This is a genomic window from Oryzihumus sp., from assembly GCF_036391795.1.
Taxonomy (GTDB): Bacteria; Actinomycetota; Actinomycetes; order Actinomycetales; family Dermatophilaceae; genus Oryzihumus.
In genome coordinates this window covers 1-40,775 of the sequence record NZ_DASVZH010000072.1, presented here as the reverse complement: position 1 = coordinate 40,775, position 40,775 = coordinate 1, and the positions used below count along the sequence as shown (strand labels likewise).

The 40,775-nt window shown below is 70.4% G+C and carries 44 protein-coding genes, 3 tRNA genes and 1 pseudogene; 36 read left to right on the top strand and 12 right to left on the bottom strand.

All coding sequences use genetic code 11. The features are described 5' to 3' along the window. The 5 genes from VF825_RS04185 to VF825_RS04165 form a co-directional block, all read left to right on the top strand. Nucleotides 1-2,825, top strand: a 2,825-nt coding sequence (locus tag VF825_RS04185) for an arylsulfatase (protein WP_331110452.1), incomplete at its 5' end; no start/stop codon positions are given. 270 nt (nt 2,826-3,095) lie between these two features. After that, nucleotides 3,096-4,313, top strand: a complete 1,218-nt coding sequence (locus tag VF825_RS04180; RefSeq protein WP_414695762.1) for a cation:proton antiporter — start codon at nt 3,096-3,098, stop codon at nt 4,311-4,313. Then, nucleotides 4,310-5,701, top strand: a complete 1,392-nt coding sequence (locus tag VF825_RS04175) for an anaerobic sulfatase maturase (RefSeq protein ID WP_331110448.1) — start codon at nt 4,310-4,312, stop codon at nt 5,699-5,701. The genes VF825_RS04180 and VF825_RS04175 overlap by 4 nt, the downstream gene beginning before the upstream one ends. 365 nt (nt 5,702-6,066) lie before the next feature. Beyond that, the gene (locus VF825_RS04170) at nt 6,067-6,732 is read left to right on the top strand and encodes a hypothetical protein (RefSeq protein WP_331110446.1); all 666 of its coding nucleotides are present in this window, start codon (nt 6,067-6,069) and stop codon (nt 6,730-6,732) included. 31 nt (nt 6,733-6,763) lie between these two features. Beyond that, the gene (locus tag VF825_RS04165; protein WP_331110443.1) at nt 6,764-7,690 is read left to right on the top strand and encodes a DUF1254 domain-containing protein; all 927 of its coding nucleotides are present in this window, start codon (nt 6,764-6,766) and stop codon (nt 7,688-7,690) included. A gap of 30 nt (nt 7,691-7,720) precedes the next feature. Here the strand turns inward: VF825_RS04165 and VF825_RS04160 are convergent, their stop codons facing one another. The 3 genes and pseudogenes from VF825_RS04160 to VF825_RS04155 form a co-directional block, all read right to left on the bottom strand. Next, complete coding sequence (locus VF825_RS04160) at nt 7,721-7,912, bottom strand: alpha/beta-hydrolase N-terminal domain-containing protein (protein WP_414695763.1); 192 nt, start codon at nt 7,910-7,912, stop codon at nt 7,721-7,723. A gap of 69 nt (nt 7,913-7,981) precedes the next feature. Next, a pseudogene (locus tag VF825_RS20055) lies at nt 7,982-8,150 on the bottom strand (alpha/beta-hydrolase N-terminal domain-containing protein); the annotation flags it as partial. A 272-nt stretch (nt 8,151-8,422) separates the two neighbouring features. Then, complete coding sequence (locus tag VF825_RS04155; RefSeq protein ID WP_331110439.1) at nt 8,423-8,572, bottom strand: hypothetical protein; 150 nt, start codon at nt 8,570-8,572, stop codon at nt 8,423-8,425. Between the two features lie 414 nt (nt 8,573-8,986). Here VF825_RS04155 and VF825_RS04150 point away from each other — a divergent pair, with 414 nt between their 5' ends. After that, nucleotides 8,987-9,289, top strand: a complete 303-nt coding sequence (locus tag VF825_RS04150; RefSeq protein ID WP_331110437.1) for a three-helix bundle dimerization domain-containing protein — start codon at nt 8,987-8,989, stop codon at nt 9,287-9,289. 86 nt (nt 9,290-9,375) lie between these two features. Then, nucleotides 9,376-9,675, top strand: a complete 300-nt coding sequence (locus VF825_RS04145; protein ID WP_331110435.1) for a hypothetical protein — start codon at nt 9,376-9,378, stop codon at nt 9,673-9,675. Nucleotides 9,676-9,738: 63 nt separating this feature from the next. On the opposite strand, the gene VF825_RS04140 is transcribed toward VF825_RS04145, so the two are convergent. Both VF825_RS04140 and VF825_RS04135 read right to left on the bottom strand, forming a co-directional pair. Then, nucleotides 9,739-11,169, bottom strand: a complete 1,431-nt coding sequence (locus tag VF825_RS04140) for a phenylacetate--CoA ligase family protein (RefSeq protein WP_331110433.1) — start codon at nt 11,167-11,169, stop codon at nt 9,739-9,741. 149 nt (nt 11,170-11,318) lie between these two features. Beyond that, nucleotides 11,319-12,221 carry an EamA family transporter gene (locus tag VF825_RS04135; RefSeq protein WP_331110431.1) on the bottom strand — a complete coding sequence of 301 codons (903 nt, stop codon included), beginning with the start codon at nt 12,219-12,221 and terminating at the stop codon, nt 11,319-11,321. A gap of 83 nt (nt 12,222-12,304) precedes the next feature. Here VF825_RS04135 and VF825_RS04130 point away from each other — a divergent pair, with 83 nt between their 5' ends. Then, nucleotides 12,305-13,195, top strand: a complete 891-nt coding sequence (locus VF825_RS04130) for a LysR family transcriptional regulator (RefSeq protein ID WP_331110429.1) — start codon at nt 12,305-12,307, stop codon at nt 13,193-13,195. A 31-nt stretch (nt 13,196-13,226) separates the two neighbouring features. On the opposite strand, the gene VF825_RS04125 is transcribed toward VF825_RS04130, so the two are convergent. Continuing rightward, on the bottom strand, nt 13,227-13,835 hold the full coding sequence (locus tag VF825_RS04125; protein ID WP_331110427.1) for a hypothetical protein: 609 nt from the start codon (nt 13,833-13,835) through the stop codon (nt 13,227-13,229). Between the two features lie 209 nt (nt 13,836-14,044). After that, a complete protein-coding gene (locus tag VF825_RS04120) occupies nt 14,045-15,262 on the bottom strand; it encodes an MFS transporter (RefSeq protein WP_331110425.1) in 1,218 nt (405 codons plus the stop codon). A gap of 150 nt (nt 15,263-15,412) precedes the next feature. Here VF825_RS04120 and VF825_RS04115 point away from each other — a divergent pair, with 150 nt between their 5' ends. The 3 genes from VF825_RS04115 to VF825_RS04105 all read left to right on the top strand — a co-directional run bounded on the left by VF825_RS04115 (nt 15,413) and on the right by VF825_RS04105 (nt 16,637). Further along, nucleotides 15,413-15,895, top strand: a complete 483-nt coding sequence (locus tag VF825_RS04115; RefSeq protein ID WP_331110423.1) for a MarR family transcriptional regulator — start codon at nt 15,413-15,415, stop codon at nt 15,893-15,895. Nucleotides 15,896-16,016: 121 nt separating this feature from the next. Further along, nucleotides 16,017-16,262: a hypothetical protein gene (locus VF825_RS04110; protein ID WP_331110421.1), complete on the top strand. Its 246-nt coding sequence runs from the start codon at nt 16,017-16,019 to the stop codon at nt 16,260-16,262. 168 nt (nt 16,263-16,430) lie between these two features. Continuing rightward, the gene (locus tag VF825_RS04105; RefSeq protein ID WP_331110419.1) at nt 16,431-16,637 is read left to right on the top strand and encodes a hypothetical protein; all 207 of its coding nucleotides are present in this window, start codon (nt 16,431-16,433) and stop codon (nt 16,635-16,637) included. 48 nt (nt 16,638-16,685) lie between these two features. Here VF825_RS04105 and VF825_RS04100 read toward each other — a convergent pair whose 3' ends face one another. Then, the gene (locus VF825_RS04100) at nt 16,686-17,792 is read right to left on the bottom strand and encodes a right-handed parallel beta-helix repeat-containing protein (protein WP_331110417.1); all 1,107 of its coding nucleotides are present in this window, start codon (nt 17,790-17,792) and stop codon (nt 16,686-16,688) included. A 217-nt stretch (nt 17,793-18,009) separates the two neighbouring features. Between VF825_RS04100 and VF825_RS04095 the strand changes: the two genes are divergently transcribed. The 6 genes from VF825_RS04095 (at nt 18,010) to VF825_RS04070 (ending at nt 20,535) form a co-directional block, all read left to right on the top strand. Continuing rightward, a tRNA-Thr gene (locus tag VF825_RS04095) sits at nt 18,010-18,082 on the top strand. 56 nt (nt 18,083-18,138) lie between these two features. Next, nucleotides 18,139-18,215, top strand: a tRNA-Met gene (locus VF825_RS04090). Nucleotides 18,216-18,327: 112 nt separating this feature from the next. Next, a complete protein-coding gene (rpmG, locus tag VF825_RS04085) occupies nt 18,328-18,498 on the top strand; it encodes a 50S ribosomal protein L33 (RefSeq protein ID WP_141789386.1) in 171 nt (56 codons plus the stop codon). Nucleotides 18,499-18,591: 93 nt separating this feature from the next. After that, entirely contained in the window at nt 18,592-19,038 is a 447-nt protein-coding gene (locus VF825_RS04080; protein WP_331110415.1) for an FAS1-like dehydratase domain-containing protein, read from the top strand. Continuing rightward, a complete protein-coding gene (locus VF825_RS04075) occupies nt 19,038-19,460 on the top strand; it encodes a MaoC family dehydratase (RefSeq protein WP_331110414.1) in 423 nt (140 codons plus the stop codon). The genes VF825_RS04080 and VF825_RS04075 overlap by 1 nt, the downstream gene beginning before the upstream one ends. A gap of 4 nt (nt 19,461-19,464) precedes the next feature. After that, nucleotides 19,465-20,535, top strand: a complete 1,071-nt coding sequence (locus VF825_RS04070; RefSeq protein ID WP_331110412.1) for a UDP-N-acetylmuramate dehydrogenase — start codon at nt 19,465-19,467, stop codon at nt 20,533-20,535. Between the two features lie 30 nt (nt 20,536-20,565). Here VF825_RS04070 and VF825_RS04065 read toward each other — a convergent pair whose 3' ends face one another. The 4 genes from VF825_RS04065 to VF825_RS04050 form a co-directional block, all read right to left on the bottom strand. After that, the gene (locus VF825_RS04065) at nt 20,566-20,961 is read right to left on the bottom strand and encodes a PPOX class F420-dependent oxidoreductase (RefSeq protein WP_331110410.1); all 396 of its coding nucleotides are present in this window, start codon (nt 20,959-20,961) and stop codon (nt 20,566-20,568) included. Nucleotides 20,962-21,013: 52 nt separating this feature from the next. After that, complete coding sequence (locus VF825_RS04060; RefSeq protein ID WP_331110408.1) at nt 21,014-22,057, bottom strand: adenosine deaminase; 1,044 nt, start codon at nt 22,055-22,057, stop codon at nt 21,014-21,016. Nucleotides 22,058-22,120: 63 nt separating this feature from the next. Further along, nucleotides 22,121-22,579: a DUF5709 domain-containing protein gene (locus tag VF825_RS04055; RefSeq protein WP_331110406.1), complete on the bottom strand. Its 459-nt coding sequence runs from the start codon at nt 22,577-22,579 to the stop codon at nt 22,121-22,123. A 104-nt stretch (nt 22,580-22,683) separates the two neighbouring features. Continuing rightward, the gene (locus VF825_RS04050) at nt 22,684-23,919 is read right to left on the bottom strand and encodes a pyridoxal phosphate-dependent aminotransferase (protein ID WP_331110456.1); all 1,236 of its coding nucleotides are present in this window, start codon (nt 23,917-23,919) and stop codon (nt 22,684-22,686) included. A gap of 235 nt (nt 23,920-24,154) precedes the next feature. Between VF825_RS04050 and VF825_RS04045 the strand changes: the two genes are divergently transcribed. The 19 genes from VF825_RS04045 (at nt 24,155) to VF825_RS03955 (ending at nt 40,558) form a co-directional block, all read left to right on the top strand. Further along, nucleotides 24,155-24,227 (top strand) — tRNA-Trp (locus VF825_RS04045). A gap of 90 nt (nt 24,228-24,317) precedes the next feature. Beyond that, nucleotides 24,318-24,590 (top strand): preprotein translocase subunit SecE, encoded by a 273-nt coding sequence (secE, locus tag VF825_RS04040; protein WP_414695761.1) that lies wholly within the window; start codon nt 24,318-24,320, stop codon nt 24,588-24,590. Nucleotides 24,591-24,667: 77 nt separating this feature from the next. Next, nucleotides 24,668-25,447 carry a transcription termination/antitermination protein NusG gene (gene nusG / locus VF825_RS04035; RefSeq protein ID WP_331110404.1) on the top strand — a complete coding sequence of 260 codons (780 nt, stop codon included), beginning with the start codon at nt 24,668-24,670 and terminating at the stop codon, nt 25,445-25,447. A gap of 83 nt (nt 25,448-25,530) precedes the next feature. Further along, nucleotides 25,531-25,965 carry a 50S ribosomal protein L11 gene (gene rplK / locus VF825_RS04030; protein ID WP_141789377.1) on the top strand — a complete coding sequence of 145 codons (435 nt, stop codon included), beginning with the start codon at nt 25,531-25,533 and terminating at the stop codon, nt 25,963-25,965. Nucleotides 25,966-26,116: 151 nt separating this feature from the next. Beyond that, a complete protein-coding gene (gene rplA, locus VF825_RS04025; protein ID WP_331110400.1) occupies nt 26,117-26,836 on the top strand; it encodes a 50S ribosomal protein L1 in 720 nt (239 codons plus the stop codon). Between the two features lie 65 nt (nt 26,837-26,901). Then, nucleotides 26,902-27,648 (top strand): hypothetical protein, encoded by a 747-nt coding sequence (locus VF825_RS04020; protein ID WP_331110398.1) that lies wholly within the window; start codon nt 26,902-26,904, stop codon nt 27,646-27,648. 127 nt (nt 27,649-27,775) lie between these two features. After that, nucleotides 27,776-28,558, top strand: a complete 783-nt coding sequence (locus VF825_RS04015; RefSeq protein WP_331110396.1) for an LppX_LprAFG lipoprotein — start codon at nt 27,776-27,778, stop codon at nt 28,556-28,558. A gap of 216 nt (nt 28,559-28,774) precedes the next feature. Then, nucleotides 28,775-29,386: a 50S ribosomal protein L10 gene (gene rplJ, locus VF825_RS04010; RefSeq protein WP_141789372.1), complete on the top strand. Its 612-nt coding sequence runs from the start codon at nt 28,775-28,777 to the stop codon at nt 29,384-29,386. A 76-nt stretch (nt 29,387-29,462) separates the two neighbouring features. After that, on the top strand, nt 29,463-29,852 hold the full coding sequence (rplL, locus tag VF825_RS04005; RefSeq protein WP_331110393.1) for a 50S ribosomal protein L7/L12: 390 nt from the start codon (nt 29,463-29,465) through the stop codon (nt 29,850-29,852). 322 nt (nt 29,853-30,174) lie between these two features. Then, nucleotides 30,175-31,185 carry an ABC transporter ATP-binding protein gene (locus VF825_RS04000; protein ID WP_331110391.1) on the top strand — a complete coding sequence of 337 codons (1,011 nt, stop codon included), beginning with the start codon at nt 30,175-30,177 and terminating at the stop codon, nt 31,183-31,185. After that, entirely contained in the window at nt 31,182-31,952 is a 771-nt protein-coding gene (locus tag VF825_RS03995) for an ABC transporter permease (protein WP_331110389.1), read from the top strand. The genes VF825_RS04000 and VF825_RS03995 overlap by 4 nt, the downstream gene beginning before the upstream one ends. 18 nt (nt 31,953-31,970) lie before the next feature. Continuing rightward, entirely contained in the window at nt 31,971-32,798 is an 828-nt protein-coding gene (locus VF825_RS03990; protein ID WP_331110387.1) for an ABC transporter permease, read from the top strand. Between the two features lie 29 nt (nt 32,799-32,827). Beyond that, entirely contained in the window at nt 32,828-34,147 is a 1,320-nt protein-coding gene (locus VF825_RS03985) for an MCE family protein (protein WP_331110385.1), read from the top strand. Next, on the top strand, nt 34,144-35,166 hold the full coding sequence (locus tag VF825_RS03980; RefSeq protein ID WP_331110383.1) for an MlaD family protein: 1,023 nt from the start codon (nt 34,144-34,146) through the stop codon (nt 35,164-35,166). The genes VF825_RS03985 and VF825_RS03980 overlap by 4 nt, the downstream gene beginning before the upstream one ends. Beyond that, nucleotides 35,163-36,134, top strand: a complete 972-nt coding sequence (locus tag VF825_RS03975; protein ID WP_331110381.1) for an MlaD family protein — start codon at nt 35,163-35,165, stop codon at nt 36,132-36,134. The genes VF825_RS03980 and VF825_RS03975 overlap by 4 nt, the downstream gene beginning before the upstream one ends. Next, nucleotides 36,131-37,483, top strand: a complete 1,353-nt coding sequence (locus VF825_RS03970) for an MCE family protein (RefSeq protein ID WP_331110379.1) — start codon at nt 36,131-36,133, stop codon at nt 37,481-37,483. Before VF825_RS03975 ends, VF825_RS03970 begins: the two co-directional genes overlap by 4 nt. 26 nt (nt 37,484-37,509) lie before the next feature. Then, a complete protein-coding gene (locus VF825_RS03965) occupies nt 37,510-38,760 on the top strand; it encodes an MCE family protein (protein WP_331110377.1) in 1,251 nt (416 codons plus the stop codon). Next, a complete protein-coding gene (locus tag VF825_RS03960; RefSeq protein ID WP_331110375.1) occupies nt 38,757-40,034 on the top strand; it encodes an MlaD family protein in 1,278 nt (425 codons plus the stop codon). Before VF825_RS03965 ends, VF825_RS03960 begins: the two co-directional genes overlap by 4 nt. After that, the gene (locus tag VF825_RS03955; RefSeq protein ID WP_331110372.1) at nt 40,007-40,558 is read left to right on the top strand and encodes a hypothetical protein; all 552 of its coding nucleotides are present in this window, start codon (nt 40,007-40,009) and stop codon (nt 40,556-40,558) included. Before VF825_RS03960 ends, VF825_RS03955 begins: the two co-directional genes overlap by 28 nt. Nucleotides 40,559-40,775 lie beyond the last annotated feature (217 nt).

Below are 40,775 nucleotides of genomic sequence, written 5' to 3'. Positions count from 1 at the left end.
GGCCGGGCGGAGCCAGGTGGCTGACGCGCCAAGGCATGATCCTCGTGGGCAAGGACGCTGATGGAAAGCCGCGCCTGATGGACACCGGCAACCACCTCGGTCGTCGTGGTGCCGGTTGGGGCGGTGGCGCGGGTGTGCTGGTGGGTCTGTTCGCCCCGCCCATGCTCGCCGCGGTGACGGTGGGTGCGGCAGCCGGTGCGGTGGTCGGCCACTTCGCCGGCAACGAGCTCACCGCGGCCATCCAGGAGCAGGTGGGTGCAGCCCTGAAGGCGGGTACGGCCGTGATCATCGGCGTGTTCCCGGCCGAGTCACGACTCGACGTCGAGCGTGCCCTCCCGGGCTCACCGGTCAAATCCGTGGTCGAGAGCGACGAGGGCGGCCTCGACGAGCTCAAGGCGAAGCTGGCCGAGGCGATGGGCAAGTTCAACCCCGACCGCAGCATCCTTCCCGTGCCCGACCGCGGCTTCGGCGGCGTCGGCGGTCAGACGATGGACGAGTCGGTGGGCGACTGGAGCATCGTGGCGCCGACGAAGGCGCCCGAGGGCGCGCCCAACGTCCTCGTCGTGCTCATCGACGACGCAGGCTTCGGCGGCCCCGACACCTTCGGGGGTGGCATCCGGACGCCGAACCTCACCCGCGTGCAGCAGCGGGGCATCACGTACAACCGGTTCCACGTGACCGCGGTCTGCTCCCCGACGCGCGCCGCGATGCTGACCGGTCGCAACCACCACCGGGTGGGCATGGGCGGGATCGCGGAGTTCCCCGCGCCGTTCCCCGGCTACACCGGTATCCGGCCGCGGTCCTGCACCGCACTGCCTCGGATCCTGAAGGAGAACGGGTACATCACCGGCGGGTTCGGCAAGTGGCACATCACTCCAGGGCAAGACATGGGGGCGGCGGGCTCGTTCGACCATTGGCCCACGGGGTGGGGTTTCGACCACTGGTGGGGCTTCCTGACCGGCGCCGCCGGTCAGTACGACCCGATCATCACCCAGGACAACTCGACCCTGGGCGTTCCCGAGGGTGCGGACGGGAAGCTGTACTACTTCCCGGACGACATCACCGACAAGGCGGTCGAGTGGCTGCACGCCGTCCGCGCCCAGGACGCCGACAAGCCGTGGTTCGTCTACTACTCCACCGGCGCGACCCACGCGCCGCACCACGTGGCCAAGCAGTGGGCGGACAAGTACCAAGGCCAGTTCGACGACGGCTGGGACGTGTACCGCCAGAAGACCCTCGACCGGCAGAAGAGGCTCGGCATCGTCCCGGCCGACACCGAGCTCACCGAACGACCCGCGGCGTACCCGGCCTGGGACAGCCTGAGTGACGGGGAGCGCAAGCTGTACGCCCGTCAGATGGAGGTGTTCGCCGGGTACTCGGAGAACGCCGACTGGAACGTCGGCCGAATGCTCGACGCGGTCGAGGAGATGGGCGAGCTGGACAACACTCTGGTCATCTACATCTGGGGCGACAACGGCGCCTCGATGGAGGGCACCCTGACCGGCTCGTTCAACGAGACCACGTTCTTCAACGGCCTGGTGCTCGACGCCGACGATCAGATGAAGCTGATCGACAAGTACGGCGGCCTCGAGGAGCTCGGCGGCTTCCACACCGCCCCGCACTTCGCAGCAGCCTGGGCGCACGCGAACAACGCGCCGTTCCAGTGGGGCAAGCAGATGGCCAGTCACCTCGGCGGGACACGTGACCCGATGGTCATCTCCTGGCCGCAGCGCATCGCCGGCGGAGGCGACCTGCGGACGCAGTTCACCCACTGCATCGACATCGTCCCCACGGTCCTGGAAGTCATCGGCCTTCCCGAGCCCACCGTCGTGGACGGCATCGAGCAGGAACCGATGGACGGCACCAGCTTCGCCTACACCTTCGACGCAGCCCAGGCGGAGGAACAGCACACGGTGCAGTACTTCGAAATGTACGGCAGCCGCGCGATCTACCGTGACGGCTGGTGGGCCTGCGCCAAGCTCGACAAGCTGCCCTGGGACTTCTCACCGGCCACCCTGTCGAAGTTCGCGCCTGGCAGCGGCTGGGACCCCGGCCAGGATCGCTGGGAGCTGTACTACCTGCCCGACGACTTCTCCCAGGCCCACGACCTCGCCGCCGAGCACCCCGGGAAGGTCGCGGAGCTGGTCGAGCTCTTCTGGGCCGAGGCCGAACGCAACCGCGTCCTTCCGCTCCTCGGCGGGTTCGCGGTGTTCTTCGGGATCCTGCCGCCGATGCCCACCCAGACCCGGTTCACCTTCGCAGGCGACGTCCAGAACATCCAGACCACCCAGATCCCACGGATCATCGGTCGCTCGTACGCCATCGAGGCCGAGGTCCATGTGCCCGAGGACGGCGCCGAGGGCGTGCTCGTGGCCTTCGCGGACTTCATCGGTGGGTTCGCCCTGTGGGTGGACGAGAACGGCCTGCTGAACCACACCTACCAGTTCCTCGGCATCGACACCTACCGGCAGACCTCGACCGTGCCGATCCCCACCGGCGACGTCACCCTCAAGATGCTGTTCGACGCCGACGAGCCGACCCCTGGCACCGGCGGGCACGTCACGCTGTGGGCCGATGACAAGCAGATCGGCGGGGGAGACATCCCGCGCACCATCTCGCTGATCTTCACCACCTACGCGGGCATGGACATCTCCCGCGACAACGGCGGCGTCGTCGACCTCGACTACGAGGACCGGGCGCCGTACGCCTTCACCGGCACCGTCCGAAACGTCGTCTTCGACCTCGCACCGCACGCCCACGACACAGACCTCACCCTTCACGAGTCCACCGCCCAGGCCGCACTCGCCCACGGGGCGGCCGGTTGAGGCGTAAGGCCCAGAGGTTCGCCCGTGCCGAGCCACCAGGACCGAGGAGTCATCCGTGAGCATCGAGATCGATGAGCTCGGCCCAGCCGGCCAGATCGTCATCGTCGAGTATCCGGAGTGCAGGTTCACGGTCGCGGCCACCCGCATCCAGAGGGACCTGGCCCGAGTCGGCCCCCTGGGTTCGTCGAGCCGCCTGCAACCAGCATGGCCCCCTCCGCCACGAGACAGGAGAGCCCCACCGTGCAGGTGACGGTCATTGCAGTTGCCGCCGTGGCGTTGTTCGCCTGGGGCCTCCTCTCGAACCGCCTGGAGCGGGCCGACGTCACGGCACCGATCGCGTTCATCGCCGTGGGCGTGACGCTGGCCGGATTGGGCCTGGTTCATGGTCCGTCGGCGCCCGAGGCCGTGACCCCGCTGGTCGAGCTCACGCTGGTGTGGGTGCTGTTCTCCGACGCCGCACGACTGCCCGTGCAGGAGCTGCGGCGCGGCCTGGGCGGTTACGTGCGCCTGCTGGCGGTCGGCTTGCCGCTGACGATCCTGTTCGGCTGGGGGTTGGCTGCCTGGATGTTTCCGGGGCTCGGCGCGTGGTTGGCCCTGTTCGTCGGGGCGGCGCTCGCCCCCACCGACGCCGCCCTCGGTGTGCCGGTCGTGACCAACCCGATCATTCCCTCACGGATCCGCCAGCTCATCACCGTGGAGAGCGGCCTCAACGACGGCATCGCCACCCCGGTGGTGATGCTCGCCATCGCCGGCGCGGCTGCCGCTGCCGGACTGGAGCCCGCCGAGAGCGCCGGGCATGCCGCCGTCGAGATGCTCATCGGCGCAGCGGTAGGCGTCGGGCTCGGTGGGCTGGGCGGTCTGGCACTACGTGAGGCCCGCCGACGCGGGACCGCCGCTGAGGGGTTCGCCGGCATTGCCGTCCTGGCTCTCGCGCTGGGCGCGTACGCCTTGGCGCTGGCGCTGCACGGCAACGGCTTCGTCGCAGCCTTCTGCGGGGGGCTGGCGTTCGGGGCCCGCGCCGGTCGACGGGCACCGGCCGAGCTGGAGTTCCTCGAGCAGATGGGCACCCTGCTGGCCTCGCTGGTGTGGATGGCGTTCGGTGCCGTCGCCGTCCCGATCATGCTCGATCGCATCGACGCCAAGGACATCGTCTATGCCGTCCTGAGCCTCACGGTGGTGCGGATGCTGCCCGTCGCAGTCGCCACGGTCGGTGCGGGCCTCGGGCGCATCACGATCCTGTTCGTCGGCTGGTTCGGGCCGCGTGGCCTGGCCTCGCTGGTGTTCGCGCTTCTCGCGCTGGACGCGCTGGGAACCCACGCGGACGAGGCCGTCACCGTCCTGGCGGCGACCGTCCTGCTCAGCGTCGTCGCCCACGGGCTCACTGCGGCACCGCTCGCCCGTCGCTACGGCAGGTTCGCAGCCGCTGCCGGTCCTGAGCCCGGTGGTCCGGTCACGGTCACCCGGTTGCGAAGGCGGCTGGGTCGATGATGGAGACGACGGCCGCGACGGGGCCGACCCCCACCATGCCGGGGGCGAGGCGCCTCTTCCACGTGATGGTCAAGCCGACGGGGGCCGTGTGCAACCTGGACTGTGAGTACTGCTTCTTCCTGTCCAAGGAGATGTTGTACCCCGGCAGCAGGTTCCGCATGGCCGAGGACCTGCAGGAGACATACATCCGGCAACTGCTGGAGGCCCACCCGGGCGGGTCCGAGGTCGTGATGGCCTGGCAGGGCGGCGAGCCGACCATGATGGGACTGGGCTTCTTCCGGCGGGCGATGGAGCTCCAGAAGCAGTTCAAGCGTCCGGATCAGCGGGTCCTGAACACGCTGCAAACCAACGGAACCCTGCTGGACGACGAGTGGGGCGCGTTCTTGAAGGAGAACGACTTCCTGGTCGGGATCTCGATCGACGGCCCGCCCCGGATGCACGACAGCTATCGCGTCGACAAGGGCGGCAAGCCCACCTCGCACCGGGTGCTGAAGGGTCTGGACGTGCTGAAGAAGCACGGCGTCGAGTGGAACGTGCTGACCACGATCCACGCCGTCAACGGCGATCACGGCGGCGAGGTCTACCGCTACCTCCGCGATGAGCTGGGCGCGTCGTTCATCCAGTTCATCCCCATCATCGAGCGGGCGACGCCGGAGACTCTGCAGATCGCGGACCAGGGCTGGGGCAGCGGCGTGCGCAGCCGGCCCCTTTACGTCCAGGACGGTTCGCTGGCGACCCGTCGCTCGGTCTCGCCCGAGCAGTACGGCCGGTTCATGATCGAGGTGTTCGAGGACTGGGTCCGCCGCGACATCGGGTCGGTGTACGTCCAGATCTTCGACACTGCGCTGGCCTCCTGGTACGGGGAGGGCGGGGGCATGTGCGTGCACGCGGAGACCTGTGGATCCCAACTGGCACTGGAGCACAATGGCGACTTGTATTCGTGTGACCACTTCGTCGAGCCGAACTACCTGCTCGGCAACATCGGCGACCGGACCTTGCTCGAGCTAGCCGACTTGCCGCAGCAGCGGAAGTTCGGACAGGACAAACGCGACACGCTGACACACTTCTGCCGCGACTGTGACGTACTTTTCGCCTGCAACGGGGGTTGTCCCAAGGACCGGTTCATGACCGCTCCGAGCGGTGAGCCCGGCCAGCACTACCTGTGCCCGGGATACCTGTCCTTCTTCCACCATGTCCGCGAGCCGATGACAGCGATGGCCCAGCTCCTTCGGGAGGGCCGTGCCCCATCGGAGCTTATGGCCATCTATGCCCATAACGACGCGGGCCGCGGCCCTAACCAGCCGTGTACCTGCGGGTCGGGGAAGAAATGGAAGAAGTGCCACGGATCAGGCGCCAGCGCGAGACCCCAGTTGCAGCGCGAGGCCTGAACGAGAAAGCTCTCCCCACCCTCGCAAGGAGGATGGGGGCGCCTTTCGGTGCAGGAGGGAGTGCCCGACGGCTGGGACGGGGCCCCCGGCACGAGGAAGGCCAGTACCTCTGCCAGTGGAGCAGTATCCCCTTGGCTGTGCCGATGATCAGATCCTCTGATCCGACCTCCCGAGGTCCGCACCTCACTGGATGTGTCCCTATAGGGGGTCCGAGAAAGCCAGCCGTCTACCGGATCTAGCCGATGCGGACGTGACGCCCTGCCCGCCGGGGTCGGGTCCGGGTTGGCGGTTGGCCCCATCGCGTCGGTCGGCGGTCACCCCTTCAGGGTGAGGCCGGGTGGGTGCCGCCGTCGTACGTTCGACTCATGGTCGAGACGACGATTCGGGTTGAGGGCATGCGGGCGTATCCGCAGGGCGAGCTGTTCCTCTTGACGCGAGGCGAGGACGGCTTCGATGCGCTGGTGTACAACACGACCGGGTGCGGGCCGTGCCCGGACGAGGAGTTCGCGGCGATCGACGTCGAGGCGCTGGCCGCGGAGCACGGGTGCGACCTGGTGTGGAAGAACCCCCGCCGCTTCTGGATGATGGACGCGCTCACGATCGACCTGGTCGGTAAGCCCGCCACGTTCGGTGGTGTGCCGTTCAACCTGGTGGCCAAGATGCACATGCCCGCCGGGTTCGACCCGGGTCAGGACCAGTCTGCGTTCGCCTACCGGCGCACCCAGATCCACCGCAACAGCGTGTACGAGTTCGTCGCCGGGAAGCCGGTTCACCTTCTGCGGTCCCCGGACGAGGTCACCTGGGTCATGCAGACCTTCACTGACCACGTCGCGCCCGACCTGACCGAGGTGAACCTGCCCTCGCTGAGTGAGCGGCTGGCCCTACCTCGAGGGTGGCGGTTCCGGACCGTGACGCTCTCTCGGAACCTGGTCATCACCACCACCGGGCTGGCGAACATCGTGCCGGACGACCTGGCCAACATGTACCAGGGCCTGATTGATGGCGTCGGGAACCTCGACCCGTGGAAGTGAGGGCGGCGTGGGGGCCCCGGTGAAAGTCAGCGTGGACAACTTCGTGCGCGCGGAGACCGCGCGGATGATGACGAACCTGATGGCCGCCGGCGGTGGTGTCAACCGCTTCCGCCACATACGGGTGCCGACCCCGTTGGACCAGCAGACGGCCGTGCGGATGAACCGTGACACGCTGTACAGCTTCGCGGTGGTGGACCTGGCGGACGGGGCCGTGGTCACCCTTCCCGACGCCGGCGCGCGCTACCTCTCGATGGCGGTGGTCAACGCGGACCACTTCACCAACCGGGTGCTTCACGCGCCCGGGAAGCACCGGCTCGAGGTGGCCGAGCACGGCACCCGCTATGTCACGCTCATCGGCCGCGTCCTGGCCAACCCCGCCGACCCGACCGACGTGGCCGCAGCCAACGCGGTGCAGGACCGGTTCGCGGTCGCGGCCGGCTCGGCCGAACCGATGACCGCCCCGGAGTACGACAAAGAGTCCTTCGACGAGGTGCGCTCCGCCCTGCTCGCCTTGGGCCGCACCGTCCCGGGGGGCACTGGCATGTTCGGCACGCAGGACGCCGTAGACCCAGTGCGCCACCTCATCGGCACCGCGACGGGCTGGGGTGGGCTCCCCGAAAGCGAGGCGTTCTACGCCACGGTCGACCCCGGTCTCCCCGTCGGGGAATACCGCATCGTCGTGCACGACGTGCCCGTCGACGCGTTCTGGTCGATCTCGCTGTACGACGCCGACGGCTTCTTCGAAGACAGCGGCGAGGGCGGCTGCACCATCAACCAGTTCACCGCGGTCAAGGAGCCCGACGGCTCAGTGGTGGTGCACCTCGGCGGCTGCTCCGACGGGCGCCCCAACTGCCTACGCCTGATGGACGGCTGGAACTACACCGTGCGGCTCTACCGCCCGCACCCCGAGATCCTCGACCACACGTGGACATTCCCAGCCGTCCAACCCATCCACTGACGCCAAAACCGAGACTCAAGGCGCACCGATCTAGCCGCATTGGGCGTGGTGCCCGAGGGGCAGCCGGTCAGGAGGCGAGTGCCGCTGGGCCCCGGCGGCACCTGCTCTGGGACAGGTGACCTTCTCGATGTCGGCGGGGGAGGGGCCGAGTCCGGCGAACGTGCGCCCCTGGTAGCCCAGGGTGTCCCAGGGCACGACCGACCCCGGGCCGCCGGCGCGCAGCCGCGATGAGTGGGGACAGCACGACCAGTCCGACGTTGTAGTCCGTCACCGCCATGAGCGCCCGGATCTCGTGCTGCCAGTACTGGCCGAGTCCGATGGAGAGGGGCACGAGGACAGCACCACTGACCAGAAAAGCCGGCCACGCCCAGCTGCGGGGCGTTCGAGCCTCACGGTCCGCAAACGCGCGCCACACCCACCCACCCACGGCGCCCAGGCCGTAGCCGATGGCCGCGGTGATGCCCCAGACCAGTCCCTGGATCAGACCCCCGCGGGGGAGCAGGGAGGGCGTGAACGACAGGCACCCGGCGAGAAGTGCCCCCAGCTTCCGGGGAGCGTGACGTGCCCCAGGCGGCGCAGCCTGCCGGGTGTGCGCGGCGCGACGTCCGTGCTGCCATCGGCGTTGTCGGTCTCAGACCCTCCTGGTCCGGTCGGCGCGGCGGGGGTTGTCGTTCCAGTGTCGGTCGGCTCGACAGCCATGGCTTCGTCTCCGGAGGTCACCGCTTCCGACACCTAGACGGTCCGATGGTTGTGGCGTTGTCGACGCACCCAGTGCATCAACGCCTCCGGGATGATGAGGACGATGGCTGCCCCGGCCATGAGGAAGATCAGCGCGAGCATCAAGCCGACCGAGGCGACGACGATCCCATCCACAAACGCCATCACGACCACCCCTTGCCCTATCCGGGTGCCACCACCAGGTGATCAGGCTCCCGCGGTGCCACCTCACGGGGCGTCCTCCCGGCGGGATGATGTTCAAGCCCGACGAATGGTCAGGCCGCCTCGGGGCGGCGTCGACGGTGGTGCCGCCGACGGCCGGGCAGGCCCCGCACCGGAAGGTCGGCGCCACCGCCAGCTCGGGCGCCATGGCGGTCGATGCTCTGCTTCCGCCGTTCGAGTCCTTCACCTGCCACCAGTGCACGACGAGGGCCCGCCCGGCACCAGCCGGGGCGGGGTCTTTCGTGTGTATGCCGGGTGCTCGCCCTGTGGTCGTCCCTGACGGACCGGGGTTACGGCGATCCTGATCCGGGACGTTTGGGGATGGCGATGGCGCGCGCTAGCACCGAACCATCAGGCATGGACCAGGTCCCCACCCCGCTCAGCCCCCGGGTCCGCCACGGGCGGCACCCCGAGCTGCGTGACGTCGCTGCGCAGCTGCACCGCGACTTCGACCCGATCACCGGGGCCGAGGCCGTGGACCGGGTTCTCGATGAGGTCGCGGCCCGGTTCGCCGATGCGCGGGTGCGCACGTTCCTGCCGTTGCTGGTCCACCGCTACGCCCGGAGCGAGCTGCGATCAGCCACCCTCGAGGCGAGCAAGGCCGCGACAGATGGCGCCAACCTCGGCGGCGTCGCGGCTCGAGCCGCGTCGGCGGGCTGACCAGCGTCATGGCAGGCCAACCCTCACCGCCGGCCTCCCGCTCCCGGGGAGTGCAGCTGCGGGCGACCACCGATGGAGGGGTGGCGTTGGACAACCCCACGGACACCGACCTGCTCGGGCTCCTGGAGGACATCGACGCAGGCCAGGGCAGCTGCCTGATCGTCGAACGCCTCGACGACCCCTCCGGCCAGACCTACGTGCAGGTGCTGCGCACCGAGGCCGATCCGGGGTGGGAGGTCGAGCACCGCGCCGGCGGCCCGGAAAGCCATTTCCACACCGCCGTCGGCGACGTCGAGTCCGCGCACCACCTCGTGGCGGGCTGGGCCCTGGACCGCACCGACTGGCTCCACTCCGTCTCGTGGACGCGGGTCGAGTTCAACCCCTAGGCCGCGTGCCCAGCCCGACGGCCAGCACCTCCAGCCCCTCGTGTCCGGAACGCGGCCCCACCCTCAGACGGACCACACCTGTCGGAACTTCCCGCTGCGGGGGTCGGCGAAGGGTGGCTCGGTGGCACGCTCGACGCAGACCGCGGCGGCGCCGTGGGAGGCGAGGAACCCTTCCAACCGCTCCGTCACGGCTGACCACACGGTGGCCGGGTCGGCCCCCGGCGTCGGCTCCAGCCTGATGGTGAGGGTCGTCGGCGCGGTCCGGATCGCCTGGAACCGGCGCACGCCGGGCGTCTCCTCGATGACGGTGCCGAGCGCGAGCGGCAGCACCCGGACCACGCGTCCGTCCGGCAGCTCGAACGCGAGGACGTCGTTGGTGCGACCCTCGACCTTCACCGTCGGCAGCGCGCTCCCGCACGGGCACCGCGTGGCGGCCAGCTCCACCCGGTCGCCGAGGTCGTAGCGGATCACCGGCTGCACCCGGTTGGCGAGGTTGGTCACCAGCACCGTGTGGGACAACGTGCCGGCCGGGACCGGTTGGTAGCGCTCGTCGACCGGCTCGAGCAGGTACCAGTCGGTGTTGACGTGCAACGAGCCGAGCGCGCACTGGACGGCCAGCGCCGGGACCTCCGAGGCTCCGTACCCTTCGATGACCGGGCACCCCAGCGCGGTCTCGATCGCCCGACGAGTGGTGGCCGTCATCGTCTCGCCCGTGCTCGTCGCCCGGAGCGGGCTGATCCAGAGCCGGCCGGCCCGCTGTTCCGCCGCCAGCAACGCCAGCGCGCTGGGGTAGCCCCCGATGAACGTCGGCTGGAACCCGTTCAGCTCCTCCACCAGCTCCGCGACCGGCCTGAGCACCGAGAAGACACGCACCCGCCGCGCCAGGAAGGCCGAGCGTCGCCGGGTGCTCTCGGTGAGCACCACGCCGCCGTAGTGGCCGCCGGTGGCGAACAGGACGGCCGACCGGATCCCGCGGCGTCGCAGCTGTGGCACCAGGTTTCTCATCGCGATGCTTCGCCGCGCGCGAAGGCGGCTGACGACGTGCATGACCCGCCACGACTCGCGGTCATGGAGCAGGATGGCCGGTTCACCGGTCGTCCCCGAGGTGGTGAACACGTGGTAGCGCCCCAGATACGGACTTCCCACGAGGGAGAGGTCGGGGAGGAAGTCGCGCTCGAGTCCCGCCAGGGTGACGTCGGGGTCGGTCACCCACTCGTCGAAGTGGGCCATGAGGTCCCGCTTGCCCACCGGCGGCAGCAGCAGGGGGTCGCTGACCCGCGGGGGCAGGCCCTGGTACAGCCGGCGGTAGTACGGCGACGCCGTCCGCGCATGGCGGACGAGACGGCCCAGGCGCTCCTGTTGAAGCCGATGGATGGCGGCGTCGCCGACCCGCTCGGCACGCCAGGTGCCCCAGACGACCTTGAGCACTGCGACCGTCCCGAAGCGAGGAACTCGCGGCCGGGGCGCGCGCCGAGGGGCCCACCTGGTGCTCATGCCTCAGTTCACTGCGCGCCCACGTCATGGCCGCAGAGGCGTACGTCCCGGGCAGACCGACCGATGCACCGCTGGCCTCAGGCCAGGGCCCCGTCCGTAGTCAGCCGAACGGGGCCCCTTTCGTGTGTATGCCGGGTGCTTGCCCCGCGTCAGCAGGTCGCCGGTTCGAGGGACGCCTGGCCGGGCTGCGGCGCGTGGTGGCGCGCGCCGGTCCGCTCGGCGCCGACGCCCGCGGCCACGACGAACGCCATGCCGGCCAGGGCGACGGGGTCCGGCACCTGGTGCAGCAGGACCAGGCCGGCGACGAGCGCGATCGCGGGCTCGAGGCTCATGAGGGTGCCGAACGCGGCCGTTGTCAGCCGGCGCAGGGCCAGCAGCTCCAGGCTGAACGGGACCACCGGCAGGAGCAGGGCCAGGCCGAGACCGGCCAGGGCGAGGGACGGCGTGAGGTGGGGCAGGACCGAGCCGCCGGCGACGGCGGTCGCGACGAGGCCGGCCACGGGCAGCGACACCGCCAGCCCCTGGATCCCCGACACCTCGTCGCCGACCGCCTGGGTGAGCAGGATGTAGGCCGCCCAGCATGCCGCGGCGCCGAGGGCGAAGCCGACCCCGACCAGGTCGGCCGTGCCCTCCCACGGGCGGGTGAGCAGCAGCACGCCGGCCGCGGCGAGGGCCGGCCACACCAGCTGGCGGGCCCGGTGGCTGCGTGCGGCCGCCACGCCCAGCGGCCCCAGGAACTCCAGGGCGCTGGCGGTGCCGAGGGGCAGCCGGGCGACCGCCGCCATGAAGAGCATCGTCAGCCCGGCTGTGACCACACCGAGCGCGGCCGCGGTCAGCAGCCCGCGGCGGCCGAACCGGGACGGCCGGGGACGGACCACGACGAGCAGGACGAGGCCGGCCCAGGCCAGCCGCAGCCACGCCGCGCCCAGCGGCCCGACCCGGCTGAACAGGCCTACCGACAGGGCGAGCCCGAGCTGGACGCAGGTCATGGACCCGACGGCCATGAGGGTGCCGGTTCGGGCGTGGCTGCGGGCGGTGGTGGGCGTGCTCATGGCTCCAGTAGAGCCAGTGACGACCGTCCGTGTCCACGTGAGAAACATAGACATACCGTTCGCGAATCCTGAACAATCGGGAGATGGACCCGCGCCGCCTGGAGATGCTGCTGCAGCTGTCGCGCCTGGGGTCGATGCGCGAGGTCGCCGAGTCTCTGGGCACCACCACCTCGACCGTCTCCCAGCAGGTCTCCGCCCTAGCCCGTGAGGTCGGCACCCCGTTGGTCGAGCCGGTCGGACGCCGGGTGCGCCTCACCCCGGCCGGGCGGCGGCTGGCCGACCACGCGGTCACCGTCCTCGCGGCGCTGGAGGAGGCCCGGCTCGACCTCGACCCGTCCGCCGAGCCGGTGGGCACGGTGCGGGTGGCCGCGTTCGCCACGGCCGTCCGCCGCGCCCTGCTGCCCGTCGTGGCGCAGCTCGCCGAGCGGCATCCCGGCGTCGGCCTGCGCATCCACGAGCACGAGCCGGCAGAGGCGTTGCAGCTGCTGGCCGCCGACGACGTGGACCTGGCGCTGACCTACGACTACGACCTGGCGCCGGCGACGTTCGACCCGGCCGTGGACACCGCGCCGCTGGGCACCGCGGCTTGGGCGCTCGGGGTGCCGGCTGGGGTCGACCGGGCGGACGGGATCGCACGCGCCGTGGTCGGCCGGTTCCGTGACGCGGACTGGATCGTCAACTCGCGCAACACCGCTGACGAGGAGGTCGTGCGCATCCTCGCCTCGTTGGCCGGCTTCGCGCCGCGCGTGGCGCACCGGGCCGACAGCCTGGACCTGGTCCAGGACATGGTGGCGGCGGGCCTGGGTGTGGGTCTGCTGCCGGCCGATCAGCCGACGATCCCGGCGGTCGCGTTGCTGCCGCTGCATCAGCCCGACGTGACGCTGCGCGCCTACGCCGTCACCCGTCGCGGGCGGGCGGCGTGGCCCCCTCTGGCCGCGGTCCTGCGGCTGCTCGAGGGGGCCACGCTGACCTGAGCCGGCGACCGCTCGCGGCGTCCGTCGGCCTTCAGCGGGCGGCCGACACCAGCCACGGATGGTGCAGGTCCAGGTAGGTCACGGTGCCCATGACCTCCTGCTCCTCGCGCATCGCCTCGGCGAGGTCGGCGGGCATCTCGGCGCGCTCGTGGGCACGCGCCTGCGCCTCGTCGGTGAAGTACACCGTCTCGACATAGTCGCCGTTGGGCTGCAGCGCCACGGTGCCGCCGATGATCTCGGGGCGCAGCCGATGGATCTCCTCTGCGCTGCGCTCGAGCAGCTCGCGCATCCGGGTGGCGTCGCTGGTGTGGCCCTCCATGACCTGCACGAAGCCGGCGTCGTCCGAGCCGCCCTGCAGCCACTCGGACACGTCGGGGCAGTCGATGAACGTCACCGGACCGGCGAAGCACGTCTCCGTCTCGGCCCACCACGCGCCCTGTTCGAGCCGCTCGCTGTTGCGCCGTGCCGCGTCCTCGGACTCGAAGCGCACCGTGCACACGTAGGTGCCGTCGTCGGTGGTGCCGGCGGTCGAGCCCAGCCAGCCGGTCGCGCCCGGCTGCAGCTCACGGACCCACGCGTCCATCTGCGCCTGCAGGCGCTCGGCGTCGGCGACCTTGCCTTGGATGACCTGGATGAACATCGTGACCTCCTGGCGTGGCCGTCGCGATCAGCACCCAGCCGGGGCGCTGGCTGCCTGCGAACGCGCAACGCGCCACCAGCAACGTTCGTCCTGGTCCCGGTGGTCCGGCAAGGGGGTCCGCCCCTTCCGGCGCCGCACGGTGCAAGGCCCCCTCCGGCACCAGCCGGAGGGGGCCTCTCCCGCGACGCCCGGTATGTCGGGTGTCTGGCTCAGCCGCGCCGCGTCCGGTCCATCCGGGCGGACACCGCGGCCAGGGCGAGGCCGACCAGCGTGACCAGGGCGCCCACCCACGGGGTCGCCCCGAGGCCGAGGGGGCTGTCGACGACCACGCCGCCGAGGAACGCGCCGCCGGCGATACCGAGGTTGAACGCGCCGATGTTCAGTGCCGAGGCGACATTGGGTGCGCCCTCGGCCTTGTCCATCACCCGCAGCTGCAGACCGGGCACCGTGCCGAAGCCGGCGGCGCCGAGCAGGAACACGGTGACTGCAGCGGCGACCTGGTGGTGGGCGGTCACCGACAGCGCTGCCAGGACCGCGGCGAGGGCCGTGAGGATCCCCATGAGGGCGCGCATGACGTGCCGGTCCGCGAGCTTGCCGCCGAGGGTGTTGCCGACGAACAGGCCCAGGCCGAACAGGACGAGCAGCGCCGTCACCATGGACTGCGAGAACCCGCTGATCTGCTCCAGGATCGGGGCGATGTAGGTGAAGGCCACGAAGATGCCGCCGTAGCCGAACAGCGTCATCGCCAGGGCCAGCAGGACCTGCGGGCGGCGCAGCACCCCCACCTCCTGACGCAGGCTGGGCGGGTCCTGGACCTTCAGGGACGGCACGAGCACGGCGATGAGCGCGGCGCCGACGACGCCGAGCGCCGTGATGACCCAGAACGTGGCGCGCCAGCCGAGCTGGTGGCCGATGACGGTCCCGGCGGGCACGCCGATGACGTTGGCGAAGGTCAGGCCGGTGAACATCGTCGCGATGGCGGCGGCGCCCTTGCCCGGGGGCACCACCTGGGTGGCGACGATCGAGCCGACCGCGAAGAAGGTGCCGTGGGCGAAGGCGGCGATGACGCGCGCGGTCATCAGGACCCCATAGCTCGGGGCGAGGGCCCCGACGAGGTTGCCCACGATGAAGATGGCCATCAGGCCGATGAGCAGGTGCTTGCGGTCCAGCCTGCCGGTGAGGGCGGTCAGCAGGGGAGCGCCGACGGCGACGCCGGCCGCGTAGCCGCTGACCAGCAGCCCTGCGGCGGACAGCGAGACGTGCAGGTCGGACGAGATGTCCGGGAGCAGCCCGGCGACGATGAACTCGGTCATGCCGATCCCGAACGCGCCGATCATCAACGCCACCAAGGCTGCTGGCGGACGGCGCGACGAGGTGCGGTTGGTCTCTGCGGCCCGTGTCGTGGGCTCGGCGAGCTGGGTGCTCACGTGATCCTCCCTGGTGCAATATGCGGCGTCTGCAACTAGCAGCGCCAAGAAGGAATGTAGTTGCAGACGCGCTTTATTTCAAAACGCGTTAAGATGGGGGCGCCAGAACGGGCCGGCGGGACGCCGGCTGCTCGAGGAAGGAGCGCTCCGATGGGGATCGCCGATGACGCCGTCCAGATCCGGGCGCAGGGGTGGCGCACCCTCGCCGCGCTGCACGGGCGGATCGAGGCCGCCCTGGAGAAGGCGCTGCAGTCCGGCCACGACCTGTCGGTGGTCGAGTTCACCGTCCTGGATGCGCTCTCGCGCCAGGACGGCTGGCACATGCGGATGCAGCAGCTCGCGCGAGCCGCCGCACTCTCGGGGAGTGCCACGACCCGACTCGTCACCCGGCTGGAGGATCGCGGCCTGCTGACCCGGATCCTGTGCCAGGAGGACCGGCGGGGGATCTACACCGAGCTCACCGACGCGGGCCGCGAGCTGCTCGACGCGGCCCGGCCGACCCACGACGAGGTGCTCGGTAGCGCCCTGGCCGAGGCCGAGCAGATGCCCGAGCTGGCGCCGCTCGTCACGGCCCTGCACCACCTGCCCGCCCCCGGTGCCGAGGGTCCCCGCCGCGTCGAAGCCTCCGCCTGATCACCGGCCGACCCGCCTGCGGCTCAAGGTCTTTCGGGACTTGCCTGCCGAGGCCGCCAGGGGCACGGTAAGGCCAACGGAGCCCCGAAGCCGCGGGCTCCCCGGCCCCGAGGAGGAGGTCATGGAGGTCGACCAGGAGGTCCACGACCACGCCCAGCTGGAGATCCAGTCGGTGATCAACAAGGTGGCCGCGGCCCAGCTCAACCACCCCATGCTCGAGATCGAGGCCACCCTCGAGCGCGAGCTCAGGGCGGCCGGCCACTGGCCCCAACCCAAGCCCTGGCTGCGCGCCGTGGCGCTGGAGCTGGCCGACGGGCGGGTCTACATCGTCACCAAGCACGCCTGGGCCGACCCGCACGGGCACTGAGCCTCAGCCCACCAGCCGCCGCGGCTCGGCGGGTCAGGCGCCTTGCCTTGCCCTCCACCCCAGCCAGGTGGTCCTCCAGCAGGCGGCTTGCCTCCTCCGGCGGTCAACCGTTTCCCGGCGGCGGCGCGGTGGCGGTGGCATTCGCCGGCTGCGGGATACCGTCACCGCATGGACCTCTACATCGCGGTGAGCCCTGTCCCGGAGCGCGGCCACTGGCAGGCCGCGCTGGTGCCGCCGGCCGAGGCGTCCGACCCGACCAGGGCCGTTCGTGACATCACCACCCGGGCCGACATCACCGCTCTGCAGCAGGAGTGGAACGTCTCCGAGGTGCGCTACGCCGACGAGATGGAGCCCGAGGACATCCCGGCTGGCTGACCCCGCCGGAGGGCCCGGCGGGGTCAGGGGGTGGTCAGGCCGGCGCCCTCACCTGTGGCACCAGCCCAGGTTGTCCGGGAGGGCCTTGCCGCAGTCGTTGCCGCGGACCACGTTGCCGGAGCCGGTCTTGTCCCAGACGATGTCGGCCGGGACGTTGCCGTGGGCGTCGTTGCCGGCCACGGTGTTGTCCGTCGGGTCCGTGCCGTGCATCGCCTTCGTCGAGACGATCGCGATCCCACCCGAGCCCAGGGTCGGGCCACCGGGCTTGTTGTTGTTGACGGTGTTGTCGCGGACCACGCTGTCGTGCACCCCCGCCAGCAGGATGCCGAGGCCGGACAGGGCCGGGCCGTCCTCGCCGGCCGGGCACGCCTTGTCGTTGGCCCAGACGGTGTTGCCGGCGATGCGGTAGTCACCGGCCGGGATGTCGTACGGCGCCTCGCCGCCGGTGTTGAGGGCCATCACGCCGACGCAGTTGCCCCAGACGTGGTTGTCGAGGGCGGACAGTCCGGTGCTGTCCCGGAGGAAGATGCCGAAGTTGCTGTGGTCGCTCCAGCTGTCCCGGACGACGCTGTCGCCGTGGGGCGAGTCGCCCAGGTAGAGGCCGGCCTCGCCATCCCACGACGCGGAGTCATGGGCGAACAGCGAGTGGATGGACGCGAACCGCGCGATGCCGTACTGGCCGTTGTGGTCCGACCGGACGTGAGTCACCAACAGGTGGTCGGTGTTGAAGCCGACCACGCCGATCCCGGAGAACCCGGTGAAGCGGATGCGGGAGACCGAGACGTCCTTGAGCCTGTCGGTGAAGATCGGGTTGAACTTGGAGTCCGTCGCGCCGAACAGGCAGAGCCCGTGGACCCCGCCCATCACCGTGCAGCCGGGGTGGCTCGACGGCGGCCGGACAGTCGTCCTGTCCCAGCCGGCGCCCCGGATCGTCAGCGACTTGGTGATGATGACGCTGTCGTGGAACGTGCCCGCCTTCAGCAGCAGGGTGTCCCCGTCGTGTGCCTTGGCCACGGCGGCGGCGATGGTGCCTGTGCCGGGGTGGACGGTCCACGTGTGGTGGTCGCTGCCGCCGGCCCGGGCGGGCACGGCGAGCAGCGCGGAGGCAATGGCCGTGACCCCTGCGACCAGGGTCACGCGATACCGATGGCGCATGGCTCCCCCTTCACGATGGAGTCGAGGTGTGGCCGAGCGGCCGCTTCCGGTCTATGCCCGCGAGCACGTGGCGCTGCTCCACCAAAGGGGGCATCGCCGCGCTACGTCGGGACCGTCCGAAGGGGTGACACGGACGCGGGGGCGCCGATTTCAGGTCCGGGGCCGGGAACGTGTACTCTCGGCGACGCAAAGCCGGGCGGCGACAGCCGTTCGACTTGCCCCAATAGCTCAGTCGGCAGAGCGTTTCCATGGTAAGGAAAAGGTCTAGGGTTCGATTCCCTATTGGGGCTCAGTCCGGGTCCGGCGGCCGCTCCTCGGGGCGGCCGACCGGGGCACCGGAACCCCTGGCGGGGTAGCTCAGGTGGTCAGAGCACACGGCTCATAATCGTGGTGTCGCGGGTTCAAGTCCCGCCCCCGCTACCAGCGCGATTTCGGGATCTCCCTCGGGATCGCGTACTCTGGTGCGTCGTTGCGCGCTCGCTGCGCACGCGCCCTACCCGTAGTTCTTCCGTGAGTTTCGAGAGCAGGTTGCCCCGTGGCCAGCAAGAGCACCGACGTCCGCCCCAAGATCACGATGGCGTGCGTGGACTGCAAGGAGCGCAACTACATCACCAAGAAGAACCGCCGCAACGACCCTGACCGTCTGGAGCTGGCGAAGTTCTGCCCCCGCTGCGGCAAGCACACGCAGCACCGCGAGACCCGCTGAGGTCACGCCCAACGGCATACCGGCCGCCCCTGCACTGCGCTGCGGGGGCGGCCGTTTTTTCGTGCCACCGGGCGCTCCCCTAGGGTGGTCGCCATGGCCGTGAACGCGAGTTTCGCCGGGCGCACCTACCCGGCCACCGCCCCGTATGCCGTGGGCCGGGAGAAGATCCGGGAGTTCGCCGAGGCGGTGGGTGCGGTCGACCCCGTGCACACCGACACCGAGGAGGCGCGGGCGCGCGGCTACCGCGACGTCATCGCACCCCCCACGTTCGCCGTGCTCATCGCCCAGCGTTGCGACAAGCAGCTGATCGCCGATCCCGACGCGGGCATCGACTTCAGCCGGGTCGTGCACGGTGAGCAGAAGTTCGCCCACCACCGGCCGATCACCGCCGGCGACGAGATCGTCGGGGAGCTGCACGTCGACACCGTCCGCGAGGCCGGCGGCCACGCCATGGTCACCACCCGCACGGAGCTGTCCACCACCGAGGGTGAGCGGGTCTGCACCGCCACCTCGACCATCGTGATCCGGGGAGGCGAGTGATGGCCCTGTCCGTCGCCGACGTCCGGGCGGGCCAGGCGCTGCCCGGCCGCACCGTCCACATCACCCGAGCCACCCTCGTGCAGTACGCCGGGGCCTCCCTGGACCGCAACCCCATCCACTGGGACGAGCGCTTCGCCACCTCGGTCGGGCTGCCCGACGTCATCGCCCACGGCATGTTCACGATGGGCGCCGCCGTCAACGTCGTCAGCGACTGGGTCGGGGACGCCGGCCGGGTGGTCGACTACGGCGTGCGCTTCACCAAGCCGGTCGTCGTGCCCCACGACACCGGGGCCGACGTCGAGGTCACCGGCGTGGTGAAGTCCGTCGACGAGCAGGCCAAGCGGGCCACCGTCGAGCTGACCGCGACCTGCAACGGCGAGAAGGTCCTGGGCCGGGCCCTGGCCGTCGTCGCGCTGGACTGACCGGATGCGCGAGGAGCACGACGCCCCCCTGGCCGACCTGACCACCATGCGGGTGGGCGGTCCCGCCGCCCGGCTGGTGACCGTGACGACGACCGACGAGCTGGTCGACGCGGTCCGTGAGGTCGACGACGCCGACGAGCCCCTGCTGGTCGTCTCCGGCGGGTCCAACCTGCTCATCGCGGACGAGGGTTTCGCCGGCACCGTGGTCCGGGTGGCCACCTCCGGCATCACCGTCGAGTCGGCCGACCAGTGCGGTGGCGCGACGGTGCGCGTGGCCGCCGGCGAAATCTGGGACGACGTCGTCGTCCGGGCGGTCGACGAGGGCTGGGCCGGCATCGAGGCGCTCTCGGGCATCCCCGGCTGTGCCGGTGCCACCCCGATCCAGAACGTCGGGGCCTACGGCCAGGAGGTCGCCCAGACCATCGCGCAGGTGCGGGTCTGGGACCGCCGGGAGCAGCAGGTGCACACCTTCGCCAACGCGGACTGCGCCTTCACCTACCGGCACAGCCTGTTCAAGTCGACCTCCCGCTACGTCGTGCTCGACGTGGTGTTCCAGCTGCGCGTCGGCACCATGTCCGAGCCGGTCGGCTACGCCGCGCTGGCGCAGGGCCTCGGCGTCGCGGAGGGGGAGCGGGTGCCGCTCGCCGACGCGCGGGCGGCCGTGCTCGAGCAGCGGCGCCGCCGCGGCATGGTCCTGGACCCCGCCGACCACGACACCTGGAGCTGCGGGTCGTTCTTCACCAACCCGCTGCTGTCACCGCAGGCGTATGCCGCGCTGCAGGACCGTGCGCGAGCCCGCCTCGGTGTCGAGGCAGCGCCGCCGGAGTTCCCGGCACCCGACGGCATGGTCAAGACCAGCGCTGCGTGGCTGATCGACCAGGCCGGCTTCGCCAAGGGCCACGGCCTGCCCGGGCCTGCGGCCCTGTCGACCAAGCACACGCTGGCGCTGACCAACCGGGGCGGGGCCAAGGCGGCGGACGTCCTCGCGCTGGCCCGCGAGGTGCGTGACGGGGTGCAGGACGCCTTCGGCGTCACCCTCGTCAACGAGCCCGTCCTGGTGGGGCTGACCCTCTAGCCCGCACCCGGCATACCCGGTGGTGCCTCGTCAGCCGACGTCGCGCCTGACCGTGGTGGCACCGTCGGCGAGGCCGAAGCCGATGATGCGCCGGGGATGGATCCGGATCACCTCGCGGGAGAAGTAGGGCGCCGGCGGGTCGACGTCGGTGAGCGCCTCCGCCTCGCCCCGGATCTCCAGGCAGCGCACCACCCAGGGCGTGACCGAGGCGATGTCGTCGACGACGAAGGCGACCTGGGGGTGGGTCTGCACGTTGCGGAACTTGCGGGTCGCCCCCATCCGCCGTCCCGGGATGTCGATCGTTCCGTCGAGGTTGACGTGGAACGAGACCGGGTTGTTCTGCAGGTCGCCGCCGGGCGCCATGGTCGCCAGCCGGCCGAGCCGCTGCGACGCGAGGTAGGCCAGCTCCTCAGGGGTGAACGTCATGCCTCATCCTCGGAGCTCAACGGCCCTTGACGTCAAGGCCGGTCTGCGGCGTTCACCCGGCCGGGGGCACGGGCGCCGAGGCCAGCCACGCGTCGACATCGGCGAGCAAGGCCGCCTTGGTCCCCGCCGGCGCCCGCGACCCGCGGATCGACCCGCGGGCCAGCTCGGCCAGCTCGGCGTCGGTGAACTCGTGCACCTCCCGCGCCGTCTCGTACTGCGCCGCCAGCCGCGAACCGAACAACAGCGGGTCGTCGGCCCCCAGCGCGACCTGCACCCCGGCCGAGACCAGCTCGCGCAGCGGCACCGCCGAGTCCTCGGTGTAGACCCCGAGCGCCACGTTGCTGCCAGGGCACACCTCGAGGGTCGTGCCGCTCGCGGCCACCCGCTCGAGCACCGCGGGGTCCTGCACGCTCTGCACGCCGTGCCCGATCCGGTCGGGATGGAGCGTCTCCAGCGTCTCGGCCACCGCGGACGCCCCGAGGAGCTCCCCGCCGTGCGGCACCGAGGCCAGCCCGGCCCGGCGGGCGATCGCGAACGCCGGGGCGAAGTCCGCAGTGACCCCACGCCGCTCGTCGTTGCTGAGCCCGAAGCCGACCACCGTGCCCGCCCCGTCCCCGGCGTACCGCGCCGCCAGCCGGGCGAGGGTCCGGGCGTCGAGGGGGTGCCGGATCCGGCTGGCCGCGACGACGACGGCCACCGCAGTGCCGGTCTCGGCCGAGGTCTTGGCCGCCTCGTCGAGCACGATCTCCAGCGTCGGGGTGATCCCGCCGAGGTGCACCGCGTAGGAGGTCGGGTCGACCTGGATCTCCAGCCACCGCGAGCCCTCGGCCGCGTCGTCCTCGCCGGCCTCGCGCACGATCCGGCGCATGTCCGCCTCGTCACGCACGCACGCCCGGGCCATGTCGTAGAGCCGCTGGAACCGGAACCAGCCCCGCTCATCGGTGGCGCGCAACCGCGGCGGCCAGCCCGAGGTCAGCGCCTCGGGAAGCGTGATGCCGTGCTTGGCGGCCAGCTCCAGCAGGGTGGGAAGGCGCATCGACCCGGTGAAGTGCAGGTGCAGGTGCGCTTTCGGGAGCCGGTCGACCGGTCGATGCATGCGCGACAGTGTGTCAGCCTCGGCGGGTGGCCACCCCCGGGATCGGTCAGGCAGCGGCGAGGCTCACTCCTCGACCACGTGCATGGCGGCCTCCTCGGCCGAGGCGCCGGCACCGTCGATGCCGACGTCGCCTCCCCACAGCTCGGACTCCTCGTCCTCGTGGGCGCCCTCGTCCGGGTCGACCAGCCGGCCGGCCCGGCGGTCGCCGACCTCGCCGTCGTCGAGGAACTCGTCCTCCTCGCGCGGGGCGTCCGGGTCCTCCTCGCGGTCCTCGAGCGGGTCGTCGAACGCCGCCGACGGGTCCGGCTCCTCCTGGCGCATGCGCTGCTCGAGGCTCTCGCCCTGGTGCTGCTCCGAGGCGGTCGTCCCGAAGGCGTTGACGCCCCGAGGCCGCTCCGGCGGGGACCAGCCCTCGTCGAGGATGTCCTCCACGCCGCGGTACCGCTCGTCGAGCGTGTCACCCGGCTGGAGCTGGGTCTCGTCGTCGACGCTGTACTCGTCGTAGGACTCGTTGTCGCTCATGCACCGAGCCTGCCACGGCCCCCGCCGCCCCGCGAGGGACCGAGGACCCCACACACGACCGCGACCCGCCCCCGGGTCGGGGACGGGCCGCGGTGGGGAGAACGTCAGTGCGCCTCGGCGAGCAGCTTCTGGATGCGCCCCACACCCTCGGCGAGGTCGGCGTCCCCGAGCGCGTAGGACAGGCGCAGGTAGCCGCTGGGGCCGAACGCCTCGCCCGGCACGACAGCCACCTCGACCTCGTCGAGGATCAGCTCGGCCAGCTCGACCGAGGTGGCCGGCACCTTGCCGCGGATCGTCTTGCCGAGCACGCCCTTGACCGAGGGGTAGACGTAGAACGCGCCCTGCGGCGTCGGGCAGCTCACGCCGGGGATCTCGTTGAGCATGTCGACGATGGTCCGGCGGCGCCGGTCGAAGGCCACCTTCATCTCCTCGACGGCGTCCAGCGAGCCGTTGAGCGCCGCGATGGCAGCCCGCTGGGACACGTTGGACACGTTGGACGTGGCGTGCGACTGCAGGTTGGTCGCCGCCTTGATGACGTCCCTGGGCCCGACCATCCAGCCCACCCGCCAACCGGTCATGGCGTAGGTCTTGGCGACCCCGTTGAGCACGACGCAGGTGTCGGCCAGGCCGGGGACCTCCACCGGCATCGACGCCGAGCGCGCCCCGTCGTAGGTCAGGTGCTCGTAGATCTCGTCGGTGACGACCCAGATGCCGTGCTCGAGGGCCCACTCGCCGATGGCGCGGACCTGCTCGGCGGGGTAGACCGCCCCGGTGGGGTTGGAGGGGGAGCAGAACAGCAGCACCTTGGTCTGCGGGGTGCGCGCGGCCTCGAGCTGCTCGACGGTGACGAGGTAGCCCTGGTCCTCGCCGGCGAACACCTCGACCGGCGTGCCCCCGGCGAGCTTGATCGCCTCGGGGTAGGTGGTCCAGTACGGCGCCGGCAGCAGCACCTCGTCGCCCGGGTCGAGCAGCGTGGCGAAGGTGTTGTAGACGGCCTGCTTGCCGCCGTTGGTGACGAGCACCTGCTCGGGGGTCACGGCATACCCGCTGTCGCGCGCGGTCTTGGCGACGATGGCCTTCTTCAGGTCCGGGAGGCCGCCGGCCGGCGTGTAGCGGTGGTTGGCGGGGTCGTGCGCGGCGGCGACCGCGGCCTCGACGATGTAGTCCGGCGTCGGGAAGTCCGGTTCCCCGGCGCCGAACCCGATGACGGGCCGGCCCTCGGCCTTGAGCGCCTTGGCCTTGGCGTCGACGGCGAGCGTGGCGGACTCGGCGATGGCGCCGATGCGCCGGGAGATGCGGCGGGCGGGGACGGTGGAGGCAGCTGACTCGGTCACGCCCATCATGGTCCCAGACCTGCCGCGGGCCGTGCCATGGCGTCCGCGCTCCGGTCGCCCCCGCCGTGCGGGAACTGGCCCGGGGAAAAGAAAAGGTGGCCCCGGGGTCGAGACCACCCCCACGGGTCGGGCACAATGGTCGGGCATCACCGCGAGTTCGCTTTGGGCCCCATCCCTCGCGTATGCTCGCCCCTTGGGTGGTTGACGACAACCATGCTGACGCATGCCCGATACCACCCGTAGGGCAGTGGCTCAATTGGTAGAGCACCGGTCTCCAAAACCGGCGGTTGGGGGTTCGAGTCCCTCCTGCCCTGCGTCGTAGATGCCGATGACGTTCGGCGTCGGCATCCCAGCCAGGAGTGCCGGCGCCGAAGGTCACAGGTCAGCAACCGAGAAGAGGACCAGTGACGAACGTGAGCACGGCCGACACCCGCGGCTCCGGCCGCCGCGGCGGGTCTGCCCGCAAGCGCGGCAACGTTGTCACGCGTCTTTTCCGTGCCGTCGGGCTGTTCGTCAGCCAGATCATCGACGAGCTGCGCAAGGTCGTCCGGCCCACCCGCCACGAGCTGCTCACCTACACCAGCGTCGTCATCGTGTTCGTCGTCGCGGTCATGCTCTACGTGTCCGTGCTCGACTTCGGGTTCGGCAAGCTGATCCTGTGGGTGTTCGGCAGCTAGCCCGTCCCGGCCGGTTCCCGGCCCACGGCCGCCCCACGGCGGCCGACAGACCAGAGTTACGGAAGTAGGTCACCAGCGTGTCCGACCAGTGGAGCTCCGAGGCGCCGCGCGAGAGCGGTGCTGACGTCGACGTCGTCGAGACCTCTGTCGAGGAGGTGGCTGCGCCGGAGGCCGGCGACGTCGTCGCCGAGGCCCCCGAGGCTGCGCCGACCCCCGAGGCGACCGAGAGCGCTGAGCCGACCGAGTCCGCCGATCCGGTCAAGGAGTTCAAGGACGCCCTGCGCCGCCAGGAGGGTGACTGGTACGTCATCCACTCCTACGCGGGCTACGAGAACCGCGTGAAGACCAACCTCGAGACGCGCGTGACCAGCCTCAACATGGAGCCCTACATCTTCCAGGTGGAGGTCCCCATGGAGGAGGTCACCGAGATCAAGAACGGCCAGCGCAAGCTGGTCCGTCGCGTCCGGATGCCCGGCTACGTCCTGGTCCGCATGGACCTCACCGACGAGAGCTGGGGCGCCGTGCGCCACACCCCGGGCGTGACCGGCTTCGTCGGCCACACCCACCAGCCGGTGCCGCTGAGCCTCGACGAGGTGTTCACGATGCTGGCCCCCAACCTCGAGACCAAGGACGAGGCCGCCGCCCCCGGCAAGGCCGGCGCCAAGAAGACCGCCGACATCAAGGTCGTGGACTTCGAGGTCGGCGAGTCCGTCACCGTCATGGAGGGTCCGTTCGAGACCCTGCCTGCCACGATCTCCGAGATCAACGCCGAGTCGCAGAAGCTCAAGGTGCTGGTCTCGATCTTCGGCCGGGAGACCCCGGTCGAGCTGTCGTTCAACCAGGTCGCCAAGATCTGACCGGACGACGTCCGCTCGCGGACGCTGCAACCGGGTCATCGCCCACGGCGTAGGCCCACACCACAAGAAAAGGACCCCACGCAATGCCTCCCAAGAAGAAGAAGGTCTCCGGCTTCATCAAGCTGCAGATCCAGGCCGGTGCTGCCACGCCCGCGCCGCCCGTGGGCCCCGCCCTCGGTCAGCACGGTGTCAACATCATGGAGTTCGTCAAGGCGTACAACGCTGCGACGGAGTCCCAGCGCGGCAACGTCATCCCGGTCGAGATCACGGTCTACGAGGACCGGTCCTTCACCTTCGTCACGAAGACCCCGCCGGCCGCCGAGCTGATCAAGAAGGCCGCCGGTGTGGCCAAGGGCTCCGGCGAGCCGCACAAGACCAAGGTCGCCAAGCTCACCGCTGACCAGGTCCGTGAGATCGCCCAGCAGAAGATGGAAGACCTCAACGCCAACGACATCGACGCCGCGAGCAAGATCATCGCCGGCACCGCCCGCTCCATGGGCATCACCGTCGAGGGCTGACCAGGCTTGAGCGGGCTCGCCCCGCTCGAACCGCCGGTATGCCGGTAGCCCACCTCCCGAGGTGGGCTACCGGCAGGCCGACAGTGGCAGGGCCACGCGCTGGCCCGAGGACCACGACTCCACCACCACCACGAAACACACAGGAGCAGAAGTGAAGCGCAGCAAGTCCTACCGCGCCGCCGCCGAGAAGATCGACGCCGGCAAGCTCTACGCACCGCTCGAGGCCGTGCGTCTGGCCAAGGACACCTCCACCACCAAGTACGACGCGACCGTCGAGGTGGCCATGCGTCTGGGCGTCGACCCGCGCAAGGCCGACCAGATGGTCCGCGGCACCGTGAACCTCCCGCACGGCACCGGCAAGACCGCCCGGGTCCTGGTCTTCGCCACCGGCGAGCGTGCGGAGCAGGCCACCGCGGCCGGCGCCGACTACGTCGGCTCCGACGAGCTGCTCGACAAGGTCGCCGGCGGCTGGCTCGACTTCGACTCCGTCGTCGCCACCCCCGACCTCATGGGCAAGGTCGGTCGCCTGGGCAAGGTTCTCGGTCCCCGCGGCCTCATGCCCAACCCGAAGACCGGCACGGTGACCATGGACGTCGCCAAGGCTGTCTCCGACATCAAGGGCGGCAAGATCGAGTTCCGCGTCGACAAGCACGCCAACCTGCACTTCATCATCGGCAAGTCCTCGTTCGACGAGGCCAAGCTGGTGGAGAACTACGGTGCGGCCCTCGAGGAGATCCTGCGACTCAAGCCGTCCGCGGCCAAGGGTCGTTACATCCAGAAGGCGACGCTGACCACGACGATGGGCCCCGGCATCCCGCTGGACCCCAACCGCACCCGCAACCTGCTGGCTGAGGAAGAGGCGCAGGTCTGATCCTCCTCCGCACACGACGAAGCCGCGCCGGGCTCCCCGGCGCGGCTTCGGTCGTTGCCGCCCTGGTGCTGAGCCTGGGCGTCGCCGCCTGCGACGACTCGCCCCCGGTCCCGCAGCACTCGGCCGGCCAGCGCGTCGCCGCCGGGCCGCTGTTCGGTGACATGGTCAAGCGGATCGAGTCCCGGCGTACGGTGCACTTCTCCAGCCAGGGCCCGACCGGCACCGGGTCCGGTGACATCGTCATCGACGGAGCGAGGTCGCGGTTGTCGTTCGCGGGCGACCAGAACGGCGAGAGCACCGAGCTGCGCGTCTTCGGCGACTCCGTCTACATCTCCGACACCTCCCAGCCCGGCCGCAAGTGGCTGCGGCTCTCGTCCTCGGGTGGCGACCAGCTCTCCGTGATGATGGCTCCAGTGGTCGCGGTCATCACCGCCTCGCTGAACCCGGCCAACCAGGTGCGCCTGTATGCCGGTGCGGCGCCGTTCACGACCGTCGGCCCGGAGCGGGTGGGGGACCGGCAGACCACCCACTACAAGGGCAGCATCCAGGCTGCGGCGTTGCTGCCGCTCCTTCCCGCCCAGGTCCAGGCGCAGGTCCGCGACCGCCTCACGGGCTCCGTCGCGGTCGAGGTCTGGATCGACCAGGACGGCCTGCCTGCCCAGATCAGCTCGACGAAGCCGGGGGAGGGGCCCACGGTCACGACCTACACCCGCTGGGGCCAGGACGTCGACGTCACCCGGCCGGCGCAGGACGAGGTCGCAGACCCGCCCCGGCTCCCGCCCCAGCCCACGGCGTCCACCGGCGGTCCGTGACCGGCCGTCACCCCGGTGGGCCACAGAGGGCCCACCCCGTGGTTATGCTCGATGATCGGCCCGCGCGCCGCTGGCGACCCCTGCGGCTCGCCGTCCACGTACCTCGACCTCTCCAGGGGGATGAGAGATGAAGAAGCTCCTGACCGTTCTCGCCGGCTCGGCACTGCTCGCGGTCGCCGGCTGCTCCGGCGGCGGCAGCACCGCCTCCGGCACGCCCTCGACGACCGCCGCGCCCAAACCCGGCGACGTGGTCCAGGCCTCGTCGTTCACCCCTCGCCTGCAGTCGGCGATGAAGGGGGCGAAGACGATGCACCTCAAGATGACCGTGACGACGGCCGGCGCCCAGGGCCTCACCGGTGAGGGAGACGTCTCCGCGGAGAACGGCGTCGCCGAGCACCTGACCATGAAGGTCGGCTCGATGCCGATGGAGCTGATCCTGAAGTCCCCGGCCATCTACCTGAAGTCCGCGGCCCTCCCCGTCGGCAACAAGTGGATCATGGCCAAGGAGGGCGGCACCGACATGCTCTCCAAGCAGCTGGCTCCGCTGTTCGAGCAGATCAAGCAGATGCAGCCCGAGCAGCAGGTCTCCAACTACGCCGTCGCGGACCAGAAGGTCGTCGGCCAGGAGACCGTGGACGGCGTGGCCACCACGCACTACACGTCCTCGCCCACCGCGGCGCAGATCAAGAAGGCCCTGGCCCCGGCGCTGGCCGCCCAGCTGTCCGACACCGACCTCAAGGACCTCAAGGTCGACCTGTGGGTCGACGCCCAGAACCGGCCGCACAAGGTGGTCAGCAGCATGACCGTCAAGGGCCAGGCGGTTTCCACGACCGTCCTGCTGTCCAAGTTCGGCGAGCCCGTGACCATCACGACGCCGCCGGCGGCGCAGACCACCACCGCCCCGCAGTGACCCGTACTCTGGCTCCTGACCAAAGACCGCCGGTTGTCTTCGTGCCTCAGCACGAAGACCGAAGGTTCCGCAGCAGAGCGGGCGACCAGCGCAGGCCACGCACGTGAACGGCATGCAGGCTCGGCCTGATGTGCCGGGAGCCCCCGCGTCCTGCGCTGGGGGCTTTTCTCGTGTCTGGGGTGACTTCGCCGGCATTCACCCGGAAGGAGGCCCCGCATGGCAAAGCCCGAGAAGTCGGCAGCCATCGCCGAGCTGACGGACAAGTTCCGCAGCTCGGGTGCGGCCGTGCTGACGGAGTACCGCGGCCTGACCGTGTCGCAGCTGACCCAGCTGCGAAGCTCCCTGCGTGAGCACGCCAGCTACGCCGTGGTGAAGAACACGCTGACCCAGATCGCTGCCAAGGAAGCCGGTGTCACGGCTTTCGACGGCCAGCTCACGGGCCCCTCGGCGATCGCCTTCATCACCGGTGACCCGGTGGAGGCGGCCAAGGGCCTGCGTGACTTCGCCAAGGCCAACCCCCTCCTCGTCATCAAGGGCGGCGTGCTTGACGGCAAGCCGCTGACCGCTGACGAGATCAAGAAGCTCGCGGACCTCGAGTCCCGCGAGGTTCTCCTGGCCAAGCTGGCTGGCGCCATGAACGCCTCGCTCAGCAAGGCTGTCTACCTCTTCGCCGCTCCTTTGTCGCAGACGGCCCGCGTGGTCGACGCCCTGCGCGCGAAGGTCGAGGCGGAGGGCCCCGTCGCTGCCGAGGCTCCGGCCGAGGCCGCTGCGGACGAGGCCGCCGAGGCCAGCACCGAAGACGTCGCCGCGGGTGGCGACGAGAGCTGAGCCCGGGTCACCACCCGAGCCCACGCTCCAACAACAACCAACGCCACTCACGGCATTAACAGGAAGGAACGCCATCATGGCGAAGCTCAGCACTGACGAGCTGCTCGAGGCTTTCAAGGAGATGACGCTGATCGAGCTCTCCGAGTTCGTGAAGCAGTTCGAGGACACCTTCGGCGTGACCGCCGCTGCCCCGGTCGCCGTTGCGGCCGCCCCGGCCGCCGGCGGCGCCGGCGGCGAGGCCGCTGCCGAGGAGAAGGACGAGTTCGACGTCGTTCTCGAGGCCGCGGGCGACAAGAAGATCCAGGTCATCAAGGAGGTGCGCGCCCTCACCAACCTCGGCCTGAAGGAGGCCAAGGACCTGGTCGACGGCGCCCCGAAGCCGATCCTGGAGAAGGTCAACAAGGAGGCCGCGGACAAGGCCAAGGCTGCCCTCGAGGGCGCTGGCGCCACCGTCACCCTCAAGTGAGCTGATCCCGGCACCACCGTGCCGGGGCCTCGCTGGACACCGGCGGGACAGACCAACTGGTCTGTCCCGCCGTTGTCGTCTCCGGGGTCCCTTGGGGTCCGTTGTGTGGGGCCTGAGTTACGGGTGGGGCTCGGTGATCTCGGCCATACGATTTGCCCCTTTCCATGTTGCGAGAAATTCGAAACACTCCAGCCTTGACCCAGGGGCGCGGCGGTCGCTGCCTGGCGCTACTCGCGCGTAACTTGCTTCGCGCCGCGTCGTTAACGTGTCGACCCGCTCACAGGGCGATGCCTCTGGGTGCCGATTGGGAAGAGGTGAGGCAGTGGGCGTTGAGATCAAGGTCGAGGGACTGACCAAGAGGTTCGGGTCCCAGGTGATCTGGAACGACGTCACGCTGACGCTGCCGGCGGGCGAGATCTCGGTGATGCTCGGCCCGTCGGGCACCGGCAAGTCCGTGTTCCTCAAGACCCTGGTGGGTCTGCTCAAGCCCGATGCCGGGTCCATCTGGATCAACGACAGGGACCTCACCCGGCTGCGTGAGAACGACCTCTACGAGGTCCGCAAGCTCTTCGGCGTCCTGTTCCAGGACGGGGCGCTGTTCGGGTCGATGAACCTCTACGACAACGTCGCCTTCCCGCTGCGCGAGCACACGAAGAAGAACGAGTCCGAGATCAAGCGCATCGTCACCGAGAAGATGGAGCTCGTCGGACTGGCGGGCGCCGAGGGCAAGCTCCCCGGCGAGATCTCCGGTGGGATGCGCAAGCGGGCCGGGCTCGCGCGGGCCCTGGTGCTCGACCCGGAGATCCTGCTCATCGACGAGCCGGACTCCGGCCTGGACCCGGTGCGCACGTCCTACATCAACCAGCTGTTCATCGACCTGAACGCCCAGATCGATGCCACCTTCCTCATCGTCACGCACGACATCAACACCGCCCGCACGGTCCCGGACAACATCGGCCTGCTCTACCACAAGCACCTCGCCATGTTCGGCCCCCGGGAGATGCTGCTCTCCAGCGAGGAGCCGGTCGTCCGGCAGTTCCTCAACGCCCAGACGATCGGACCGATCGGCATGTCCGAGGAGAAGGACGCCGACGAGCTCGCGCAGGAGCAGGGCCAGGAGCTGCCCCCGCTGCCCCCGATCGCCCTCCAGCTCCAGACGAGCGACGGCACCCCCCGGCGCGCCGAGCGGCCCGCCGGGGCCTGGTGCCGCGAGAACGGCGTGATCCCTCCGCCCGGGTCCTTCATGTCCAAGAACGCCGGCGTGCCAGGCGTCTCCCAGCACACGGAGCACGCCGAGCCCGAGCACGCCGAGCCCGAGCGGGCCGTCTCGTGAGCAACCCGGTCACCGGCGCGCTCCGACAGAGCGGGTCTTTGTTCGCCCTCGCCCTGGACGTGCTCCGGGCGCTGCCGCGACGCCCGTTCCAGACCAAGGAGTTCATTCAGCAGAGCTGGTTCATCGCCAGTGTGACCATCCTGCCGACGGCGCTGGTCTCGATCCCCTTCGGAGCGGTCATCGCCCTCCAGCTCGGCACGCTCACCCGCCAGCTGGGTGCCCAGTCCTACACCGGTGCGGCCAGCGTCCTGGCGGTGATCCGGGAGGCGTCGCCGATCGTCACCGCCCTGCTCATCGCCGGCGCCGGCGGGTCGGCCATCTGCGCCGACCTGGGCTCGCGCAAGATCCGCGAGGAGATCGACGCGATGGAGGTGCTGGGCATCAGCCCGATCCAGCGCCTCGTCGTGCCGCGGGTCATCGCCGCCATGCTCGTCTCGGTCCTGCTCAACGGGCTCGTGTCGGTCGTGGGCGTCTGCGGTGGCTACTTCTTCAACGTGATCATCCAGGGCGGCACCCCGGGCGCCTACATCGCCTCGTTCACCGCGCTGGCCCAGCTGCCGGACCTGTGGACCGGCGAGATCAAGGCCCTGATCTTCGGCGCCATCGCCGCGATCGTCGCGTCGTACAAGGGACTCACCGCCGGGGGCGGCCCCAAGGGGGTCGGCGACGCGGTGAACCAGAGCGTCGTCATCACCTTCATGTTGCTGTTCGTCGTGAACTTCGTGGCGACGGCGGTCTACTTCCAAGTCGTCCCCCAGAAGATCTGACCGGCAGGAGGTGAGTCGATGAGCAAGGTTCAGGACATCGTGGGCAGGCCGGTGGCCGCCCTGGACGACCTCGGCGGGCAGCTGCGCTTCTACGTGCGGTCGCTGGCGTGGAGCGGGCGCACGCTCACGCGATACAAGAAGGAGGTCGTGCGCCTCCTGGCCGAGGTGAGCCTCGGGACCGGCGCCCTGTCGGTCATCGGCGGCACCGTCGGCGTCATCGCCTTCCTCGCGTTCTTCACCGGCACCGAGGTGGGCCTGCAGGGCTACTCCTCCCTGAACCAGCTCGGCACGGGCGCCTTCACCGGCTTCATCTCCGCCTACCTCAACACCCGCGAGATCGCGCCGCTGGTCGCCGGTCTCGCCCTCGCCGCGACCGTCGGCTGTGGCTTCACCGCCCAGCTCGGGGCCATGCGCATCAGCGAGGAGGTCGACGCCCTCGAGGTCATGGGCATCCCCAGCCTGCCATTCCTCGTGACGACCCGCATGATCGCCGGCTTCGTCGCGTGCCTCCCGCTGTACGTGCTGGGCCTGCTGTCCTCCTACGCGGCGACGCGGTTCATCACCACCAGCTACTTCGGCCAGTCCAAGGGCACCTACGACCACTACTTCCACCTGTTCCTGCCCCCGGTGGACGTGTTCTGGTCGTTCGTCAAGGTGATGGTCTTCGCCGTCGTGATCATCCTGATCCACTGCTACTACGGCTACACCGCCTCCGGGGGTCCCGCGGGCGTCGGCGTGGCGGTCGGCAAGGCGGTCCGGACCTCGATCGTGGCGATCAACATCGTGGACTTCTTCTTCAGCCTGGCCGTCTGGGGCGCCACCACGACAGTGCGAATAGCGGGTTGACGAACGTGACGGAACAGCGTGGTGGAGCCATGTCCCGGCTGAGCAACCACACCTACGGAGCGGCCTTCCTGGCGGTGCTCGTGGTGCTGGTGGGGCTGTCGGTGGCGTCGTTCCAGAAGAGGTTCACGCCCGTGGTGATGGTCAACCTCCTGACCGACCGCATCGGCAACCAGCTGCAGGCGTCCTCCGACGTCAAGATCCGCGGGCTGATCGTCGGTGAGGTCCGTGACATCACCACCACGGGGCAGGGCGCGCGCATCCAGCTGGCCCTCCAGCCGGACCAGGTCGACCAGATCCCCGCCAACGTGGGGGCACGGCTGCTGCCCAAGACCCTCTTCGGCGAGCGCTACGTCGACCTCGTGCCGCCGGCCGACGCGTCGGCGCAGCACATCCAGGCCGGGGACACCATCGGCCAGGACCGCACCAAGGTGGCGATCGAGCTCGAGCAGGTCTTCGACAACCTGCTGCCGCTGCTGCGCACCGTGAAGCCGGAGAAGCTCTCCGCCACGCTGAACGCCCTCGCCACCGCCCTCGACGGCCGAGGGCAGCAGCTCGGCAACAACCTGGTCATGGCGGACAACTACTTCAAGCAGATCAACCCCAAGATGCCGACCATCCAGGCCGACATCAGCGGGCTGGCCGACCTGGCCTCCACGTATGCCGACGCCGCACCTGACCTGATGCGCATGCTGAAGTCGCTCATCACCACGAACACGACCATCGTCGAGAAGAAGGACGCCCTGGCCGGCTTCCTGGCGGGGACGGCCGGGTTCGCCAACACGGCGACCGGGTTCCTCGACGCCAACGGCGACCGCATCATCCAGGTCGGCAGCGTCCAGCGCCCCACCCTGAGGACGTTCGCCCGCTACTCGCCCATCTACCCCTGCTTCGCGCAGGGCCTGTCGCACTGGGTCCCCAACATCAACCAGGCATTCAGCAACCACACGTTCCACATCACCCTCGAGGTCACCAAGCCGCGGGCTGCGTACCAGCCCGGTGAGGAACCGGCCTGGAACGACAACCGCGGCCCCGGCTGCCTCGGCCTGCCGAACCCGCACCAGTCGCAGGCCAACCCCCGGCCGGGCACCAAGTTCAACGACGGCACGTCGGGAGCGGGCAACAGCGCGCAGAGCGCCTTCCCCGACGCGGCCGCGTCCGGCCTGCCCAGCTACCTCACCTCGGCGCAGGGCGTCGGCATCGCCAACGCCGACTCGGGCCTGGCCGGCACGGTCGCCGAGCAACAGGTCATCGCGGGGCTGCTCGACCCGGAGCAGCAGGGCCCGCCCTCGGCCATCACCGCGCTGCTGGCCGGTCCCCTTCTGCGCGGAACGGTGGTGAGCCAGCAGTGAAGACCACGTCGAGCCTCGTCAAGCTCATCATCTTCGCCACGGTGACCCTGCTCGCCTTCGGCACCCTGGCCGCGACGATCGCCAACTTCCAGTTCGGGGGCACCTCGACGTACCAGGCCGTCTTCCAGGACGTCACCGGCGTCGTGCCCGGCCAGGACGTCCGCATCGCCGGCGTCCGGGTCGGCGAGATCAAGGACGTGCGGGTCAACACCGACCGCACGACGGCGCTGGTCGACTTCACCGTGGACAAGACCAGCGTCCTGACCCAGGGCACGATCGCCACGATCAAGTACCGCAACCTCGTCGGCGAGCGCTACCTGGCCCTCAGCCAGGGGGTCGGGCAGCCCACCCCGCTGCGTGACGGTGCCCGTATCCCGCTCGACCACACCCACTCGGCCCTGGACCTGACCGTCCTGTTCAACGGGTTCAAGCCGCTGTTCGCTGCGCTGTCCCCCAAGGACGTCAACGAGCTCTCCGGCGAGATCATCTCGGTCCTGCAGGGGGAGGGCGGCAACATCAACTCCCTCCTCGCGCACACCGCGTCGCTCACCTCGACCCTCGCCGACCGCGACGAGGTCATCGGGCGGACCATCGGCAACCTCAACACGGTGCTGTCAACGGTCGACGCCCATGACAAGGCGCTCGGGGAGCTGCTCGACCAGCTCCAGCGCTTCGTCTCCGGCCTGTCGGCCGACCGCTCCGCGATCGGGGCGTCGTTGACCAACATCAACGACCTCGCCGGCTCGACGGCCGACCTGCTCAGCCAGGCCCGCCAGCCGATCACGTCTGACATCGCCAACCTCAACGCGCTCGCCGCCACGCTCAACAAGCCCGCGAACACCGCCACCTTCGAGAAGTTCATGACGACGACGCCAGGCAAGCTGGAGACCATCACCCGCACCGCGACCTACGGGTCCTGGTTCAACTTCTATCTGTGCCGGTTCAACGGGACGGTCAAGCTGCCCTCCGGCACGGTCCTGACCCCGTCCTACTCGGTCAACACCGCGAGGTGCTCATGAGCATCCCGTTCCGCGAGCGCAACCCCGTCCCGATCGGGGCCGCCGGCCTGGCCTTCTTCGCCGTGCTGCTGGTCCTGGCGTTCAACGCCCAGAATCTGCCGATCATCGGCGGCGGCGACCACTACGCCGCGGCGTTCACCGAGGCCGGCGGCATCAAGAAGGACGACGACGTCCGCATCGCCGGGGTCAAGGTCGGCAAGGTGACCGGCGTCGACCTCGAGGGCTCCCACGTGCGCGTCGACTTCAAGATCACCGAGCCGGCCGCCTTCGGTCCGCAGACCGGGGCGTCGGTGCGGATGAAGACCGTGCTCGGCCAGAAGTACCTCGCGCTGGACCCCAAGGGGGCCGGGCAGATGAAGACCGACACCGAGATCCCGCTGGACCGGACGGTGTCCTCCTACGACGTGGTCGACGCGTTCACCGACCTGGCCACGACGTCCGAGCGGATCGACACCGACCAGCTCGCCCGGTCGCTGAACGTCATGGCCGACGAGTTCAAGGACAGCCCCGAGCACGTCAAGGACGCCCTCGACGGGCTGGGCCGGCTCTCGCGCACCGTCGCCTCCCGTGACGCCGAGCTCAAGACGCTGCTGGCCCACGCCAACTCGGTGAGCAAGACGGTGGCCGACCGCAACGCCAGCACGGCCACGCTGATCAAGGACGCCGACCTGCTCATGGCTGAGCTCAACGCCCGCCGCGAGGCGATCCACACGCTGTTCACCAACACGTCGGCCCTGGCCCAGCAGCTGACCGGTCTCGTGCGGGACAACCGGGCGCAGCTCAAGCCGGCCCTGGACCAGCTCAACCAGGTGCTCGCCGTCCTGCAGAAGCACGAGAAGGACCTCGACCGCACGATCGCGATGATGGCGCCGTTCACGCGGGTCTTCGCCAACACCCTGGGCACCGGCCGCTGGTTCGACACCTTCGTGGCCAACCTGACCGTCCCGGTGGGAGGGATCAAGCCGTGACCGACAGGACCGACCACGAGGCCACCGACGTGATGCCCGACCTGGAGAGCGAGGTCTTCGGGGACGCCCCGGCCGAAGCCACCCCGGCCCCGTCCGCCAAGCCGCCGCGCCGACGTCGCCGCCCGGGCGGTGTGCCCGCGGTGGGCCGCGGCGCGCGCATCATCGCGGTGGCCGCCGTGCTGGCCGTGGTGGCCGCTGCCGTGGTCCTGTGGCCCCGAGCCGACATGATCACGGTCACCGGCTCGTTCACCCGGGCCGTCGGCCTCTACCCGGGCTCGGACGTGCGCATCCTCGGCGTCCACGTCGGCAAGGTGCTCTCCGTCAGGCCCGAAGGCGACCACGTGTCGGTGACCTTCGAGTACGACGCGAAGTACAAGGTGCCCGCCGACGCGAAGGCGGCCGTCGTGGCCCCGTCGCTGGTGAGTGACCGCTACGTGCAGCTGCTGCCGGCCTACACCTCAGGACCGGTCATGAAGGACGGCGCCAGCATCGGCCTCGACCGCACCGCGGTGCCGGTGGAGCTGGACCGGATCTCCTCGAGCCTGGACGACCTGCTCGTGGCCCTGGGCCCGCAGGGCGCCAACAAGAACGGTGCCCTGTCCAACCTGCTCGACACGGGGGCCAGGAACCTCAAGGGCCAGGGCACCAACATCCACGACACCAACCACGACCTGTCGCTGGCGCTGTCGACCCTCTCCGGCGGTCGCAACGACCTGTTCTCCACGGTGAAGAACCTCCAGTCCTTCACGAGCATGCTGGCCACCAACGACGCCCAGGTCCGCCGGCTCAACACCGACCTCGCCAACGTCTCCGACCAGCTGGCCGGTGAGCGGGGTGACCTCGCCGCGGCCCTGAAGAACCTCGCGGTGGCGCTCTCCGAGACCTCCTCGTTCGTGCACGACAACCGGGCCGTCCTCAAGACCGACGTCGGCCAGCTGACCTCGGTCACGAGCACGATCGCCAGGCAGCGCAACGCCCTGGCGGAGACGCTCGACAACGCCCCGGTGGCGATCAGCAACCTGCAGAACGCCTACAACCCGAAGTCGGGCACGCTGGACACGCGCAACAACGCCGCCCAGCTCAAGGACCCGGCCCTGCTGCTGTGCTCCCTGATCACCGGCCCGACCGGCACCGGCAACACGCAGCTGTGCAGCACGATCCAGAAGCTGCTCAAGGTGCCCTCGCTGCCGGGGGCGGCCGGGCTGCCGCTCAACCTGCTCTCGTCGGTCCCGTCCGACCCGGCGCTGACCTCGGCGCCTGCCGGTGGTGCGGGAGGGACAGGGGAGTCCGCCGCGGACGTCCGCGGAGCCGACCCGACCCTCGGTGGCCTGCTGGGAGGCTCGCGATGACGCGTCATACCGCTTTCCTGCGTGCCGTGGCCGGCCGTGTCCCCCGTCGCGGCCTCGCGGGTCTGGCCCGCACCGGGGTGGCCGTCCTCGCGGTCGGCTCGCTGGCCGCCTGCCAGGGGGCCTACGACCTGCCGCTGCCCGGCGGCGCCGCCCAGGGTGGCGACGTCTACCACGTGACGGCGGAGTTCGCCGACGTGCTCGACCTGGTGCCGCAGTCCGCGGTCAAGGTCAACGAGGTCACCGTGGGCGCGGTCGAGAAGATCGAGCTCAACGGCTGGACCGCCCGGGTCACGCTGCGCCTGCCGAAGTCGGTGAAGCTGCCCGACAACGCCGTCGCCTCCCTGCACCAGACGTCGCTGCTGGGGGAGAAGTACGTCGAGCTGGCGCCGCCGACTGACAGTGCCCCTGAGGGCTCCCTGTCCGACGGCGACAACATCCCGATCGGCCGCACGGGGCGCAACCCCGAGGTCGAGGAGGTGCTCAGCGCCATGTCGCTGCTGCTCAACGGCGGCGGGGTCGCCCAGCTCAAGGTCATCGAGACCGAGCTGAACAAGGCGATGAACGGCAATGAGTCCCAGATCCGGGACCTCGTCGGTCAGCTCGACACCTTCGTCAGCGGGCTCGACAAGCAGAAGTCCGAGATCGTCCGCGCCATCGACGGCATCGACCGCCTCTCGGCCCGGATCGCCGCGCGCAAGGACGACCTCGCCAAGGCCGTGGACACCCTGCCCCAGGGTCTCAAGGTGCTCGCCGACCAGCGCCGGCAGCTCACCGCGATGCTGGAGTCGCTGAGCCGGCTCGGGGCGGTGGGCACCAGGGTCATCAACGCCTCGCAGGGCGACACCGTCGCCAACCTCAAGGCCATCGCGCCGATCCTGTCCCAGCTGAACAAGGCCGGCGACGACCTGCCCAGGTCGTTGCAGCTGCTGCTGACCTACCCGTTCCCGGACCAGGCGGTCAACACCATCCGCGGCGACTACACCAACCTGTGGGCGACGGCGGACATGAACCTCGGCACGGTGTCCAACAACCTCGGCCTGCCCACGGGCCCCGGTGGCACGCCGACCGGCCCCGGGCTGCCGTCGCTGCCGTCGGTGCCCAAGCTGCCGGCGCCCTCGCTGTCCCTGCCACAGCTCCCCGGCGGTTCCACGCCCAGCTCCACCACCAGCAAGAGCTCCTCCTGCTCGCTCGTCATCTGCCTCGGGGCCGGGCAGGTCTCGACCGGCGAGGGTGAGCCGTCCTGGCTGACGCTCTTCCAGACCGGAGGTGCGGCATGATCCGGCGCTCCACCAAGATCCAGCTCGCGGTGTTCGCCGCGATCACCCTGATCACGGTGTCGGTGCTCTCCGCCCGGTTCGTCGGCCTGACCGACAAGCTCATGGGCGGCACCTACCTGGTCTCGGCGGACTTCGCCGACTCCGGCGGCATCTTCACCGGCGCGGAGGTGACCTACCGGGGCATCACCGTCGGCAAGGTGGAGAAGCTGCGGCTGACCAAGGACGGCGTCCTGGTCGACATGCGCCTGGACCGAGGCACCGAGGTGCCCAGGGACACCCTGGCCGTGGTCGAGAACCGCTCGGCGGTGGGGGAGCAGTACGTCGACTTCCAGCCCCGGCACCAGGGCGGGCCCTACCTGGCGGCCGGAGCCACCGTCCCGCGCACCGACACCCGGTCGCCGCTGCGGATCGACAACCTGCTGCTGCACCTGGACAACACGGTCAAGTCGGTCGACCGCAAGCAGCTCGCCACGGTGGTCGACGAGCTCGGCAACGCCTTCGGCGGCAGTGGCGCCGACCTCCAGCGCCTGCTCGACTCCGGGGACGCGCTCACCCGGTCGGCCACCGAGGCGCTGCCCGAGACCAAGAAGCTCATCGACGACGGCCGCATCGTGCTCGACACCCAGCGCGCCAGCTCCGGCCACATCAAGGACTTCATCGGCAACTTCGCCGACCTGTCCGACACCCTGCGCACCAGCGATCCCGACCTCCGTCTGGTCCTGGACCGCGGCGCGGTCGCCTCGCACGAGCTCGACGGGCTGATCAAGGACAACCAGACCCCCCTGGCGACCCTGCTGTCGAACTTCGTCACGATCGGGCAGGTGACCACCTCCCGCATCGACGGGATCCAGCAGATGCTCATCACCTACCCCGACGTGGTGGCGGGCGGCTACACCGTCGTGCCCGGCGACGGCACCGCCCACTTCGGCCTGGTCCTCAACTCCGACAACCCGCCGGCCTGCACCGCCGGCTACGGCGGCACCCACCGGATCGGCCCGGACCAGACCACGAACCTGCCCCCGGTGAACACCGGGGCCCGGTGCACCCTGCCGCGCGGCTCGGCCTCGGACGTGCGCGGCGCGCAGAACGCGCCGGGCGCCTCCAGCGGGGCCGGGTCCTCCTACCCGATGTCGTATGACGGGATGCCGGTGCCGCTGGGCAACGCGGCGCTGACCCAGGGGAGTGACCTTCCCAACGTGGCCGCCCCCTTGCCCCCCGCGGGGGCCGGTGGGGTAGACACGTGGCTGTGGATGATGCAGAGCGCAGCGCGATGACCCCGTCGCTCCCGGCCCGCGCCCGGGTGGCGCGGGTGTCCTCGGCGTCCCCGAAGGTCATCGCCGCGCTCGCCGTCGTGGTGCTCCTCGCGGCCGCGCTGGTCGGCTTCACCCAGGGTCGCGGCTACTTCACCGAGCGTGACCGCGAGCAGTCCGGGGCGGCGGCGCTGGCCGCCGGCCGGCAGCTGGCGGTCAACTTCATCACGATGGACTACCGCCGCTTCGACGACTACGGCACGCAGGTGCTGGCCGGTGCCGGCGGGACGTTCCGCTCCGACTACCAGTCCAAGCTGGCCGACCTGCGCAAGGTGGTCGTCGACAACAAGACCGTGTCCTCGGTCAAGACCGTCGAGGCGGCCCTGGTCTCCTCCGACTCGGACTCGGCCCGGGTCATCGTCGGGGTGGTCGCCCCCACCGCCAACGCGGCCACGCCCCAGCCCGTCGACAAGACCTATCGGCTGCGGCTCGACCTCGAGCGCAGCGGCGACTCCTGGAAGGTGATCAACCTTGACTTCGTCGGCTAACCGTCCCGCCCGGCGCAGGGTCGCCGGCGAGCGGAGCCGGCAGCGCACCGCCGCCCCGGCCACACCGGCCGTCGACGCCACACCGGCCGTGGACGCCGCGCAGGCGTCGACAGCGCCGGCGACGACCCCCGCCGGGTCTGCGACGCCTCAGCAGGTGCCCCCGGCGGTGTCCGCTCCGGAGCGCCCGGCTGCTGCGCCTGCGCGGGTCATCCCTCCC

What these genes read in the sequence shown, in the direction of transcription:
- VF825_RS04175 (WP_331110448.1), top strand. Translation starts at nt 4,310, where the DNA reads ATGATGGAGACGACGGCCGCGACGGGGCCGACCCCCACCATGCCGGGG.
- VF825_RS04170 (WP_331110446.1), top strand. Translation starts at nt 6,067, where the DNA reads ATGGTCGAGACGACGATTCGGGTTGAGGGCATGCGGGCGTATCCGCAG.
- VF825_RS04155 (WP_331110439.1), bottom strand. Translation starts at nt 8,572, where the DNA reads ATGGCGTTTGTGGATGGGATCGTCGTCGCCTCGGTCGGCTTGATGCTC.
- VF825_RS04150 (WP_331110437.1), top strand. Translation starts at nt 8,987, where the DNA reads ATGGACCAGGTCCCCACCCCGCTCAGCCCCCGGGTCCGCCACGGGCGG.
- VF825_RS04140 (WP_331110433.1), bottom strand. Translation starts at nt 11,169, where the DNA reads ATGAGCACCAGGTGGGCCCCTCGGCGCGCGCCCCGGCCGCGAGTTCCT.
- VF825_RS04135 (WP_331110431.1), bottom strand. Translation starts at nt 12,221, where the DNA reads ATGAGCACGCCCACCACCGCCCGCAGCCACGCCCGAACCGGCACCCTC.
- VF825_RS04130 (WP_331110429.1), top strand. Translation starts at nt 12,305, where the DNA reads ATGGACCCGCGCCGCCTGGAGATGCTGCTGCAGCTGTCGCGCCTGGGG.
- VF825_RS04125 (WP_331110427.1), bottom strand. Translation starts at nt 13,835, where the DNA reads ATGTTCATCCAGGTCATCCAAGGCAAGGTCGCCGACGCCGAGCGCCTG.
- VF825_RS04115 (WP_331110423.1), top strand. Translation starts at nt 15,413, where the DNA reads ATGGGGATCGCCGATGACGCCGTCCAGATCCGGGCGCAGGGGTGGCGC.
- VF825_RS04110 (WP_331110421.1), top strand. Translation starts at nt 16,017, where the DNA reads ATGGAGGTCGACCAGGAGGTCCACGACCACGCCCAGCTGGAGATCCAG.
- VF825_RS04105 (WP_331110419.1), top strand. Translation starts at nt 16,431, where the DNA reads ATGGACCTCTACATCGCGGTGAGCCCTGTCCCGGAGCGCGGCCACTGG.
- VF825_RS04100 (WP_331110417.1), bottom strand. Translation starts at nt 17,792, where the DNA reads ATGCGCCATCGGTATCGCGTGACCCTGGTCGCAGGGGTCACGGCCATT.
- VF825_RS04080 (WP_331110415.1), top strand. Translation starts at nt 18,592, where the DNA reads ATGGCCGTGAACGCGAGTTTCGCCGGGCGCACCTACCCGGCCACCGCC.
- VF825_RS04075 (WP_331110414.1), top strand. Translation starts at nt 19,038, where the DNA reads ATGGCCCTGTCCGTCGCCGACGTCCGGGCGGGCCAGGCGCTGCCCGGC.
- VF825_RS04070 (WP_331110412.1), top strand. Translation starts at nt 19,465, where the DNA reads ATGCGCGAGGAGCACGACGCCCCCCTGGCCGACCTGACCACCATGCGG.
- VF825_RS04065 (WP_331110410.1), bottom strand. Translation starts at nt 20,961, where the DNA reads ATGACGTTCACCCCTGAGGAGCTGGCCTACCTCGCGTCGCAGCGGCTC.
- VF825_RS04060 (WP_331110408.1), bottom strand. Translation starts at nt 22,057, where the DNA reads ATGCATCGACCGGTCGACCGGCTCCCGAAAGCGCACCTGCACCTGCAC.
- VF825_RS04055 (WP_331110406.1), bottom strand. Translation starts at nt 22,579, where the DNA reads ATGAGCGACAACGAGTCCTACGACGAGTACAGCGTCGACGACGAGACC.
- VF825_RS04050 (WP_331110456.1), bottom strand. Translation starts at nt 23,919, where the DNA reads ATGGGCGTGACCGAGTCAGCTGCCTCCACCGTCCCCGCCCGCCGCATC.
- rplK (WP_141789377.1), top strand. Translation starts at nt 25,531, where the DNA reads ATGCCTCCCAAGAAGAAGAAGGTCTCCGGCTTCATCAAGCTGCAGATC.
- VF825_RS04015 (WP_331110396.1), top strand. Translation starts at nt 27,776, where the DNA reads ATGAAGAAGCTCCTGACCGTTCTCGCCGGCTCGGCACTGCTCGCGGTC.
- rplJ (WP_141789372.1), top strand. Translation starts at nt 28,775, where the DNA reads ATGGCAAAGCCCGAGAAGTCGGCAGCCATCGCCGAGCTGACGGACAAG.
- rplL (WP_331110393.1), top strand. Translation starts at nt 29,463, where the DNA reads ATGGCGAAGCTCAGCACTGACGAGCTGCTCGAGGCTTTCAAGGAGATG.
- VF825_RS03990 (WP_331110387.1), top strand. Translation starts at nt 31,971, where the DNA reads ATGAGCAAGGTTCAGGACATCGTGGGCAGGCCGGTGGCCGCCCTGGAC.
- VF825_RS03985 (WP_331110385.1), top strand. Translation starts at nt 32,828, where the DNA reads ATGTCCCGGCTGAGCAACCACACCTACGGAGCGGCCTTCCTGGCGGTG.
- VF825_RS03975 (WP_331110381.1), top strand. Translation starts at nt 35,163, where the DNA reads ATGAGCATCCCGTTCCGCGAGCGCAACCCCGTCCCGATCGGGGCCGCC.
- VF825_RS03960 (WP_331110375.1), top strand. Translation starts at nt 38,757, where the DNA reads ATGATCCGGCGCTCCACCAAGATCCAGCTCGCGGTGTTCGCCGCGATC.